Genomic DNA, 57,671 nt, shown 5'->3' with positions numbered 1-57,671 from the left:
TCGCCCTGGCCGTCGCGCCCGCCCTGTGGTGGATCGCCCGCCGCAGCCGCACCCGGCTGCACCCCTCCACCTGGTACGCCCAGGCCCAGGCCGCCGCCGTCGCGGGCGTGGTCGACGGCGCCGTCAGCGGCGTACGCGTCGTGAAGGGCTTCGGGCAGGAGGAGCAGGAGACCGGCAAGCTGCGGGAGGTCAGCCGCAGGCTCTTCGCGGGCCGGCTGCGCACCATCCGCCTGAACGCGCTCTACACCCCGGCCCTGCAGGCCGTCCCCGCCCTCGGGCAGGTCGCGATGCTGGCGCTCGGCGGCTGGCTGGCGGTGCGCGGCAACATCACGCTCGGCACGTTCGTCGCCTTCTCCACCTACCTCGCCCAGCTCGTCGGCCCGGTCCGGATGCTCGCCGTGGTCCTCACCGTCGGCCAGCAGGCCCGCGCCGGCACCGAGCGCGTCCTGGAGCTGATCGACACCGAGCCCTACCTGAAGGACGGCCACAAGGACCTGCCGGCCGACGCCCCCGCGACGGTCGAGTTCGACGACGTCTCCTTCGGCTACGACGTCGCCACCGGAACGACCCGCCCGGTCCTGGACGGCCTCTCCTTCGACATCCGGCCCGGCGAGACCCTCGCCGTCGTCGGCTCCTCCGGCTCCGGCAAGTCCACCGTCTCCCTGCTGCTCCCGCGCTTCTACGACGCCACCCGCGGAGCCGTCCTGGTCGGCGGGCACGACGTGCGCGAGCTGACCACCGCGTCGCTGCGGGCCGCGATCGGCCTGGTCCCGGAGGACTCCTTCCTCTTCTCCGACACCGTCCGCAACAACATCGCCTACGGCCGCCCGGACGCCACCCAGGAGCAGATCGAGAAGGCCGCCCGCGCCGCCCAGGCGCACGGCTTCATCAGCGAGCTGCCCGACGGCTACGACACCACCGTCGGCGAGCACGGCCTCACCCTCTCCGGCGGCCAGCGCCAGCGCGTCGCCCTCGCCCGCGCGATCCTCGGCGACCCGCGCCTGCTGGTCCTGGACGACGCCACCTCCGCCGTGGACGCCCGGGTCGAGCACGAGATCCACGAAGCCCTCAAGGGGGTCATGCGGGGCCGCACGACCCTGCTGATCGCCCACCGCCGCTCCACCCTGAACCTCGCCGACCGCATCGCCGTCCTGGCCGGCGGCCGCCTCGCCGACATCGGCACCCACGACGAGCTGCAGCGCCGCTCCGCCCTCTACCGGCGGCTGCTCACCGACCCCGACGAGCTGGGCGGCGTCTCCCCGGGCCACATCCCGCCGGCCTGCCCCCAGGAGGACACCTCCGTCCGGGACCAGCTGGACGCCGAGTACGACGCCGAGCGGGGGGTCACCCCGCGGCTGTGGAGCGGCGACCGGGAGCGCGAGGACACCGCCCTCGCCGAGAGCCCCGCCACGCCCGGACTGCTCGCCCAGGTCGAGGCGCTGCCCCCGGCCACCGACGTCCCCGAGGTCGACGAGGCCCGGGCCGTCCAGCCGGAGGAGTCCTACGGCCTGCGCCGGCTGCTGCGCGGTTTCGGGGCGGTGCTGCTGGTCAGCCTCGGTCTGGTCGCCGTCGACGCGGGCATGGGCCTGCTGCTGCCGATCATGATCCGGCACGGCATCGACGCGGGCGTCACCGAGGCCGCGCTCGGCGCCGTGTGGGCGGCGTCCCTGCTGGCGCTGCTGACGGTCGCCGTGCAGTGGACCGCCCAGGTCGGCGAGATCCGGATGACCGGGCGGACGGGCGAGCGGGTCCTGTACTCGCTCCGCCTGAAGATCTTCGCCCAGCTGCAGCGCCTCGGGCTCGACTACTACGAGCGGGAGCTCACCGGCCGGATCATGACCCGGATGACCACGGACGTCGACGCGCTGTCGACGTTCCTGCAGACGGGCCTGGTCACCGCGTTCGTCTCGGTCGTCACCTTCTTCGGCATCATGGTCGCCCTGCTGGTGCTGGACCTCCAGCTCGCGCTCGTCGTGTTCGCGACGCTGCCGCCGCTGATCATCGCCACGTTCTTCTTCCGCCGGGCGAGCGTGAAGGCGTACGAGCTGGCCCGGGAACGGGTCTCGGCGGTCAACGCCGATCTGCAGGAGTCGGTGTCCGGGCTGCGGATCGTGCAGGCGTTCCGGCGCGAGCGGGACGGCGGGCGGCGGTTCGCCGAGCGCAGTGACAGCTACCGGCAGGCGCGCATCCGCGGCCAGTGGCTGATCTCCGTGTACTTCCCGTTCGTGCAGTTCCTGTCGTCCGTGGCGGCGGCGGCCGTGCTGGTCGTGGGCGGCGCCCGGGTCGACGACGGCACCCTCGCCATCGGCTCGCTGGTGGCGTACCTGCTCTACATCGACCTGTTCTTCGCGCCCGTGCAGCAGCTCTCCCAGGTCTTCGACGGCTACCAGCAGGCGACCGTCTCGCTGGGCCGCATCCAGGAGCTGCTGCGGGAGCCGACGTCGACGAAGTCCGCCGAGAAGCCCCTGGACGTGCGCTCCCTGCGCGGCGAGATCGCCTTCGAGGACGTCCACTTCGCCTACGGCGGTCCCGACGCCGGGGGCGAGGCGGCCCTCGGCGGGGTCTCCCTGCGCATCCCGGCCGGGCAGACCGTCGCGTTCGTCGGCGAGACCGGCGCGGGCAAGTCGACCCTCGTCAAGCTCGTGGCCCGCTTCTACGACCCCACCGGCGGCCGGGTCACCGTCGACGGCACCGACCTCAGGGACCTGGACCTCACGTCGTACCGGCACCGCCTGGGCGTCGTCCCGCAGGAGGCGTACCTGTTCAAGGGCACCGTCCGCGACGCCATCGCCTACGGCCGCCCCGGCGCCACCGACGCCGAGGTCGAGGCGGCGGCCCGCGCGGTCGGCGCGCACGACATGATCGCCACCCTGGAGGGCGGCTACCTCCACGAGGTCGCCGAGCGCGGGCGCAACCTCTCCGCGGGCCAGCGCCAGCTGATCGCCCTGGCCCGTGCCGAACTGGTCGACCCGGACGTCCTGCTGCTGGACGAGGCGACGGCGGCCCTGGACCTGGCCACGGAGGCCCAGGTCAACCAGGCCACCGACCGCCTCGCCGGCCGCCGCACGACCCTCGTGGTCGCCCACCGCCTCACCACGGCGGCCCGCGCCGACCGGGTCGTCGTCATGGACCACGGCCGGGTCGCCGAGGACGGCACCCACGACGACCTCCTGGCCCGCGGCGGGCGCTACGCGGAGCTGTGGCGCACGTTCATCGGCGCGCCGGAGCCGGAGGAGCCGGTCGGCGCGTCCCGCTGACGGCGGCGCCGGACGGGAGGTCCGCCGAGGCCGCCGGGGGCCCGTGGCCCGCGCGCAACCGTCCGGCGTACGTCATGCGTCCGTACAGCCGTACGCCGATGGGCGCGGACGACGCGGTACGGGAGGACGACAGTGGACAGTGGAGCGATACGCCGGCGGCTCGCGCTCGGCCTGGCCGTGCTGACCGCCTCCGGGCTGCTCGCCCTCGCCGCGCCGGGGGAGGCGCAGGCCGCCGCCTCCGCGTCGTGCCCCGGCCGCAAGGTCCGCACCCTGCCGTTCTCCACCGGGACCGTTCTCGTCTACAAGCGCGGCGGCTACGTCTGCGCCGTCACCCGGACCAAGAAGCCCGGCGTGAAGCGGACGATGTCGGTGAGCGTGCAGGCCCGCGGCAACCGGCCCGTCGTGGACGAGGGCCGGTACGCCCGCCACGCGGGCCCGGTGACCGTGCACGCCGGGCGCCGCTGCGTGTGGCTCAAGGGCCGCGTGGGGGCCGGGACGTACAGCTCCGGCTGGGTCCTCTGCTGACGCACCGCCCTCCACCGGCGCCCGCCCGCGCCGAGGGTTTTCCCTATGTCCCCTGGTGCTGGGGGGAGTTGGTCCGCTAGCTTCCGGCGCACATCTGTCTCACAGGGGAGTGCGCATGCGCAAGGCGCTCAGATGGCTGCTGGCGCTCACCGTGCTCATAGGCACGTTGAGCACGGCCGGAGCGGCCACCGCCGCCGAGCCGGAGGCCGGCACCACCGACATCAAGGAGAGACTGCTCTCCGTACCGGGCATGAGCCTGGTCGAGGAGAAGCCGTACACCGGTTACCGCTTCTTCGTCCTGAACTACACGCAGCCGGTCGACCACCGGAAGCCGTCCGAGGGCACGTTCCAGCAGCGCATCACCGTGCTGCACAAGGACGTCTCCCGCCCGACGGTCTTCTTCACCAGCGGCTACAACGTCTCCACGACGCCCCGCCGCAGTGAGCCGACCCAGATCGTGGACGGCAACCAGGTCTCCCTGGAATACCGCTTCTTCACCCCGTCCCGGCCCGACCCGGCCGACTGGTCCAAGCTGGACATCTGGCAGGCCGCCAGCGACCAGCACCGCGTCTTCACGGCGCTGAAGGGCGTCTACGACAAGAAGTGGATCTCCACGGGCGGCTCGAAGGGCGGCATGACCGCCACCTACTACGAGCGCTTCTACCCCCGCGACATGGACGGCGTCGTCGCCTACGTCGCCCCCAACGACGTCGTGAACAAGGAGGACTCGGCCTACGACCGCTTCTTCGCCACCGTCGGCACCAAGGAGTGCCGCGACCGGCTCAACGGCGTCCAGCGCGAGGCGCTGGTGCGCCGCGAGCCGCTGGAGAAGAAGTACGCCGCCTTCGCGCAGGACAACGGCCTGACCTTCACCACCATCGGCAGCCTCGACAAGGCCTTCGAGGCGACCGTGCTGGACTACGTGTGGGGCTTCTGGCAGTACGGCAAGCTGTCCGACTGCGACCAGATCCCGGCCGACGCGAAGAACGCCACCGACGACGAGATCTGGACCTCCGTCGACACCATCTCCGGTTTCTCCGCCTACGCCGACCAGGGCCTGTCGACCTACACGCCGTACTACTACCAGGCCGGCACCCAGCTCGGCGCGCCGACCATCCGCTTCCCGCACGTCGAGAAGCAGTACATCCGCTACGGCTACCAGCCGCCGCGCAACTTCGTCCCGGGGGACATCCCCATGCGGTTCCAGCCGTGGGTGATGCGCGACGTCGACACCTGGGTCCGGCACAACGCCCGCCGGATGCTGTTCGTCTACGGCGAGAACGACCCGTGGGGCGCCGAGCCGTTCCGCCTCGGCAAGGGCGCGAAGGACTCCTACGTCTTCACCGCCCCCGGCATGAACCACGGTGCCAACGTCGCCGGCCTCGTGCCCGAGCAGAAGGCCCTCGCCACCGCCCGCATCCTGGACTGGGCCGGCGTCGCCTCCGGCACGGTGCAGGCCGACCCGCAGGCGGCGAAGCCGCTCGCGAAGTTCGACACCAAGCTGGACAAGCGGGACGTCCGGCGTGAGATGACGCTGCGTCCGTAGGACCGGCCGCTGCCACCGCGCCCGGCCGCTCACAGCGGCCGGGCGCACCCCACGGGCCGGTCCCCGCCGAGCCGGACGTACAGCGCGGTCGAGCCGGGGCAGCCGGACCGCCTCACCACCGCCCGGGTCACCTCGTACTCGGGCTTCCGCTCGCCCTTCCCGTCGCACGCGGTCTCGCGGACCCGCCCGTCGCCGGAGCCGTAGACGCGGTCGCCGACGATGGTGCGCGGCCCGCCCCCGCCGCCCGGGTCACCGGGGTGCGGCGGCTGGAGGTTGCGCATGCAGGCGTAGCCCCGCGGCACCACGCCGTCGCCGTCCTCGTCGAAGGAGGGCCGCTGTTCGCCGATGTGCAGCACGAAGTCGGTGGTGTCCGGGCAGCGCGGCCCGTCCCGCACCGCGCCGCCGTGCCGGGCCACGCCCCGGGCCGCCGCCCGCTCGCCCGCACACGGCACCTCGGTGAAGCTCGTCGTGCGGAACGAACTGCACGCGCCGACCGGCAGGAACACCGCCCCGCCGAGCCGGACGGCCGGGCCGGCACCGGCGACACCGCGGTCCGCCCGGCGGCCGGCTCACCCGGCCGCCCTTCCCCGGTCACACCGCCGGACGGGCTCTGCCACCCGGTCAGCACCACGCCGAGCGGCACCAGCGCCCGGACCACCCCCCGCAGACCGGCGCTCCCACGCATCGCCTACCCCCGAAGTGCCCTGGCCCGGCGTGGCCCGCCGCGACGGGTCACGCCAGGCACACGGGGCTTTCTGCGCACGGCGGGGGTGGTGCGCCCGGTCCATGGCGTACGTCTAGTACGACAGCCCGTGCCCCATGGGGTACAGCACCCGCTCCGGATCGTCCGCCCGCCGCACCGCCACCGGCAGCGTCCCGCGCGGCTCCACCCGCCCGGCGATCACCCGTGCGGCGGCCCGCAGTTCGACGTCGGTCCAGGAGTAGGCGGCCAGACAGGCCGGCACGGACGGCAGCTGCGCCACGTCGTACGGATTGCGGATCGCGACCGCCACGACCGGCATCCCGGTCGCCACGAGCCGCTCCACCAGCGTCTTCTGGCTGCTGGTCGCCGTGACGTTGTACGTGGCGACCAGCACCGCGTCCGCCTCACCCGCCGCCGCGACCGCCTTCGCGACGGTCGCCGCGGAGGGGGTGATGCCGGTCGACAGGGCGGTGGCGGTGAAGCCCAGTTCGGACAGCGCGCCCGCGAGGACCCCCGTGGGCGGGCCGGTCGTCCCCGACGGCGACGCCGGGTCCGCGCCCACCACGAGCACCTTGGGGTACCGCCGCCGGGACAGCGGCAGCAGCCGCCCCTCGTTGACGAGCAGGGTCGTCGTCCGCTCGGCGATCCGGTCGGCCGCCTCCAGGTGAGCCCGGGTGCCGACGTGCCGGCCGACCCCGTCCTGGCCGGCGTACGGTGAACGGAACAGCCCGAGACGGGACTTCAGCCGCAGGATCCGCAGGATCGATTCATCGAGCCGTTCCTCGGTCAGCTCGCCCCCGCGCACGGCCGTCAGCACGGCGTTCCAGGCGAGGTCCAGGTCGGGTGGGTTGAGCAGCTGGTCGACGCCCGCCTTCAGCGCCAGCACCGGCACCCGGTCGTCGCCGTACTTGGTCCGCACGCCCTCCATGCCGAGCGAGTCGGTGACCACGACCCCGTCGTAGCCGAGCCGTTCGCGCAGGATGCCGGTGAGGATCGGGCGGGAGAGGGTGGCCGGGTCGCCGGAGTCGTCCAGGGCCGGGACCATCAGATGGGCCGTCATGATCGAGTCGATGCCGGCGGCGATCGCGGCCCGGAACGGCGGCGCGTCCAGCCGCTCCCACTCCTCCCGGCTGTGCGTGATGGTCGGGAAGCCGGTGTGGCTGTCGACGTTGGTGTCCCCGTGCCCCGGGAAGTGCTTGGCGGTCGCGGCCACCCCGGAGCCCTGGTACCCGGCGACCTCGGCGGCCACCAGCCGTGCGACCGCCCGCGGGTCGGCGCCGAACGACCGCACGCCGATGACCGGGTTGGCCGGGTTGACGTTCACGTCGGCGACGGGGGAGTAGTCCTGCCGGATGCCCATCGCCCGCAGCTCGCGCCCGGCGATGCGCCCGAGGGTCCGGGCGTCGGACCGCGACCCGCCCGCCCCGACGGCCATCGCCCCCGGGAACAGCGTCGCGGGCTTGCCCACCCGGGCGACGATCCCGTGCTCCTGGTCCGTGGAGATGAGCACGGGCAGTCCGCGCGGCAACCCGAGGGAGGCCCGCTGGATGCCGTCGGACAGCGCGGCGATCTGGTGCGGCTCACGGGTGTTGTGCGCCCAGGCGAAGTAGATGATGCCGCCGACCCGGTACTTCGCCACCAGCTCGGCTGCCGTGCGGACCCCGATCTCCTTGAGGTTGGCGTCGACGTCGGCCTGGTCCGGGGCGGTGGCGGAGTGGCCGTAGACCCGCATGACGAACAGCTGCCCGACCTTCTCCTCAAGCGTCATGCGGGAGATCAGGGAGCGCAGTTCGCGGTCGCGGTCGCCGGCCGGGCCGGCGTGGGAGGGCGTCGCGGCCGCGAGGGCGGCGGTGACGCCGGCGGTGGCGGCGAGGACGGTGCGTCTGGAGGGCTGTGCGGTGTTTCCCGTGCTTCCCGTGCCGATGTCGTGCACGTGGGCTCCTTCCGGAGGGGTGTCCCTCGGATCCACTGAAGGAAACTTCCAAGAGGTCACCAATAGCCCGGAAGTTTTTGCCAGTCAAGGACATGCGCGGCAACCGGTGGGGTGCCGCAGCCGGCGCGGCTGGAGGGGTCGCGCCGATGGCGGCGGTGCCGCCGGCCGTGGTACGGAGGAGAGGGCGGTCGGCGATCGCAGCCGGGAGCGAGGACCGGCACCGCACTGCGGTGACGCTCCGGCGGCTGCGGACGGGACGACTGCGGCCCCGGACGGGACGACTGCGGCCCCGCCGCAGTGCCCGGCCCGCCCCGGATGTCCCCGCGTCGGGGCGGGGGAGGCGTCCGGGTTGGTGCCCGGCCCGGATGTGCCCGCGTCGGGACGGGCGCGGGCGGCGGGGTCTGCGGCGGTCCCCGCGTCGGGGCGGGGGAGGCGTCCGGGTTGGTGCCCGGCCCGGCCCGGATGTGCCCGCGACGGGACGGGGAGGCGTCAGGGGCTCAACGAGGTGTGTGCGCCGACACGTCCGGCCACTGTGCGCTCAGCGTCCGCACGGTCTCCGCGATGGCCGGACGCCGGGCGGCCCCCGTCCGCCACAGCGCGTACAGGCGCCGCACCGGCATCGGGTCGAGCGGCACCTCCACCACGCCCGGGGGCAGCGGCCCGCGCCCCAGCCGCGGCATGAGCGCGACGCCGAGCCCGGCCGCGACCAGGGCGACGAGGGTCGGGTTCTCGTCGGCCTGGTGGACGATGTCCGGCTCGTGCCCGGCCGCCCGCAGGGTGCGCAGCAGCCAGTCGTGGCAGACCCGCCCCGGCGGCTGGCAGATCCACCGCTCCCCGCACAGCTCCCCGCGCCGTACGCCGTCGCGCCCGGCGAAGGGATGCCCCTCGGGGACGAGCAGATCGCACAGGTCGTCCCCGATGACGAGCTGTTCGACCCCGGGCGGGGCGGGCAGCGGCGCGATGTCCCAGTCGTGCGCCACGGCGAGGTCGACGGCGCCCTTCGCCACCAGGTCGACCGACAGATGAGGGTCGACCTCGGTGAGCCGGGCGTCCAGGGCGGGGTGCCTGCGGCCCAGCTCGGCGAGCACGGCCGGCATCAGCCCACGCGCCGCCGACGCGAACGCCGCGATGGTGAGCCGCCCCGCGGGCAGGCCCCGCCGCTCCTCCAGTTCGGTCTCCGCACGCTCCACGATGGCCAGCAACTCCCGGGCGGCGTCGACCAGTTGCCGGGCCTCGTCGGTGAGCCGCACCCCCCGCCCCTCGCGCTCCAGCAGCACGGTCCGGGTCTCCCGCTCCAGCTTGGCGATCTGCTGGGACACGGCGGACGGCGTGTACCCGAGCGCCACGGCGGCGGCGCCGACCGTGCCGTGGACGGAGACGGCGTGCAGGGCGCGCAGTCGCTGGAGGTCGAGCACGGGAGCCCCTTCCATGGCCCGCCGGGCGACCCACGGGCCCGGCGATGCCTTCGCTTAGCGATGCTTCATCCAACCATGCAGCAATCATCGCTGGTGCTTCACGGTCCGGGGCGGCGATGCTCAGGGCATGCGTCCTTCCCACACCGCCCTCGCCGTCCTGGTCGCCGCCGTCTGGGGTGTCAACTTCACGGTCATCGAGATCGGCCTGGACCACTTCCCGCCCCTGCTCTTCTCCGCCCTGCGCTTCCTCGCGGCCGCGCTCCCGGCGGTCTTCTTCGTGGGACGCCCGAAGGTGGCGTTCAGGTGGATCGTGGCGGTGGGCCTGGTGCTGGGGGTGGCGAAGTTCGGCCTGCTGTTCGTCGGCATGGACGCGGGCATGCCGGCGGGGCTGTCGTCCCTGGTCCTGCAGATCCAGGCGGTCTTCACCGCGGGGTTCGCCGCCCTGGCCCTGGGCGAACGGCCGTCCCCCGTCCGCCTGCTGGGCATGGCCGTCGCCCTGTCCGGCATTGCCGTGGCGGCCGCGGACGAGGGCGCCTCGGGCCCGCTCGGCGCCTTCGTCCTGGTGATCGTGGCGGCGGCCTGCTGGGGCGCCTCCAACGTGATCACTCGCAAGGCGGCACCGCCCGACGCCCTGAACTTCATGGTGTGGGTCAGCACGGTGCCGGTCCTGCCCCTGCTGGCCCTGTCCCTCCTCGTCGAGGGCCCGTCCCGCGACCTGGCGGCCCTGCGCGCCCTGGACTGGCAGGGCGCGGGCACGGTCCTCTACGTCGCCTGGATCACGACGGTCCTCGGCTTCGGCGTGTGGGGCCTGCTCCTGCGGCACCACCCCGCCTCGACGGTGGCGCCGTTCTCCCTCCTGGTCCCGGTCTTCGGCATGTCCTCGGCGTTCCTGTTCCTGGACGAGCCGGTGAGCCCGCTGCGCTGGGGCGCGGCGGCGCTCCTGGTGGGCGGGGTGGCGCTGACGTCACTGGCACCGGGCCGGGGCGCACGACCCGGCCCGCGGCCCACCGGACCCGCCTCCGTGCCCACCCCCGAGATCGCGGTCGGGAACGCCGGTGCGGCCGGGACGGCGCCGGGGAAACCCTGAAGCGGACCGCCGCCGGCCCAGCCTCAGGCGGACTCGTTCAGCAGCCGGGCCAGGTGGTCCCGTCCGGGGCCGAGCAGGTCCGGCAGGGGGGCCGCCGACTCGTACCACCGCTTCTCGTACTCCCAGCACAGCCAGCCGTCCCAGCCGTGGCGGGAGAGTACCTCGACGCACTCGGCCAGCGGGAGGACGCCCTCACCGAGGGGGAGGGGGGTCAGGTCCTCCGGGGAGGCGATGTCCTTGACCTGGACGTAGCCGAGGTGGGGGGAGAGGGCCGCGTAGGACTCGGAGGGCTGTTCGCCGCCGAGCCAGGTGTGCATGACGTCCCAGAGGGCGCCGACCTGGCGGTGGCCGACCAGTCCGAGGACGCGCATCGCGTCGGCGGCGGTGCGGTGGGAGTCGTGTGTCTCGAGCAGGATCCGCACGCCCAGGTCGTTCGCGTGCTCGGCGGCCGTGCCCAGGCGCCGGGCGGCCGTCGCGTCGGCCTCCTCCGGCGTCTGGACGTCCAGGTCCCCGCCGGGGAAGACCCGGACGTACGGGGCGCCGAGGTCGTGGGCCAGGTCGAGCAGGGCGCGGATCTCTGCGAGGACGGGCTCGTCATCACCCGGCGCGGCGACCCGCGCGTAGCCCGCGAGACCCAGGAGTTCCACGCCCGAGCCCTTGAACTCGGCCGCCACCCCGGCCCGCTGCCCCGGGTCGAGGTCGGTGTGGACCGGCTCCTCGGGGTGGGCGCGCAGCTCCACTCCGTGGTAGCCGTTCGTGGTCGCGAGCCGCAGCACATCGGGCAGGGGCAGGCCGGGGACACCGAGGGTGGAGAACGCCAGCTTCATGTCGATGGACACTACCCGCGACCCCCGCCCTCGATTCCCCTTCGTCGCTCCGGTGTTGCGTGAAGATCCGCACGCGTCGCGTACCCGGCCGTCCGCGTGCTGCTGGACCCCGCGGCCCGGGACCAGGGCCGTCGGACGGCCTAGCCCTCCGTGGTCGCCGCCCGGTACACGCACACCTGCGCCCCGGTCCTGGCCGTGGTCGTCGAGACCAGCTCCATCGGGCGCTTCATCCCGTCCTTCGGGAAGACCGACTTGCCGCCGCCGAGGAGCACCGGCATCACGATGAGCTGGAGCTCGTCCACCAGGCCCTCGGACAGCAGCGTCCGCACGAGCGTCGCGCTGCCCATCATCGCGATCTCGCCGCCCTCGCTCTCGTGCAGCTCCCGGATCCGGGCCACGGCCTGGCCGCCGGGGATGAGCTCGGAGTTGTTCCAGGTCAGGTCGCTCTCGGTGAGCGTGTCGGACACGACGTACTTCTTCAGCGCGTTGATCCGGTCGGCGAAGGGGTCCCCGGCCCGCTCGGGCCACGCCGCCCCCATCGTCTGCCACGTGCGCCGCCCGAACAGCAGCGCGTCGGCCCGGCCCAGCGCCGCGTCGAAGGCGCCGCCCAGCACCTCCTCGTCGAAGTACGGGTGCGACCAGCCGCCGTGCGCGAAGCCCCCGTCGGTGTCCTCCTGCGGCCCGCCGGGGGCCTGCACGACACCGTCCAGGCTCATGAACTCGGTGATGGCGATACGCATGGGACTCACTCCGGTTTCTCGTTCAAGCGATCACGACGCTGAAGGCCGCGCCCTGACGGCGCCACCGACGGCACTGCAGACCCGCGCACGACGCGAAACTCATCGCCGACGGCGAGAGAGAAGACCTGAATGTCGTGTGCAACGTCGACGTCGAGGTCCGGCCGGCGGACGGCCCGTGTCGGAGCGCGACCGTGTGCACCGTCGCGGAGGTCGAGCGCCTGACGGAAGGGGGCCCGGACCGGCGAGGAGCCGGGCGGGCGCTGCTTCTCGTGCTCCGACGGCCTGATGTCGGGAACGCCGGCATCGAGAACACGGCCCGGGTGCTCGCCGGCCTGCTCGGCTCCGGCGGGTTCGGGCAGGTCCTCCAGCGGCTCGACGACGCCTGACCGTCGCGGCCACCCGGGTCGGGACGGAGCACTGCCGATCCGCCGGCTCCCGCGCACCGCGGGTGACGGACCGGGCGGGGGCCTCGGCAGCCCGCCCGCTCAGCCCTCAGGAGACCCGCGGCACCCCTGAGGAGCCGCGCACCATCAACTCCCCGCGCACCGAGGCGATCCCCCCGGGCGGTGCCTCCTCGCGCCCCATCGCGATCCGGCCGGCCCGGGCCCCCGCCTCCGCCAGCGGCAGCCGCACCGTCGTCAGCGAGGGCACCGCGTCGATGCTGAACGGCAGGTCGTCGAAGCCCGCCACCGACACGTCCTCCGGGATACGCAGCCCCGAGTCCCGCAGGGCCGCGCACGCCCCCAGCGCGACGGAGTCGTTGGCGGCGACCACCGCCGTCAGGGACGGGTCCCGCCGCAGCAGTTCGAGCGTCGCCTCGTAGCCGGACCGCCGGTCGTAGCGGCCGTGCACGGTCCAGCCGGGGTCCTCCTGGATGCCGTGCGCGGCGAGCGCGGCCCGGTGTCCCTCCAGCCGGTGCCGGGTGGTCGTCCGCTCCTCGGGGCCGGCGATGTACCCGAGCCGCCGGTGCCCGAGCCCGATGAGGTGCTCGGTGAGCTCCTGCCCGCCCCCGCGGTTGTCGAAGGTCAGGGCGATCGCCCCCGTGTCCGGCGCGGGCGGCCGCCCGCAGAGCACGACCTTCGTCCCGGCGCCGGTCAGCTTGCGCACCTTCGCGTCCATCGCCGCCTGGTGCGCCGCGTCCACGATCGCCCCGCCGGTGAGCACCACGGCCGCGGCCCGCTGCCGTTGCAGCAGGGTGAGGTAGGTCAGTTCCCGCTCGGGGGAGCCGCCGGTGTTGCAGACCACCGCGAGCCGCTCCCCGCCGGCGCGCCCGCCCGGCCCGCCGATCTCGGCCTGGATCGCGCTCGCCATGATGCCGAAGAACGGGTCGGCGATGTCGTTCACCAGGATGCCGACCAGGTCGGAGGTGGCGGCGGCCAGAGCGCTCGCGGGCCCGTTGAGCACGTAGTCCAGCTCGTCGACGGCCTTCAGCACGCGCTCGCGGGTGGAGGCCGCCACGGGGTAGTTCCCGTTCAGCACGCGCGACACCGTCGCGGGTGAGACCTGCGCACGGGCCGCCACGTCCGCCAGGGTCACCGTCATCTCGTCGTCCTCCGGTCGCGCTTCTCGTCGTCCGCCCTCGTACACATCCAGACCCGGGGGCATGGTTCCGTGCAGGTCGCGGCACGTTCGCCGCGTCCTCTCCCCGCCATGGCTCCGACCAGACCTTAAGCCCATGGCCCCCACCTGTTCGCCCCCTCGAACAGGTCGTCCGGGTCGCCGTCTTGTCCGGACCGCCGCCAGAGGCTAGCTTCTCCCTGTATAGAAAGCGCTTGCTGCACCGCTCGCCAGTCGGGCGTACGCGGCGCGACGACCGCGTACGAAGGGAACGACGTGACACGCAAGACGGTGCGTATCGCCATGAACGGCGTCACCGGGCGCATGGGCTACCGCCAGCACCTGGTCCGCTCCATCCTCGCCCTGCGCGACCAGGGCGGCCTCGACCTCGGCGACGGCACCGTGCTGTGGCCCGAGCCGATCCTGGTCGGCCGCCGCGAGCACGCGCTGAAGGCGCTGGCCGAGCGGCACGGGCTCGAGCACGTCTCGACCGACCTGGACGCGGTCCTGGCCGACGAGACGGTGGACGTCTACTTCGACGCGCAGGTCACCTCGGCCCGCGAGGAGGCCCTGAGGAAGGCCGTCGCCGCCGGCAAGCACATCTACACGGAGAAGCCCACCGCCACCGGCCTGGACGGCGCCCTCGAACTCGCCCGGCTGGCGAACGGGGCCGGCATCAAGCACGGCGTCGTCCAGGACAAGCTCTTTCTCCCCGGCCTGCTGAAGCTGAAGCGCCTCGTCGACGGCGGCTTCTTCGGCCGGATCCTGTCCGTGCGCGGCGAGTTCGGCTACTGGGTCTTCGAGGGCGACTGGCAGGACGCCCAGCGCCCGTCCTGGAACTACCGGGCCGAGGACGGCGGCGGCATCGTCGTCGACATGTTCCCGCACTGGGAGTACGTGCTGCACGAACTGTTCGGCCGGGTGAAGTCGGTCCAGGCCGTCGCCACCACCCACATCCCCCAGCGCTGGGACGAGAACGGCATGCCCTACGACGCCACCGCCGACGACGCCGCCTACGGCATCTTCGAGCTGGAGGGCGGCGCCGTCGCCCAGATCAACTCCTCCTGGGCCGTGCGCGTCAACCGCGACGAACTCGTCGAGTTCCAGGTCGACGGCACCGACGGCTCGGCCGTCGCCGGCCTGCGCAACTGCCGCGTCCAGCACCGCTCGGCCACCCCCAAGCCGGTCTGGAACCCCGACATCCCCGTCACCGAGGTCTTCCGCGACCAGTGGCAGGAGGTCCCGGACAACGCCGAGTTCGACAACGGCTTCAAGGCCCAGTGGGAGCTGTTCCTCAAGCACGTCTACGCCGACGCCGCCTACCACTGGGACCTGCTGGCCGGCGCCCGCGGCGTGCAGCTGGCCGAGCTGGGCCTCGCCTCCTCGGACGAGGGCCGCCGCATCGAGGTGCCGGAGATCTCGCTGTGACCATCCGACTCCCGGACGGCGACGGCTCGACGCGGATCTACGAGCCCCGCACCGAGCCCCTCGTCGTCACGTCCGGCACCCCCTTCACCTCCCGTACGGTCTTCTCGGCCGCGCACGTCGTCGCCGACCCGTACGCGGACGTGTCGCCCGGCTCGCCCGCCGCCGTCGACTGGGACACCACCCTCGCCTTCCGCCGCCACCTGTGGTCGCACGGCCTGGGCGTCGCCGAGGCCATGGACACCGCCCAGCGCGGCATGGGCCTGGACTGGGCGGGCGCCGCGGAACTGGTCCGCCGCTCCGCCGCCGAGGCCAAGGCGGTCGGCGGCCTGATCGCCTGCGGCGTCGGCACCGACCAGATCGCCTCCGGGACGCTGGAGGACGTCCGCCGGGCCTACGAGGAGCAGCTCGCGGTCGTCGAGGAGGCGGGCGCGCAGGCGATCCTGATGGCCTCGCGTGCCCTGGCCGCGGCCGCCGAGGGGCCGGAGGACTACCTGGAGGTCTACGGGCACCTGCTCCGCCAGGCCTCCGAGCCGGTGATCCTGCACTGGCTGGGCCCGATGTTCGACCCGGCGCTGGAGGGCTACTGGGGGTCGGCGGACCTGGACGCCGCCACCCGCACCTTCCTGGACGTCGTCGCCGCGCACCCCGACAAGGTCGACGGCATCAAGGTCTCCCTGCTGGACGCGCGGCGCGAGATCGACATCCGCCGCCGCCTGCCGAAGGGCGTCCGCTGCTACACGGGCGACGACTTCAACTACCCCGAGCTGATCGCCGGCGACGACCAGGGCTGCAGCCACGCCCTCCTCGGCATCTTCGACCCGCTGGGCCCGCTGGCGGCCCAGGCGGTCCGCGCCCTGGACACGGGCGACGTCCAGGGCTTCCGGGGCATCCTGGACCCGACGGTCGAGCTGTCCCGCCACCTCTTCCAGACCCCCACCCGCTTCTACAAGACGGGCGTGGTGTTCCTGGCGTGGCTGGCCGGGCACCAGTCGCACTTCACGATGGTCGGCGGCCTGCAGTCGGCCCGTTCGCTGCCGCACCTCGCCCGGGCCTACGAACTCGCTGACGGTCTGGGCCTGTTCCCCGACCCGAAGTCGGCGGAGGAACGCATGAGGTCGCTGCTGGGCGTGTACGGGGTGGACCAGTGAGCGGATCGCCGGAGCGCTTCTCCATCAACCAGATGACGGTGAAGCAGCTGTCGATGCCGGATCTCGTCGAGGCGTGCGGCGAGCTGGGCGTCCGCAACGTCGGCCTGTGGCGGGAGCCGGTGCGGGCGTACGGCCTGGAGGCCTCGGCCGAGCTGGTCCGTGACGCGGGCCTGACGGTGACGACGCTGTGCCGGGGCGGCTTCCTCACGGCGATCGACGCGCGGGAGCGGGCCGAGGCGCTGGCCGACAACCGCCGCGCGATCGACGAGGCCGCCGCGCTCGGCACGGACACGCTGGTGCTGGTCTCGGGCGGTCTCCCGGCGGGCTCGAAGGACCTGCACGGCGCGCGGGAGCGCATCGCGGAGGCACTGGCGGAACTCGGACCCTGCGCCGAGCAGCACGGTGTGCGCCTCGCGATCGAGCCGCTGCACCCGATGTACGCCGCGGACCGCTGCGTGGTCTCCACCCTGGCCCAGGCCCTGGACCTGGCGGAACGCTTCCCGGCGCGGCAGGTCGGCGTCACGGTCGACACGTACCACGTCTGGTGGGACGACACGGCCCCGGCGCAGATCGCCCGGGCCGGCGCGGCGGGCCGTATCCACACCTTCCAGCTCGCCGACTGGACGACCCCGCTGCCCGAGGGCGTCCTGACCGGCCGCGGCCAGATCGGCGACGGCGCGATCGACATGCGGGAGTGGAAGGGACACGTGGAGGCGGCCGGATACACCGGTCCCATCGAGGTCGAACTGTTCAACGACGCGCTGTGGGCCCGGGACGGCCGCGAGGTACTCGCCGACACGGTGGCACGCTTCGTGCGGCACGCCGCATAGGGCCGTCACGCACGCCTGCCCGGAGCGCGAGCCGTGGGGTGCCGGACCGGACGTCGGCGCCCGCCGGCACCCCACCGGGCCGTGGTGTCGATTCCGCCCGGCCGCCGGTGGACTCAGGGCTGGTCGTGTGGCGCCTCGAGCGCCTTGGTGAGGTGCCGTGCGATGACGGCGACATGCGGGGGGTCGATGAGGGAGAGGTGGTCGCCCGGAACGGGCACGACGTCGAGATCGGGGCACAGCGGCGCCCAGCCGAGGTCCGCCTCCGTTCTCAGGTACCGCGGGTCGAGAGCGGTCGTCAGGGGTTGCGGCTGCTGCGCCCGGTAGAGCACGACGGGGACGTCGGTGGGCCGGGGCGTGTACCGCTCCCCGAGACGCGCGTCGATGTACGACGTCCGCTGGTGTTCCATGATCCCTGGACTCATGTCGAGACCGGCCTCGGCCACCTTGCGCATGACGACGTCGATGTGCCGCCGCTCGGGGGTGCGTGCCAGCTCGTCGTACGAGAGATGCAGCTCGCGTCCATAGGTGGTGCGCACATACTCCGTGAACCGTCTGAAGCGTTCGATGAGTTGGTCCGGGCCGAGGTCGGGCAGCGCGGCGGGAAGGATCGTGTCGATGAGTCCGAGGAACCCGACGCGTGCCCCCGATCCTCGCAGTTGCAGGGCGGTCTCGTACGCGAGGCAGCCGCCGAAGGACCAGCCGAGGAGGTGATACGGGCCCTCAGGCTGCAGACCCCTGATGAGGGAGACGTAGGTCGCGGCCTTCTCCTCCAGCGTGTCCCCGTCGTCGAAGCGCTCCATGCCGTACACGGCCTGGTCGGAGGGCAGCAGCTTGACGAGGGGCTGGTAGACGGACGTGGGGCCACCGGCCGGGTGGAAGGTGAACAGCGGATGTTTCCCGCTGCCGGGCAGCGGGGCCCGGAGAACGGTGACGGCTTGGTTGCCAGGTGAGTTGACCGCCGGTCGGATCAGCTCCGCGATGTCGGCCACCGTCCGTTCCTCCAGCACCGACTCGGCGGTGAGATCCAGGGCCACACCGCCCAGGCGGCCACGGATGGTCTCCACCAGTCCTTGTGCCGTGCGCTCGTCCCCACCGGCTGCGGCGAAGTCGCTGTAGATGTCCTGGGGACGCTCCGCCAGGACTTCGCCCCAGGCCCCGGCCACCAGGCGCTCGGCGGCGTCACGGGGCTGGATGGAGGTGGGCAGGGCAGGTACGGGAGGCGGGGAGGGAGGCGTAGCCGTCGCCTCGGTGGGTGCCTCGGCGGTGGTGCCGGTGCCGGCCGTGTCTCCCCCCAGCCCGAGGCTTTCACGGACGGTGTCCGCGACCTCCTGGAGCGTCGCACCCCGCAGCATGAGGTCGGGGGGCAGTTCGACGCCGAAGTCCTGCCGGACCGCGTGACGGATGCGGACCGCCATGAGGGAGTCCAGGCCCAGCCGGGGGAGGGGCACCGTCTCGTCGAGGTCCGGCACCCCGAAGCCCATGATGGCCGCGACTCGTTTGACCAGACGCCCATGGACCTTGCCCGCCGCACCGTCGCCCAGCGCCTCGATGCCGTCGGGCCCCGCCCAGCCGTCCTCTCCGGCGTCGGCGCCGTCCTCCACCGCATCGGTGAAGAAGGGGACGGAGGAGACACCGGGGTAGGCCGCCAACACCCGGTCGCTGTCGAAGTGCACCACCCCGGTGTGTGTCCGGTCGTGGACAACGAGCGTCTGCAGCGCGTCCAGTCCCTCTTCCCTGCCGAGAGGCCGCAGCGCCGTCGCACGGCCGTCGGGGACACCACCGGCACCGCTCCACGGACCCCAGGCGATGGACGTCGCCGGCCTGCCCTCCGACCGGCGCCGCTGCGCCAGGGCGTCCAGCCACGCGTTGGCGGCCGCGTAGACGGACTGACCGGGCGAGCCCATGAGCGCGGCCGCCGAACTGTAGAAGACCCACCAGTCGAGGTCATGGGCGCCCAGAGCCTCTTCGAGGCGCATCGCGCCGATCACCTTGGGGCGGAGCACGGTGTCGACGTCGTCCGCTTCGACATCGGTGATCAGCCGGTCGTGCAGGACACCCGCGCAGTGCGCGACGCCGCGCAGCTCGTGGCCCTGGTCTGTCGCGGCCCGCACCAGGCGTGAGGCCACTCCCGGTTCGGCGATGTCCCCCTGGACCACCGTGACGGCCGTTCCCCGGCCGCGCAGCTCGGCGATGACCCGCTGCGCCTCGGGCGCGGGAGCGCGTCGGCCGTTGAGGACGAGGTGGCCCGCGCGCTGGCCGGCGAGGCGCCCGGCGGTCGCCAGGCCGAGACCGGTGAAGCCGCCGGTGATGATGTAGGCGCCGTCCCGCCGCACGAAGGGCTTCTCGTACTGCTGGGCGGTCGGCTCAGCGGAGGTGAGGCGGGCGACGAGCCGGGTACCCGCTCGCCAGGAGACCTCGTCCTCCTGGCTGTCGCCGAGCAGTTCCTGCAGGAGTTCGTCGGCCGACGCAGGTGTCGCGTCCACGACAGTCGCCCGCAGTGCGGGCTCCTCCAGGGCCAGCGCTCGTACGAGCCCGCGCAGGCAGGCCAGCCTCGGCTCTCCGGGTTCCCCCGGGTTCACTGACCGGGCCCCTTGCGTGACGCACCACAGCCGGGGACGGCCTTCGGCCCCGCCGGCACAGAGCCGTCGCGCGATCGCGAACGCCGTGTGCAGAGCGCCGGTGTCCCCGGGACCGGCGGACGGCCCGACCAGGAGCAGCACCACGGCCGTGCGCTCGTCCTGGCCGGTGCCGCCGAGCCAGTCCGCGAGCACCCGCTCCACGTCGGGGGACGAACTCGCGCACGTGGTGGTCCTGACCTCCTTGTGTCGCAGCGCCGCTTCGAGGGCGGCCGTCACGCTGCCCTCGGTGCGGAGGGCGGGCTCGTCGGACACAAGCAGCACACGGTCCAGTCGCCCGGGCAGCGGAACGGGCGACTTGCGCCACCGGATCTCGTAACTGAGTGCGTCCAGGGGCCTGGGAACCTCGTGGCGGTCGGTGGAGCGGAACTCCACTCCTCGGGCACTCACCCGGGTCCGGGCCCCGCGCGCCTCCAGGTTCCAGGCCGGGCTGACGCCGCCCGGGACGGCACGGTCGTCGGCTCCGCGCCGCACGGGCGGCGAGGGCTCCGGCCGCAGCCCTTCGACGGTGACCGGTTCGTCCGTCGACAATCGCTCGATGTGAAGGAAACGCACAGCAGTGGGGACCGGGGACCGGTCGGGACCAGGGAAGCCGTGCTCAGCGGGCTCCGGCGTACGCGTCGGCGCGTAGAGCAGCGCCGTGAGGAGGTCCTCACAGTGTGCGGAGGCCGGTTCGCCAGGTGCCGCATCGGCCGGTACCCACCGGCCGACGACAGCCGGCGTATCGGCGGCGCCGTCACGTTCCTCCGCCGGCGGGTCCGTACGGACACGCACCCGAGCGGACGCGTGGCAGCGCCAGGAACCGTCCGCGGCACGCGCGTTGACCGTGACGGTCGCGTGGTCGTCGGCGGTCTCCCACGCGATGGTGACCGGTGTGCTCCTGGTGAGGGGGAGCCACTGGTGGAGGGTGAGGTCCTCGAGGCACAGACCGGTGACGGCGTCGTGCCCGTGGACCTCCCGGCTCGCGGCGATCACGAGCGCGGCGGCCCGCGGGAGGTTGAGCACCGGCTGTCCGTGGAGGAGACACTCGGGCCGGTCCGTGCCCGCCGTTCCGAGATCGGCCTGCCACAGTACGGCGTCGCCGCGGGGATCGTCCGTGCGCAGGCCGAGCGTCCGGTCGCCGTGCGCCGAGCCCGCAGGCACACCGGTCACGCCCCGGTCGAACCAGTAGCGCTCATGGCGCCAGGCCGGGCTGGGGAGCGCGACCCGCCGGCCCGCCGGCCAGAGCAGTTCCTCGTCCACGCGCACGCCCGCGAAGTGGAGGCGGACGAGCGCGGCGCGCAGGTCGGCCGGCTCGTCGCCCCGTTTGTGGAGGGTCGGGACGATCAACCGGTCCGGGGTGCCGCCCGCGGCCTGGGCGGACTCGCTGACGGGCACGAGAGCGACGGGGTGCGGCGAGATCTCCAGGAAGACGTCGTTCCCGTCACGGACGGCTGCCTCGACCGCCTGGTGCAGCCGTACGGGGCGCCGGACGTTGGCGCACCAGTAGGCGGCGTCGGCGACGGCGTGTTCGCGTGGTTCGTCCAGGACGGTGGAGTACCAGGGCACTTCGGCCGGACGAGGGCACAGCGGGCTGAGGGCCTCGCGCAGTTCCGGGAGGACGCCTTCCACCGCCGGGGAGTGACCCGCCCCGCCCACGTTCAGCAGACGGGTCAGCCGGCCCCGCGCGGACAACTCGTCCACCAGCCGGCGTACCGCCTCCGCCGGCCCGGAGACGGTGCACCGGTACGGAGAGGAGTGCACGGCGATCTCCACCCCCGGGAACCGCCCCAGGACACCGGCTCGTTCCCCGACGGGCAGCTCGATGGCTGCCATGGCGCCGGAGCCCTGGGAGTCGATGGCGGACAGCAGTGCCGAGCGGTGGCGTACGACGCGCAGGCCGTCGGCAGGGGTGAGCGCACCGGCGATCACCGCGGCGCTCACCTCTCCCACCGAGTGGCCGATGACGGCGGCAGGCCGGACACCGTAGGCCGCGAGGGTGCGTGCCAGCGCGACCTGCAGGCCGAACAGCGCGGGCTGCGTGTGGTCGACGCCTTGCCCGGCCGGCGAGTCGAGGAGGTCATTCAGCGAGTAGCTGCCCGTCTGCTCCAGGTAGACGGGGTCCAGGGCACGCACCTCGGCTTCGAAGAGCGGATCGCCGGCGAGGAGTTGCCGCCCCATGTCCTTCCACTGGGAGCCGTGCCCCGAGAAGACGAAGACCGGTCGGCGCTCCTCACCCCGTTGTGCCGCCGAGTGGTCCAGGCAGGGCATGACGACGCCCACGCCCTCGTCCTCGCGTGCGAGAGCCGCCAGCATGCGGGCCGCCTCCTCGTGGGTGCGTGCGATCACGGCGGCGCAGGCCTCCCCGCTGCGGTGCCGGGCGAGGGTGTGCGTGAGGTCCCGCAGGGGAGGGGCGTCGTCGGATGCCGTCAGCCGGGCGAGCGCGGTCGCGGCGTCCTGCAGGCGTTGCCGGGACCGGGCGGACACGACCAGCACGTGCCGGTGCTGCGAGGGCGCTTCGGAGCCGTGCCCCGGCGCGTCCCGGCGGCACGTGGCGCCGCCGGACGCCTGCTCGAGCACCACGTGCGCGTTGGTGCCCCCGAAGCCGAAAGCCGATACGCCGGCACGGGCCGGCCGGGTCCCTCGTTCGGGCCATGCGGTGGGGGACGAGACGACCCGCAGCCGCAGCTCGTCGAAGTCGATGTGCGGGTTCGGTGTCCGGAAGTGCAAGGTGGGCGGGATAAGGCCATGGTGCAGGGCGAGGACGGTCTTCACCAGACCGACGATCCCCGCGGCGCCTTCGAGATGTCCGAGGTTGCTCTTCACGGAGCCGATGAGCAGTGGCTGGTCGGCGGGCCTGCCGTGTCCGATGACGGCCCCCAGTGCACCGGCTTCCATGGGGTCGCCGAGGAGGGTGCCCGTCCCGTGCGCCTCGACGTAGTCGATCGTGGTGGGCTCCACCCCTGCCTTGCCCAGTGCGTCGCGCAGCAGGTTCTCCTGAGCCGTCGGGTTGGGTGCCATCAGTCCGGCCGATCTGCCGTCGCTGTTGACCGCCGTGCCCTTGATGACGGCCAGGACGCGGTCGCCGTCGCGCTGCGCGTCGTCCAGCCGCCGCAGGACGACGACCGCGCACCCCTCTCCGCGGGCGATGCCGTCCGCCGCCGCGTCGAACGGCTTGCAGCGCCTGTCCGCCGCCAGCGCCCCCGCCTGCTCGAACGAGGCCGTGATGGTGGGCAGCAGCAGGACGTTGGACCCGGCGGCCAGAGCGGTGTCGCACTCGCCGGTGCTCAGGCTGGCGCAGGCTTGGTGCACTGCCACCAGGGAGGAGGAACAGGCCGTGTCGAGCGTGACGCTGGGGCCGTGCAGGTCGAACAGGTAGGACAGCCGGTTGGCGGCGATGCTTCCCGCGGCGCCCGTGGTGGTCCACGGCGTGAGGCGGTGGGGATCGGCGGTGGTCAGGTGCCCGTACTCGACGGCACTGAGTCCGACGAACACGCCCGTGTCACTGCCCGCGAGGGAGTGCGCCGGCCGTCCGGCATGGTCCAGGGCCTCGCAGGCGACTTCGAGGAGCAGACGCTGTTGCGGATCCATCACCTCCGCCTCTCGCGGGGTGATGCCGAAGCAACTCGCGTCGAAGGCGTCGATGTCGTCCAGGAAGGCGCCCTGCCCCACCACCTCTTCGACACCCGTGGCGGTACGGAGGGCGGACGCGACGGTGTGCCGGCGCCCCGCGGGCAGGTCCCCGACGAAGTCACGGCCGTCCACGAGCTGCTTCCAGAACGATTCCGGGCCGGTGACGCTCCCCGGGAGGCGGCAGCCGAGACCGACCACGGCAATGGGACAGGGCTGTCCCGGTACCCGCTCCCGCGCCCCCCGCTCCTCGTCGTCGTGTTCCTGCCCCGCCGACTCCTGGACCTCACCGAGACGTTGAGCGAGCTGCTCGATGGTCGGGGCCTCCCACATCAGCGTGGCCGGCAGGGGCAGTTCCAGCATCTGTTCCAGACGGCCGGCCAGCCCGACGGCGGCACGCGAGGTCAGCCCGTAGTCCACCAGGAGACGGTTGTCGTCGATCTCCGCCTCCGGCACGGCGACGCTCTCGGCGACGAGCCGGCGCAGAACCGGCCGCAGCTCACCGGCCGTGTTCACACGTCGGCCGGGTGCCGAAGCCGCTTTCCTACCCGCATCCATGTGCCTCTCCTTGCCGGCGCCCGAGGGACGCCCGACGGTCTGACCCGATCTCCGCGGCCGTCCACCGGCCCGCCGCGTACTGATCACGGCATGCGCCACGGGCCACCTTGCCGCTCGTGGTCTGCGGGACGGAGCCGGGCGGCACCAGTACGACATCACGGACGGCGACGCCGTGCCGGGCGGCGACCGCGCTGCGCACCGCCTGCGTCACCTCGTCGGCGGTGGCCCCGTCGACGGCACACTCCCTGACGTGCTCAGCCACCACGACCAGGTGTTCCCCCGCCCCGGTGGAGACGGCGAAGGCGGCGACGTGGTGGGGCCGAACGGCCGGGTGCGCGTTCTCGACCGTCTCCTCGATGTCATGCGGGTAGTGGTTGGTGCCATCGATGATCACGAGGTCCTTCAGGCGCCCGGTGATGTACACCTGCTTGTGGTGCCATACACCCAGGTCCCCTGTGCGCAGCCACCCATCGCCTCCTTCCTCGCCTCGCAGCACCGCCCGGAACGTCGCGTCGGTGTCCTCCTGAAGGTTCCAGTAGCCGCGGCCGATGTTCGGGCCGCGCAGCCAGATCTCACCGATGTGACCGTCCTTCTGGCGCCGGCAGGACGCGGGATCGACGATGGCGAGTTCCTGACCGGTGGGACGACCGCACGCCACGATGTCCAGGGACGGCTCTTCGTCGGCGGTGTCGACCGCACTCGCGACTCCCCGGCCCAGGGCGTCACGGGCGAAGGACGTGACCGTCGGTTCCTCGCCGAGAGGTGAGGCGGAGACGAAGACGGTGGCCTCGGCCAGCCCGTACGAGGGACGCATGGCGATGCGGCTCAGTCCGGTGCGGGACAGCATGGCGTGGAAGTGCTCCAGGGTGCGGGCTCCCACGGGCTCGCTGCCATTGACCATGGCGGCGACGGATTCGAGAGAGAGCTCGGCGAGGTCACCTTCGTCGAGCCTTTGGACGCAGTAGTCGTAGGCGAAGTTCGGGGCCGCCGTCAGCGCGCCGTGATGCCGGGTCAGCAGGCGCAGCCACCGCACCGGCTGCTGGATGAACGCCAGAGGGTCCATGAGGACGGAGGGCAGGTGGCCCAGGACGGGGATGGCGACGGCGAGCACCAGCCCCATGTCGTGGTACAGCGGCAGCCACCCCACGGTGCAGTTGCGTCCTCGCTGAAGGTCGTACGCCTCCATGGCCTGGCGGGCGTTGGCACACACATGGGCATGCGCGATCTCCACCCCGGACGGCGTACGAGTGGAACCCGAGGTGTACTGCAGATACGCCAGATCGGTCGGCTTGACGTCGAAATCGACCGGGGAGTCCTGGGCGGCGTCCCGCAGTTCCGTCTCCGTGACGATGCGGCAGGTGGAAGGGACGCCGTAGCGCGTGCAGAAATCCGCGAGTTCCTTGCGATGTCCTTCGACGGTCAGCAGAAGAGCGGGGCTCGCGTCCTTGAGCACCGCCGCGAGTTTCTCCGCGTGTCCGGGCAGAGAGGGAGTGAACATCGGGACAGCAATGGTGCCCGCACATGCGGATGCCAGGAAACCGACGACGTATTCCAGACCCTGCGGAGCGACCACCGCCACTCTGTCGCCTGCCGCGCAGAGTTGCCGAATTCCGGAGCCTGCGGCACGAACCCGCTGCTCGATCTTCTGCCAGGTCAGGGAAGTGGTCACTCCAGCAAGATCTGCCCTGTAGTCCACGAACGTGAAGGCTTTTTCGTCGGGTGCGGCAGCCGCCACGTGGGCGAGATGATGGCTGAGTGTGTTCGGCGTCAGTGCTGGCACGTGGTCACCGCACTTTCGTTGAGTAGGCGAGAACAGTGCAACCCGTACGCATCCCGGGTGTTCGACCGGGCACTGGAAAACGCATTCGCGTGCCGCCAGGGCACCGATACCGCATCAAAGCACGCTGAAGTTGCCGTAAGCCACTGGTGCGCCGACATTGGAGTGACACCGTTCTCCCGGCTGTGAAGCGAGTCCGCAGTCCGTGTCCAGGTGTTGTCGCACAGCACTGTGAGAGGAGACCGTGAACCGACTGCGCGTCCTGATCATCGTGGCCACGGTGGGTCTGTCCACCTTTCTCGTCGCCGTCGACAACAGCGTCGTCTACGTGGCGTTGCCCCGGATCAGTCACGAACTGGCACTGTCCGAGGCCGGCCTGAAATGGGTGGCGGCCGCCTACCCTCTCGCCCTGGCGAGCTTCCTGCTCGCCGCCGGGCAGTTCACGGACACCATGGGCAGACGCCGCGCCCTGCTGACCGGAGTGGCGACCTTCACCGTGGCCTCCGTACTGTGCGCCCTGTCGACCACCGGTGCGTCGCTGCTCTGCTCCCGTGCCCTCCAGGGTGTCGGCGCCGCTTTCGTCCTTCCGGCGTCCCTGGCCATCACCTCGCACGACCTTCCGCACCGGGTGAGGACCGCCGCGTTCGGTGCGATGACGGCGTCGATGGCGTCCGCCCTGGCCTTCGGGCCGGTGGTCTCCGGTGTGGTGACGCAGCGCCTGGGCTGGCCGTGGCTCTTCGCCCTGAACCTTCCCCTCGGGCTGTTCGCCTCCATCCTGGTCGCCACGGTGCTGCCTCGCACCTCTCACGGCGCCGAAGGCGCACACCGGAAGACGCCGGCCGCCCTGCCGCTGCCCCTGAACGCACTGGCCTGCGTGTCCGTGGCCGCTTTCGCCTACGTCCTGATCCAGGGCCCCGGCCAAGGATTCGCCGAGCCGTCGGTCCTGTTCTGCACCGTCACCGCCGGGGGCGGCCTCCTGGCCCTGTACCGCACCGGGAAGCCGGGCCGCCCTCCCGCGCTGGCCCTGTTGCTGGGCAGACGTGCTTTCACCGGCGGTCTGCTCACCCAGCTCCTGTGGGGACTGGGCGTGACGGGGGTGTACTTCTACACGTCGCAGTTCCTGCAGAACGGGTTGCGACTCAGCCCGACCGAAGCAGGCCTGACGTTCACTCCGGTCGTCTGTGCCCTGTTCGCGACAGCCCCCTTCGTCGGCGCCCTCGCCAGGCGGTTCGGAGACGCCCGGGTTGCCGCCTCGGGTCTGTTGTTCGTCGCGGTCGGGCTGCTCCTCGTCGCGCTGGGCAGCATGAGCGGCCACGTGGCCGATCTCCTGCCGGGGCTGGTGAGTGTCGGGGCGGGGTCCGCACTGGCCCTGCCGCTGACCACAGGCGCCATGCGGGCCTCGCCGGAGCACCTGTCCGGCTTCGCCGCGGGCCTGTTCAGCGCGACGCGCGAGGTGTCCGGTGTGTTCGGCATCGTGGTCGTGGGGGCCGTGGTCACCTTCGTGCAGGATGCCCGCCTGGCCGGTGGAGCCCCGGCCGGCCAGTCACTCTCGGCGGGCTATCAGGCCGGGCTGTGCCTGGCGGCCGTGCTGGTCGGGGCAGGGGTGCCGGTGGCCCGGTGGTCACTGCGGGGTGCTCGCCCGGCGGCTGCGCGCGCACCCCTCAGGCCCTGACGTCCGCGCCGGTCCGCCGTCCGGCCTCGGCCGGTACGCCCTCAGTCAAGGGCGAACGTGTGCCGCAGGACGTCATGAGCGCGGTCCGCTCCGTCCTCCGCCCGCAGCGCACCGGCGACCCGCCGGGCCGACTCGAGGTACGCGGCGTCCTTGGTGACCGTCTTCAGGCGTTCCGTCAGCGCGTCGGCGGTCAGTGCCCGGGCGGGGAGCGGGGGCGGCCCCGCGCCCAGTTCGTGCACCCGCGCGGCCCAGTACGGCTGGTCGCCGAAGAAGGGACACACCACACTGGGCACACCCGCGCGCAGTGCCGCGCACGTGGTTCCCGCGCCTCCGTGGTGGACGACTGCCGCCATCCGGGGGAACAGCCAGTCATGCGAGGTGTCCGCCAGGACCAGCATGTCGTCCTCACTCGTCGACGGATCGCCGAGGAGTACTCCTCGCAGTCCCGCGCGTCTCAAGGCCGTGCGTACGGAGCGGTCGGTTCGCTGTGGGTCACCGGACCGCATACTGCCGAACCCGACGTACACGGGGGGCGGACCGGCGAGGAGGAAGTCGCTCAGCCGCCGGGGCGGTTGCCAGTCCGGCTGCGCGAGGTCCCAGAACCCGGTGACATGGACGTGGGGGCCCCAGTCGGAGGGGCGGGCGACGACCGTGGGACTGAACGCGCACAGCACCGTGGAACGGCGCGTTGCGCGTAGGGGGGACAGCACGGGCAGTGGGGGCAGCCCGTGGCGCCGCAGACGCCAGCGATTGATGTGACGGCGAGACAGAAGCCAGGTCCCCGTGTCGACGATGTCGTAGCTGATGCGGTTGCCGAGTCCCCCCAGCCTTCGTGCGGCCGGTACGAAGGGGTGGGGGAAGGCCCGCGTGGGCTGGCCCGGCTGGAAGTGGACGACGGCGTGGGGGACGCCCAGGCGCTGGTTCAGATGGACCCCGAACAGGCCGAGGGCCGGAGCCAGGACCAGGTCGGCGCCGGAGGCACACGTGAAGGCCTCGTCGAGGAGGTTCTCGACATGAGGCCGCAGCACCTTGTCCATGGTGCGCACGAAGGCGAGGGGACCCTGGCGGCTTCCCAGCAGATCCTGTCCCGTGGCGGACCCGACGATGTCCGAGGGGTCCGCCGCCACGGGATGGAAGCCGGCTCCGGTGCTCGTGACCAGCTGTTCGTAACGCGCGCTGGCGAGGACGCGGACAGCGTGTCCGTGCCGGATCAGGGACTGCGCCAGGGCCAGACACGGCTGCACGTCCCCGCGCGACCCCGCGGCGAACATCATGACCGTTCTCTGTCCCATACTCCTCGGCCTTCCTGTGCCAGGGATCGCGAGTGCTTCGGAGTCAGCGTTCGAGGATCCGGGTCACGTCGGGCCAGACGGCATGCAGTTCCTGCTGCCAGTAGGGCCAGGAGTGGGTGCCGGGACGGTACAGGTGCGTGGTGGTCCTGACGCCCTCCGACCTGAGGGCGGCGGCGAACTTCGAGATCTGTTTCGGGAGCGCCCACTCGGCCACCGTGCTCGCGAGCAGGACATCCGGCGTACGGCCCCTGTCCGCCGGTCCGTGCGACCCGTCGCCCGAAGAGAGATGCACGTGTGTCCGGCGGAACGACCTGACCATCGAGGCGGGGTTGTGCGCCTTCCAGACGTCCCGGTTCACCACGGGGTCGCCCCAGACGTCCCTGATGTCGATGCCTTCCCTCTGCGACCCGAGATGGAGGGCGAGAAGAACGGAAGGTTCAGTGAGATCCACGTAGGAACTCATCGCGCCCGCGTAGCGGAACATTCCAGGATGGCGGCCCGCGTAGATCAGGGCTCCGAAACCACCCATGGACAGTCCGATGATCGCCCGGGACGAACTCCCGCGATACGCCCGCTCGACCAGTGGAACGAGTTCCCGGATGTGGAACGTCTCCCAGCGTGGTTTCCCGGTAAACCAATCGCTGTAGTACCCGTTCCTCCCGCCGTCGGGCATCACGATCAGTGCCTCGGAACGCCTGGCCAGGTCTTCGACGTCCGTCTCTCGGGTCCATGACGTGTAGTCGTCGTCCCCGCCGTGCAGCAGGTACATCACCGGAAAGCGCGCGTTCCTCTTCGACTTCCAGCTCTTCGGCAGGATGATCCGCACCGGAATGGTCGTCCGCATGGCGGGTGAGTAGACCTGGACGTCCTGCGTACGAGTGTCGATGTCCCGGACCGTGACGATGCGCGCGGCCTCACCCGCCGGCCGTGGCGCACTCTCCCCTGCGCGGGCTTGTGCGGGAATACCGGCGGTGAGGATCAGGGCGAGCAGGGAGAAAAGAGCCAGACCCGTCCGCATGCGGACGGACGCGGGGAAGGTGAGCCACTGGAAAGAGGAAGGCATGCGGGCGATTACTCCTCAAAGGAGATTCTTGGGTGTACGGCACAAGGCCGAACTCGGCTGCCCACAATGCCGAAACGGGATCGACGGCGGCCCGCAGGACACGCCGTGCGGTGATAATCACGCTTTTCGCATTTATTCTCCGTTTCTCCGTTTCTCCGCATCTCCGACCCGTGAGGCTCCCGCGCCGTCGAGTGGATTCTCGGAATCCTCACTCAGGGGCGCAGGAGCCGGCGTCGGTGGCGTGCGGGCCGGTGGCTCGCGGCCTCACCTGCGGAACGCGCTGAGGCGCCGTTCGTCGATCCGTGAGCGGCCCTCCGGATCGGTGACGCCCAGCCCCTCACCGGGCGCGAGACACAGGACCCCGACCTTGCCGATGTGTTCGTTGGCCTGGACGCTTCGCGCCGCTGCGCCGACTTCGTCGAGCACATAGGTCCTGGACAGCGCCGGGACCAGGTGGCCCAGCGCGATGAGCCGGTTGACCGCCCACTGCTCGTGGAAATTGGCCCCGTGGCTGCCGATGATCCGCTTCAGCCGCATCCACAGGTACCGGTTGTCGTAGAGGTGCTCGTAGCCGGTACTGGAGCCGCACGTGATGACGGTGCCCCCGCGCCGGGCGAGAAAGACGGAGGCGGCGAATGTCTTCCTCCCGACATGTTCGAACACGATGTGGGGGTCTTCTCCCACGGCGGCGCGAATGGCCTTCCCCATCTTCTTCCAGCCCTCGGGCCGCTGAAGAAGGGTGGGATCCCCGTCCTCGATCTCGGTGCGGTCGATGGCGGCCTTGCATCCCAGAGCCGTGAGGACGTCGGCCTTCTCCGCCGAATTGACCACGCCCACCGGGATGCCACCCCCGTTCAGGACGAGTTGGACCGCGTAGGCACCCAGGCCGCCGGTCGCTCCCCACACGAGGACGATGTCCCCTTGCTTCATCTGCGCACCGCGCTCACTGACGAGCATGCGGTAGGCCGTGCTCGCGCACAGGGGGTTGACGGCGGCTTCCTCCCAGCTCAGCATGGCCGGCTTGGGCATGAGCTGACTGGCCCGGACCACCGCGTAGTGGGCCAGTCCGCCGAAGTTCGTCTCGAACCCCCAGGCCTTCTGTCCCTCACCGAGCATCCCGTCCCGATGGGTGTCGTGGTCCTGCTCGTCGACGTAGGCGGGCGAGACGACCACGTGGTCGCCGACCTTCCACTTGCGCACGGACGATCCGGTGCGCACGATGACGCCCGACGCGTCGGAACCCACGATGTGGTAGGGGAGGTCGTGACGCGCCTCCCAACCGCCGTTCCGCCCCATCTGCTTGAGGAACTCGAACGTCGGGACCGGCTCGAACATCGCCGTCCAGACGGTGTTGTAGTTGATGGAACTCGCCATGACCGCGATCAGCGCCTCGTCGGGCGCCAGTTCGGGCATGGGCACGTCGTCGACGGACAGCGACTTGCGTACGTCCTTGTCCTCCATGGCACGGAAGACGTCCACATCCTCTGCCCGAACCGTCGCGGCGGGGAAGTAGTCCGGTAGGGGCAGTGCTTCCAGGTCCGCTGCACCAGCACCGGCAACGACCGCTTCGGACAGAGGTGACTGCATCGAGGGACTCCCTTGATCACGCCGCCGCACCGGCCGACGGCCGCACGGACGATCCGTGTGCGGATCTCCCCCTCAGCAAGCCCCCGATGTGCCGCTCACGCAACCGCAGGTGCACGGTCGCTGCGCCGATCGCCGTAAACGAGAGAGGACCGGTATCGAGGGTGCTCAGGCGCCTGCGCGGCCGGGAATGCGTACGGGTTTCCCGCAGCCTTCGCTGGAAGAACACCCCGCAGCGCAGCAGCACGTTCGCGTACCGCCCCGTGCCTCGCCGGTGCGGACGACGAGCCGCGCGTTGGCACTCAGCCCCTTGAGCCGCTCGTACGGGACGGACGCGAGACCGGGGAAGCGGCCCGCCAGCAACTCGGCCGCCGCCGGATCGGCACTCCGTACCTCGGCCGCGGCCGTCGCGCCCTCCACCACCAGTTCCGCCAGCAGCCCCTCCAGGACCTCGGCCAAGGACGGCCCCCCGCGGAAGGCCAGGTCCACCACGCGCGGCCCGCCGGGTACCGGCATCCCGGCGTCGCACACCAGCACCCCGTCGCCGTGCCCGAGTTCGGCCAGGGCACCGGAGAGGCGCCGGTTCAGGATTCCGCGCCTCTTCACGGCTCGGAGACCTCCGCCGCCGTTGGGAAGGACAGCTGCGCCCCTTCCTTCGTCACCGTCGCCGCGCCCACTCGTGCCGCGTACGCCGCCGCCTCGGCGAGCGGCTCGCCCGCGCCCAGCCGCCAGGCCAGCGCCGCGGTGAACGCGTCACCGGCACCGGTGGTGTCCACGGCGTGCACCTTGACGGACGGAACGCGGGCGGCCCCGTCCGCCGAGGCCACCAGCGCGCCCTCGCCGCCCAGCGTCACCACCACCGAACGCGGCCCCTTCGCCAGCAGCAGCCGCGCCCAGTCCTCGGGCTCGTCGCCCACCCCGGCGGTGTCGCCCAGGATCACCTTCGCCTCGTGCTCGTTGACGATGAGCGGGTCACAGGCCGCCAGCACCTCCGGCGGGAGGGGGCGCGGCGGCGAGGGGTTCAGGACGAAACGGCTCCCCGGAGCCAGGGTCCGCACCACCTCCACCACCGTCTCCAGCGGGATCTCCAGCTGCGCCGAGACCACCCGGGAGCCCTGGAGGAGGCACGCGGCGGCGCTGACGTCCTGGGGGGTCAGCCGGCCGTTCGCGCCGGGCGAGACGACGATGCTGTTGTCCCCGGACGGGTCGACGGTGATCAGCGCGACGCCCGTCGGCGCCCCGCCCACCAGCACACCCACCGTGTCGACGCCGGCCTCCCGCTGCGAGTCCAGCAGCAGCCGGCCGTGCGCGTCGTCGCCGACCCGGGCCAGCAGAGCCGTACGGGCGCCGAGCCGGGCGGCGGCGACCGCCTGGTTCGCGCCCTTGCCGCCGGGGTGGACGGCCAGGTCGGAGCCGAGCACGGTCTCGCCGGCACCGGGCCGGCGCTCCACTCCGATCACCAGGTCGGCGTTGGCCGACCCCACGACCAGGAGGTCGTAGTCGTACATGTGCTGTCTCCCCACGTGAGTGACAGGGGCGGGCGGCCCCACGCACTGTGGACGACCGCCCGCCGTTCCCCGATCTCAGCCGCTGAAGCCGGCCACGTTCTCCTCGGTGACCACCGTCACCGGCACCTTCACCGTCTCCTCGACCTTCTTGCCCTCCAGGGCGCGCAGGGCGTTGTCGACGGCGATCCTCCCGAGCTGGGACGGCTGCTGCGCCACCGACGCGTACAGCGTGCCGCCCGCGACGGCCTTCAGCCCGTCAGGCGTGCCGTCGAAGCCGACGACCGAGACGGACGTGCCGGCCTTGGAGCCCAGCGCCTTGATCGCGCCGAGGGCCATCTCGTCGTTGGCGGCGATGACGCCCCGGACGTCCGGGTGGGCCTGGAGCAGGTTCGACATCACGTCCAGGCCCTTCGTGCGGTCGAAGTCGGCGGGCTGCCGGGCGACGACCTTGATGCCCGGGTAGGCCTTGAGGCCGTTCGCGAAGCCCTGCGCCCGCTCGCGGGCCGCGGACGTGCCCGCCTGGCCCTGCAGGATCACGATCTCGCCCTGGCCGCCCAGCTTCTCGGCGAGGGACTTCGCGGCCAGCTCGCCGCCGGCGACGTTGTCGGAGGCGACCAGGGTGTCCACGGCCGCGTCGTCGACCGTCCGGTCCACCGCCACGACCGGGATGTCCGCCTTGCCCGCGGCCTTCACGGAGTTGCCCGCCGCGTCGGAGTCCACCGGGTTGACGATGATCGCGTCCAGCCTGGAGCTGGTGAAGTTCTGCAGCTGGTTGGCCTGCTGGGAGGCGTCGTTCTGGGCGTCCGTGACGGTCAGGTCCACGTTCCGCTTCTTCGCCTCGGCCTGGGCGCCCGCCCGGATCTGAACGAAGAAGGGGTTGTTGAGGGTGGACAGCGACAGGCCCACCTTCGGGGTGCCCGCCGGGGAGGAGCCGTTGTGCAGGAAGGACGTGGCGCCGACGATCGCGACCGTGACGACGGCCGCGAGCCCGTAGGTGACCGCCTGCCGGCCCTTGGGCCCGCCGGTCCCGGCCGCCACCGGGGTCGCGCCCGCCTTGCGCCGCAGCGTGTCGAACAGCACCGCCAGGGCGATGACGACACCGATGACGACCTGCTGCCAGAACGCGGAGACGTTCAGCAGGTTCAGCCCGTTGCGCAGCACGGCCAGGATCAGCGCGCCGATCAGGGTGCCCGACGCCTTGCCCGTACCGCCCGCGAGGGACGCGCCGCCGATGACGACGGCGGCGATCGCGTCCAGCTCGTAGCCGTCGGCGGCCTGCGGCTGCGCGGAGGACAGGCGGGCGGCGAGCACGACGCCGGCGACGGCGGCGAAGACACCAGAGAAGGCGTAGATCGCGAGCTTCTGCTTCTTCACGCGCAGCCCGGACAGCCGCGCGGCCTCCTCGTTGCCGCCGATCGCGTACATGGAGCGGCCGATGTACGTCCGGCCCAGCACGAACGCCGCGATCAGGCCCATCACGGCCATCACCAGCACCGGGACGGGCAGCCAGCCGCCGAGCGTGTCACCGAGGTGGGAGACGGAGTCGGGGAAGGCGATCGGGGAGCCCTCGGAGATCACCAGGGACAGACCGCGGGCCACGGACAGCATGGCCAGCGTGGCGATGAACGGCGGCAGCTTGCCGTAGGAGATCAGGACGCCGTTGACCAGGCCGCAGACGATGCCCGTCGCCATCGCGAGGAGCACCGCGAGGACGACCGGGACGCCCGCCGAGGTGGCGCTCCAGGCGAGGACCGTGGCGGACAGCGCGGCGACCGAGCCGACCGACAGGTCGATGCCCGCCGAGACGATCACGAAGGTCACACCGAAGGCGAGGACGGCGGTCACGGCCGCCTGCACACCGACGTTCAGCAGGTTGTCCGCCGTCAGGAAGTCGCCGGACAGCGCCGACATCGCGACGACGAGGACGATCAGCGCGGTGAGCGCGCCGTTGTCGAGCAGGAGGCGGCGCAGGCCTCCCGAGGCGCCGCCCCCCGTGCCCGTCGTGCTCTTGAGCGTGTCAGTGGCCACGGGAGGCCTCCGTTCCGGTCGTGCTGGTGGTCGTGGGAGTGCTGACGGCGAGCGCCATCACGGCGTCCTGGGTCGCCTCGTCGGCGGCGAGTTCACCGGCGATCCGCCCCTGGGCCATCACCAGCACCCGGTCGCTCATGCCGAGCACCTCGGGGAGGTCGCTGGAGATCATCAGGACGGCCGCGCCGGCGGCGGTGAGTTCGTTGACGAGCTGGTAGATCTCGACCTTGGCGCCGACGTCGATGCCGCGCGTCGGCTCGTCGAGGATCAGCACCTTGGTGTCGGCCAGCAGCCACTTGCCGATGACGACCTTCTGCTGGTTGCCGCCGGACAGCGTGCGCACGTGCTGCTCCAGGCCCGCCATCCGCACGCCGAGCTGCCGCGCGATCCGCCCGGCGGCCTCGCGCTGCCCCTTGAGGTCGACGAGTCCCGCGCGGGTCGCCGACCGCAGCGTCACCAGGCCGAGGTTCTCCTCGACCGTGGCGTCCAGCACCAGGCCCTGGCCCTTGCGGTCCTCCGGCACGAGCCCGATGCCCGCGGTCATCGCCGCGGTGACGTCGTACCTGGCGACGGGAGTGCCGGACACCTTGACGCTGCCCCGGTCGTAGGAGTCGGCCCCGAAGACCGCCCGGACGACCTCGGTGCGTCCGGCCCCGACCAGCCCGGCGATGCCGACGACCTCGCCGGCGTGCACCTCGAAGCTCACGTCGTGGAAGACGCCGTCGCGGGTGAGCCCCTCGACGGTGAGCAGCGCCGGGCCGCGGTCGGCCCGCTCGCGCGGGTACTGCTGCTCGATCGAGCGCCCCACCATGAGCCGGACCAGCTCGTCCTCGGGCGTGGCGGCGGGGACCTGCCCGACGCTCCTGCCGTCGCGGATGACGGTCACCCGGTCGCCGAGGGCGGCGATCTCCTCCAGGTGGTGCGTGATGAAGACGATCCCGACGCCGTCCTCGCGCAGCCGCCGCACGATGGCGAACAGCTTCTCGACCTCCTCGGAGGTGAGCACGGCGGTCGGCTCGTCCATGATCAGCACGCGCGCGTCCAGGCTGAGGGCCTTGGCGATCTCGACCATCTGCAGCCGCGCGATGCCGAGTTCGCGGACCCGCGCCCGGGGCGACACCCGCACGCCGACCCGCCGCAGCAGCTCCTCGGCGTCGGCCTCCATCCGCTTGCGGTCGATCATCCCGAAGCGGCGCGGCTGCCGGCCCAGGAAGATGTTCTCGGCCACCGTCAGATCGGGAACGAGGTTGAACTCCTGGTAGATGGTGGCGATCCCGAGCCGCCCGGAGTCCTGCGCACCCTGGATGCGCACCTCCTCGCCGCCGACCAGGATCCGCCCGGCGTCGGGCGTGCAGGCACCGGAGAGCATCTTGATCAGCGTGCTCTTGCCGGCCCCGTTCTCACCGAGCAGCACGTGCACCTCGCCCCGGCGCAGGTCGAAGTCGACGCCGTCCAGCGCCACCACGCCCGGGAAGGTCTTGCGTATGCCCTCGATGCGCAGCAACTCGTCCGCGTTGCTCACGACGTGCTCCTCTGCACTGGGGTGGGGTTCGCGCCGCAGGAGCGGCGCACGACGAGCCGGGCGGGGAGGGTCACGGACTGCCCGGGCCGTCCTTCGATGCGGTCGACCAGGGCCCGTACGGCGGCCCGGCCCAGCTCGCCCGTGGGCTGGGCGATCGCGGTGACCGGCGGGTCGGTGTGCACGAACCACCGGATGTCGTCGAAGGCGGCCAGCGCGATGTCGTCCGGCACGCGCAGCCCCCGCGCGCGCACGGCGTCCAGCGCGCCGAGCGCCATCAGGTTGTCGGCCGCGAAGACCACCTCGGGCGGGTCGGCCAGGTCGAGGAAGCCCTCGGTGACCCGGCGCCCGCTCTCGGCCTGGAAGTCGCCCTGCCCTGTGTAGGCGTCGGGCAGGTCGAGCCCGAACACGGCGAGTGCCTCCCGGAAGGCCTCCACGCGCTCCCGGCCGGTCGTGGTCGCCGCCGGACCCGCGATGATCGCCAGCCGCCGGTGCCCGAGCCCGTACAGGTGCGCCACGAGGTCCCGTACGGCCGCCTGCCCGTCCGCCCGGACGACCGGCACGTCCACGCCCGGGATCCAGCGGTCCACGAACACCATGGGCGTCCCGGCGCGCGCCGCGTCCAGCATCAGCGGCGAACCGCCGTCGGTGGGGGAGACGAGCAGGCCGTCTATCCGGCGGTCCAGCAGGGTGCGCACGTGGTGGTCCTGGAGGTCCGGCCGCTCGTCGGCGTTGCCGATGATGACGCTGTAGCCGAGCGCGCGGGCCTCCTCCTCCACGGAGCGGGCCAGTTCGGTGAAGTACGGGTTGAGCACGTCGCTGATGACCAGGCCGAGGGTGCGTGTCTGGTCGGTCCGCAGGGAGCGGGCGACGGCGTTCGGGCGGTAGCCCAGGGCCTCGACGGCGGCCAGCACGCGGGCGCGCGCGTCGGCGCTGACCGACGGGTGGTCGTTCAGGACGCGCGAGACCGTGGCGACGGAGACGCCGGCCTCGGCAGCGACGTCCTTGATGCCGGCCACCGCCGCTCCACCTCCTCGTGGATCAGTAGGGGGAGTGCCGCGGAGGCACTCGACATGCGTGGAATCGATTACATCGACGAGGTGATGGAATCGATTACACGCCAGGATCGCAAGCCCCTCGGGAGGCCTCTTGACCGGATCGTGACGTGGCGGGGCGCCATCCGGCGTCCCGGGGTGGGGGCCAGGGGCCGCAGACCCGGACGGGACCGATGAGTTTCGGCGGCCCGGGCGGTCCACCCCTCATCGACCACAGGAGGAGCGCTGTGTCCCAGCTGCTGCGCGTACAGAATTTCTGCGTCTCCGCCGACGGCTACGGTGCGGGTGAGCACCAGAGCCTGGAGAGACCGTTCGGCCACGCCGACCCCGCCACGATGATCGCCTGGGCCGGTGCCACGGCGAGCTGGCCCAACCGCACGGACCCCGGCGGCAGCCGCGGCCTCGACGACTACTTCACACGCGACTTCGCGCACGGCATCGGCGCCGAGATCATGGGCCGCAACAAGTTCGGCCCGCAGCGCGGCCCCTGGCAGGACCACGAGTGGAAGGGCTGGTGGGGCGACGAACCGCCGTTCCGCACGCCGGTGTTCGTCATGACCCACCACGAGCGCCCGTCGTTCACCCTCTCCGACACCACGTTCCACTTCGTCGCGGGCGACCCGGCGGACGTCCTCGACCAGGCCCGCGAGGCTGCGGAGGGCAAGGACGTCCGGCTCGGCGGAGGGGCGGCCACCATCCGCCGGTTCCTCGACGCCGACCTGGTGGACACGATGCACGTGGCGGTCTCGCCCGGTGTGGTGCTCGGCGCCGGCTCCCGGCTGTGGAAATCCCCCGAGGAGCTGTTCGACCGCTTCCACTGCGATGTGGTGCCGAGCCCGAGCGGGGTGATCCATCACCTGTTCTGGAGGAAGTGACGGCCGGACGGCGAGCGCCCTGCGCGGAGACGGGTGGGGCCCGTCGTGCGCCCTGCGCGGAGACGGACGGGGCGCCGAAGCGGTCCGGGGCGCACGCGGCCGTCGCCCGGGAGGGGCAGGTCAGTCGCGTACGCCCCAGTCGAGGCGGTCGGCGAGCCCGGCGGCGGTGAAGGCGGCGGCCAGCTCGTCGCGGCCCTCGGTGAAGTGGGCCCAGCTGTCGTAGTGGACCGGGACCACGCGCCGGGCGCCGAGGATCCGGGCGGCCTCCGCGGCCATGGCGCTGTCCAGCACGATGACCTGGTTGTCGAAGAGGACGGGGAAGCGGGGGGCGCCGGCGAAGAGGACGGCGGTGTCGACGGGGCCGAAGCGCCCGGCGATCTCCCGCACCGCGTCCAGCGAGGCGTTGTCCCCGCTGACGTAGACGGGGGGCAGTCCCTCACCGGTCAGGACGAAGCCGACGACCTGGCCGGTGAGCGGCTCGACCTCCTCCCGGGGGCCGGGACCGTGCACGGCGGGGACGCCCGTCACGGTGACCGTGCCGCCGCCGGGCCGCTCCAGCTCGACGGAGTCCCAGTCCGCCAGCCCCCTGGCCTTCTCTCCCAGGCTCTCGCCCAGGCGCTTGCCGCCGCCGGGCGTGGTGAGGGTGAGGGGGGCGTCGGCGAGCAGGGCCCGGCCGGAGAGGTCGAGGTTGTCGGGGTGCTCGTCGTGGGAGAGCAGCACCACGTCGACGCGGCCGAGGTCGCCGGGGGAGGCGGCGGAGGGCGCGGTCTTGGTCAGGAACGGGGGGTAGTCGCCGGGGGCGTCGAAGGTCGGGTCGGTCAGGAAGCGCAGGCCGCCGTACTCGAAGAGGGCGGTCGGGCCGCCGAAGACGCGCACGGGGAACGGGCCGGCCGGCACGGACGTGGAAGACATGCAGCACCTCACGGATGGACGCGATTGAACCGTGAGGTGAAGGTAGCTGTTTCTCACGGATGGGGGCAAGCCTTACCATGAGAAGCATGGAGGAGCACCTGATCGACCAGCCCGCCCCGCAGCCCGCCCGAGGTGAGCGGGAGCACCCCTCCCTCGCCCTCGTCAACAGCGCGGTGGCCCTGCCCGGCGGGCACACGATCGATCTCCTCGGCGCCCCCGCGCAGGCGAACCGCTGGCTGACCGAGCGCGGCCTCGCGCCGGCCGACGCCGGGATGCGGGAGATGTGCGCAGCCCAACTGCGGTCGCTGCGCGAACAGATCCGATCGCTGTTCGCCGCCCGCACCGAAGGCGTACCGGCCCTCCCGGCGGCCGTGGCGGCCCTCAACGACGCGCTGACCCGGGTCCCCACGGCCCCGCTGCTGCGGTGGGACGACACCACCGGCCCCTACCGCACGGCTCCCCACCGCACGATGGCGATCGTCGACCTCGCCATGGCCACGCTCGCCGCCGACGCCGCCGACCTGCTCACGTCCCCCGAAGCCGACCGCCTCACGGCCTGCGGCTCCCCGCCCTGCAACCGCTACCTGCTCCGCCACGGCCGCCGCCAGTGGTGCTCCACCCGCTGCGGCGACCGTGCCCGCGCGGCCCGGGCCTACGCACGCAGGAGCACCGGGGCCTGAGGCCGGGACGCCCGGGTGCGACCTCACCCGCGGCTCTCACCGCCGCAGCCCGCGCTGTCGTACCCGGGCGGTACGGTCGGATCATGACCGATCAGGCGGGGGCCTCCCAGGCGGGCGAGCGGCGCACGGCCACGCTGGAAGGCGTGCTCGAGCGCATCACCTACGCCAACGAGGAGAACGGCTACACGGTCGCCCGGGTCGACACCGGCAGAGGCGGTGGCGACCTGCTCACGGTCGTCGGGGCGCTGCTCGGCGCCCAGGTCGGCGAGTCCCTGCGCATGGAGGGCCGCTGGGGCTCCCACCCGCAGTACGGCAAGCAGTTCCACGTGGAGAACTACACGACGGTCCTCCCGGCCACCGTCCAGGGCATCCGCCGCTACCTCGGCTCCGGCCTCGTCAAGGGCATCGGCCCGGTCTTCGCCGACCGCATCACCCAGCACTTCGGCATGGACACCCTCAAGATCATCGAGGAGGAGCCCAAGCGGCTGATCGAGGTCCCCGGCCTCGGTCCCAAGCGGACGAAGAAGATCGCCGACGCCTGGGAGGAGCAGAAGGCCATCAAGGAGGTCATGCTCTTCCTCCAGACCGTCGAGGTGTCCACGTCCATCGCCGTGCGCATCTACAAGAAGTACGGCGACGCCTCCATCTCCGTGGTGAAGAACCAGCCCTACCGGCTCGCCGCCGACGTCTGGGGCATCGGCTTCCTCACCGCCGACAGGATCGCCCAGTCCGTCGGCATCCCGCACGACAGCCCCGAGCGCGTGAAGGCGGGCCTGCAGTACGCGCTGTCCCAGGCCACCGACCAGGGCAACTGCTACCTGCCCGAGGAGCGGCTGATCGCGGACGCGGTGAAGCTGCTCCAGGTCGACACCGGGCTCGTCATCGAGTGCCTCGCGGAGCTGGCCGAGGCCCCCGAGGACGGCGGCGACCCCGGCGTCGTACGCGAGAAGGTCCCCGGCCCCGACGGCGCCTCGGAGCCGGTCACCGCCGTCTACCTCGTCCCCTTCCACCGCGCGGAACTGTCCCTCGCCTCCCAGCTCCTGCGCCTCCTGCGCACCGGCGAGGACCGTATGCCCGGCTTTCGCGCCGTCGCCTGGGACAAGGCGCTGAGCTGGCTGAAGGACCGTACGGGCGCGGACCTCGCGCCCGAGCAGGAGGCCGCGGTCCGGCTGGCGCTGACCGAGAAGGTCGCCGTGCTGACGGGCGGCCCGGGCTGCGGCAAGTCGTTCACGGTCCGCTCGATCGTGGAGCTGGCCCGCGCGAAGAAGGCCAAGGTCGTGCTCGCCGCCCCCACGGGCCGGGCCGCCAAGCGCCTGTCCGAGCTCACCGGCGCCGAGGCCTCCACCGTGCACCGCCTGCTGGAGCTGAAGCCCGGCGGCGACGCGGCCTACGACCGCGAACGGCCGCTGGACGCCGACCTGGTGGTGGTCGACGAGGCGTCCATGCTGGACCTGCTCCTCGCCAACAAGCTGGTGAAGGCCGTCCCGCCGGGGGCGCACCTGCTGTTCGTCGGGGACGTCGACCAGCTGCCCAGCGTCGGCGCGGGCGAGGTCCTGCGCGACCTGCTGGCCGACGGCGGCCCGATCCCCGCCGTCCGCCTCACCCGGGTCTTCCGGCAGGCCCAGCAGTCGGGCGTGGTGACGAACGCCCACCGGATCAACGCCGGGCAACACCCGCTGACCGACGGCATGAAGGACTTCTTCCTCTTCGTCGAGGACGACACGGAGGAGGCGGGGCGGCTCACCGTGGACGTGGCGGCACGTCGCATTCCGGCCAAGTTCGGCCTCGACCCGCGCCGCGACATCCAGGTGCTGGCACCGATGCACCGCGGCCCGGCCGGCGCGGGCACCCTGAACGGCCTGCTCCAGCAGGCCGTCACCCCGGGCCGTCCCGATCTGCCCGAGAAGAGATTCGGTGGACGTGTGTTCCGTGTCGGAGACAAGGTCACCCAGATTCGCAACAATTACGAGAAGGGCGAGAACGGAGTCTTCAACGGCACCGTGGGCGTGGTGACCTCGCTCGACCCGGTCGACCAGCGCCTGACGGTGCTGACGGACGAGGACGAGGAGGTTCCCTACGAGTTCGACGAGCTCGACGAGCTGGCCCACGCGTACGCCGTGACCATCCACCGCTCCCAGGGCAGCGAGTACCCGGCGGTCGTCATCCCGGTGACGACGGGAGCCTGGATGATGCTCCAGCGCAACCTGCTCTACACGGCGGTCACCCGGGCCAAACGGCTGGTCGTCCTCGTCGGTTCGCGCAAGGCGATCGGCCAGGCGGTGCGCACCGTCTCGGCGGGCCGGCGGTGCACGGCACTGGACTTCCGGCTCGGTTCCGCCAAAAGTGATCGATCAAATGAGTCGTGAAGGTCACAAGCCACTTCCGGAAGGGGATCGCAGGGGGCACGATGGGCAAGTTGGCGGCACTCAGTGCCGTCAGTAGGCCCGATGGTCGACCCCGAGTGCACTCTCCTGAGCCAAGTGGGGGATGGTAGAGACAGTCAGGGCACCTCGAAGATGAGGCACAACGTCGGTGAGGGAAGACGTGAGCGACAACTCTGTAGTACTGCGGTACGGCGACGGCGAGTACACCTACCCGGTGATCGACAGCACCGTCGGTGACAAGGGCTTCGACATCGGAAAGCTCCGCGCCCAGACCGGTCTGGTGACGCTGGACAGCGGTTACGGCAACACGGCCGCGTACAAATCCGCCATCACCTACCTGGACGGCGAAGCGGGCATCCTGCGCTACCGCGGCTACCCGATCGAGCAGCTGGCCGAGCGCTCCACCTTCCTGGAGGTCGCCTACCTGCTGATCAACGGCGAGCTGCCGACGGTCGACCAGCTCTCGGCGTTCAAGAACGAGATCACGCAGCACACCCTGCTGCACGAGGACGTCAAGAACTTCTACAAGGGCTTCCCGCGCGACGCCCACCCGATGGCCATGCTGTCCTCGGTCGTCTCGGCGCTGTCCACGTTCTACCAGGACAGCCACAACCCGTTCGACGAGCGCCAGCGCAACCTCTCCACGATCCGCCTGCTCGCCAAGCTCCCGACGATCGCGGCGTACGCGTACAAGAAGTCGATCGGTCACCCGTTCGTCTACCCGCGCAACGACCTCGGCTACGTGGAGAACTTCCTCCGCATGACCTTCTCGGTCCCCGCGCAGGAGTACGAGCTCGACCCGACCGTGGTCTCGGCGCTCGACAAGCTGCTGATCCTGCACGCGGACCACGAGCAGAACTGCTCGACCTCCACGGTCCGCCTGGTCGGCTCCTCGCAGGCCAACATGTTCGCCTCGATCTCCGCCGGCATCAACGCCCTGTGGGGCCCGCTGCACGGCGGCGCCAACCAGTCGGTGCTGGAGATGCTGGAGGGCATCCGCGACTCCGGCGGCGACGTCGACTCCTTCATCCGCAAGGTGAAGAACAAGGAGGACGGCGTACGCCTGATGGGCTTCGGCCACCGGGTCTACAAGAACTTCGACCCGCGCGCCAAGATCATCAAGGCCGCCGCGCACGACGTCCTCTCCGCCCTGGGCAAGTCCGACGAACTGCTGGACATCGCCCTGAAGCTGGAGGAGCACGCGCTCTCCGACGACTACTTCGTCTCGCGCAGCCTCTACCCGAACGTCGACTTCTACACGGGCCTGATCTACCGGGCCATGGGCTTCCCGACCGAGATGTTCACGGTCCTGTTCGCCCTCGGCCGGCTGCCGGGCTGGATCGCCCAGTGGCACGAGATGATCAAGGAGCCGGGCTCCCGCATCGGCCGCCCGCGCCAGATCTACACGGGCGTGGTCGAGCGCGACTTCGTCCCCGTCGAGGAGCGCTGAGGGGCACCGCCGCGTCTGGCCCCCGTGTCCGCCGGTCGGTGGATGCGGGGGCTTTCGCGCGCACGGAGGGCGGAGAGTCGGGGAGCGGAGAGTCGGGAAGCGGGGAAGCGGAGAGTCGGGGAGCGGAGAGTCGGGAAGCGGGGAAGCGGGGAAGCGGAGAGTCGGGGAGCGCATGAAGAAGGCGCCCCGGCGCCGGTCCCCCCACGGGCCGACGACCAGGGCGCCTTCCCAGTCCCGGTTCGGATTCCCCCCACGGGATCCGGCCGGGCGTCTGTGAGGACAGCGCCTGAACCGCTGTCGAGCAGCACGAGCACAATAGCCGTACGCTCTGGTGTGCGATCTGCCGGGACAGCGCACGTCCGGGAGGGCCGCTCAAAGCTTCCCGGCGTGCGTGCCCCGGCAACGCTCCCCCGAGCTCTCAACTCCGTTCGAGCAGGGAGGTACCCCCAATAACCGGAGAAGTCCCCCAAGACATCCCCGGATGCCAGTTCGCGCCCCCCAAGACGCTTCCTGACATCGTCAACTTAGACCGTCGAACCCCTTCGATGGTTACGTTCGCATCACTGTGATCTGCGTCTCTTGCATATGTCCTTTAGGTACGCAAGAGCCCGGATGTGCGATCCGAGGCCCAAGTGTAAGGAGAATGCGCGAGCCTTGTGAAGAGCTTATGTGAGTCGCGCTCGGGACTCCAGGGGAGCTCCTGTCAGGTTCGCCGCGAAAGTAGGGGCAATTCGGGTTATTCTCATCTGAATGACCTGAGTCGCAGACTGTTCGTGACGACGAAGACCGAGGAGAACGCCATCGCGGCCCCGGCGATCATCGGGTTCAGCAGTCCCGCGGCGGCCAGCGGCAGGGCCGCCACGTTGTAGCCGAAGGCCCAGACCAGATTGCCCTTGATCGTGCCCAGCGTCCGGCGCGAGAGCCGGATCGCGTCCGCGGCCACCCGCAGGTCGCCGCGCACCAGCGTCAGGTCGCCCGCCTCGATCGCCGCGTCCGTGCCGGTGCCCAGGGCCAGGCCCAGATCGGCCGCGGCCAGCGCCGCGGCGTCGTTGACGCCGTCGCCCACCATCGCGACCACCCGCCCCTCGGCCTGCAGCCGCCGCACCGCCTCGACCTTGTCCTCGGGCAGGACCTCGGCGATCACCTGCTCGATCCCCACGGTCCGGGCCACCACCTCGGCCACCGTCCGGTTGTCCCCGGTCAGCAGCACCGGCGTGAGCCCCAGCCCACGCAGCTCGCGCACCGCCTCGGCGCTGGTCTCCTTCACCGCGTCAGCCACCGTCAGCACGGCCCGCGCCGTCCCGTCCCAGCCGGCCAGGACGGCCGTGCGCCCGGCCCCCTCTGCCTCGTCCCGCGCGCGGGCCAGCTCGGGCGGCACGTCGTCGAAGAGCCGCCCCACGCCGACCTCGCGGCCCTCCACGCGTCCGCGCACGCCCCGCCCGGGGACGCTCCGGAACTCCTCGGCCACCGGCAGCCGCCCGGTCCGCTCCTCGGCGCCCAGGGCGATCGCGCGGGCCACGGGGTGCTCGGAGGCGTGCTCGACCGCGCCCGTGAGCCGCAGCACCTCCGTCTCGTCGGTGCCCTCGGTGACGTACACCCGCTGGAGGGTCATCCGGCCGGTGGTGACCGTGCCGGTCTTGTCCAGGACGACCGTGTCGATCCTGCGCGTGGACTCCAGGACCTCCGGCCCCTTGATGAGGATGCCGAGCTGGGCGCCACGGCCCGTGCCGACCATCAGCGCGGTCGGCGTGGCCAGGCCCAGGGCGCACGGGCAGGCGATGATCAGCACGGTGACGCCCGCGGTGAACGCGGAGACGCCGTCGCCGGTGAGGCCGAGCCACGCCCCGGCGGTGGCGGCCGCGATCAGCAGCACGACCGGCACGAAGATCCCGGAGACCCGGTCGGCGAGCCGCTGCACCTCGGCCTTGCCGCTCTGCGCGTCCTCCACCAGTTTCGCCATCCGCGCGAGCCGGGTGTCGGCGCCGACCCGGGTGGCCTCCACGACGAGCCGGCCGCCCGCGTTGACCGTCGCGCCGGTGACCGCGTCCCCGACCCTGACGTCCACCGGCACCGACTCGCCGGTCAGCATCGAGGCGTCCACCGCGGAGGTGCCCTCGACGACCGTGCCGTCGGTGGCGATCTTCTCGCCCGGCCGTACGACGAACCGGTCGCCCACCGCCAGCCGCTGCGCCGGGACGCGCACCTCGCGGCCGTCCCTCAGCACGGCCACGTCCTTGGCGCCCAGCTCCATCAGCGCCCTGAGCGCCGCGCCGGCGCGGCGCTTGGAACGGGCCTCCAGGTAGCGGCCCAGCAGGATGAACACCGTGACGCCCGCGGCGACCTCCAGATAGATCGCGGAGGCGCCGTCACCGCGCGAGACCGTCAGCTCGAAGGGGTGCCGCATGCCCGGCATGCCCGCCTCGCCGAGGAACAGCGCCCACAGCGACCAGCCGAAGGCGGCCAGCGTGCCGACCGAGACCAGCGTGTCCATGGTGGCCGCGCCGTGCCGGGCGTTCGTCCAGGCGGCGCGGTGGAACGGCAGCCCGCCCCAGACGACGACCGGCGCGGCGAGGGTGAGCGAGAGCCACTGCCAGTTGTCGAACTGCAGCGCCGGGGCCATCGCCAGCAGGACGACGGGCAGGGCGAGGATGGCGGAGACGACGAGCCGCCCGCGCAGGGCCGACAGCTCGGGGTCCGCCGCCTCCTCGGACGCGTGAGCCTCCTCGCGCGGGGGCGCGGGTTCCTCGGCGGTGTACCCGGTCTTCACCACGGTGGCGATCAGGTCGGCGACCTCGATGCCCGAGGGGTAGGCGATCCGGGCCTTCTCCGTCGCGTAGTTCACCGTGGCGGTGACCCCGTCCATGCGGTTGAGCTTCTTCTCGACGCGGGCCGCGCAGGAGGCGCAGGTCATCCCGCCGATGAGCAGCTCGACCTCGGCGACGGCCGCCGGCTCGCGGTCCGTCGCCGCCTCGGTGGTGGTGCTGGTCATGTCCGTGACTCCAGGAGGTACGGGGCGCCCGGCGAGCGGGACGGGCCGTACGGGCCGGGACGGCGGCGTACGGCCCGTACGGGGTACGAGTGCCAGACCTGGGCTGTGTCAGGCCTGGTGGGTTTCAGGGCCGGTGGCCCGCAAGGGGTTGCAGACCCGGTGGGCCCGAGGGAGTTCCGGGACCGGCCCGTTCGGCGGGTCCGCGCGGTGTGCGGGTCCGCGGGGTTCAGGCCCGGCCGGCCAGTTCGAAACCGGCCTCGTCGACGGCGGCGCGCACGGCCTCGTCGTCGAGCGGCGCCGCGGAGACGACGGTGACCTCGCCCGTGGAGGCGACGGCCGTCACCGAGCTGACGCCGGGGATCTCGGAGAGCTCGCCGGAGACCGCGCCCTCGCAGTGTCCGCAGCTCATGCCGCTCACCTTGTAGACGGTGGTGACGGGGCCCGTGGTGTCGGTCTGGGCGGTCATGTCGTTACTCCTCGTCGAGGCGGGTGGGGCTGTGGGGGCCGGTGAAAGGCCGCCCGTCTCCCCACTGTACCCCTAGGGGGTATGGGTTCACGAGGAACCCGCCAGCGGTCCCAGATAGCGCAGGAGGGCGTCCTTCAGTTCCTGCACGTACGCCTCCCGTTCGGTGCCCTCGTGGGCCAGGACCAGTTCCAGTCCGGCCTTGTAGATGCCCACGGCCATCTGGGCGGTGCGGGTGACGGTGGCCGCGGGCGCGTCCGGCGCGAACGGGGCGAGGAGCGTCTCGACCCGGGTGACCAGCGTGGTGTGCAGCGCGTCGTGCTCCTCGGCGATGCGTCCCGGGATGTCGGGGCCGTGCATCAGCACGAAGAAGGCCGGGTGGCGGCAGTTGAACGCGACGAAGCGGTCGACGGTCCCGGCGATCATCTCCTCGATCGGGGTGGTCGCCGGGTCCGTCGGGGCGAGGACCTCGTCGTAGGACTCCCGCATCTCGTGCATGAGGCGAGACCCCGCGCGCCGGGAGTCGGCCGCGCCGGGAGGTGGCCGCCCCGGGAGACGCCCGTGCCCCACGCGGCGAGGCAGTGGCATGTGTGGGGCGCGGGTTCGAGCCGGGAAGGCCACGGGTTCGAGCCGGGAGGCCACGGGTTCGGTCCGGGAAGGCTCAGTCCGCTCTGCGGCCCCGGTTGCCGGGGCGGGCGGCGACCCACGCGCGGACGGTGTCGGCGTACCAGAAGGGCTTGCCGCCCTCGACGTGGTCGGGCGGTGGGAGCAGCCCGTGCTTGCGATAGGACCGCACCGTGTCCGGCTGCACCCGGATGTGTGCCGCGATGTCTTTGTAGGACCAGAGCCTTCGGTCGGTCATGACGGGCACCTACCTCCCCGCGAGCACCGCGGAGGCGGCCGGAAGGGCCGTCAGGGGGAGCCGGGCGCTGCGCTGGCGATCAACAAGCCTGTGACCGGTCAACGACGTCCGGCGAGACGGGGCAGGGCCTGTGTGTCGTATGTGACGGAAAGCCCGCGTACACGCGACACATGTGACAGAAGCGCAGTGTTTGTGACACAGCCGGGGCAAAGGCGTACGCCGGAGCGTCGGCGTGGCGCCTTGACGGAGCCCGGGCCGGGAGCCTGACCGGCGGGGTACCCCTCGGGGAGGCGGACCGGCGCCCGGCGCCGCGGACTTGTGGAAACGGCGAGGCCGGACGGCCATCCGGCGGAAAGCACTGTCATAGTGTGGTCCGAATGTCCGGACAAAACATTGACAGCGCTTCATGAAGGGGGCTACAAAGCCGGGGAGAGCCGACACCGAGGGGTTTCCGATGGCGTACGACCTGATCACGATGGGGCGGATCGGGGTGGATCCGTATCCGCTCCAGACGGGCGTCCCGGTGCCGCAGGTCACGTCCTTCGGCAAGCTCCTCGGCGGCTCGGCGGGCAACGTCGCCGAGGCAGCCGCCCGCCGTGCCCGCCGGCCGCTGCTGAACGGGAGCGGCCGCCTGATGATCGTCGCCGCCGGCCACCCGGCCCGCGGCGCCCTCGCCGCCGGCGGCCGCGACCCGGCCATGGCCAACCGCGCCGACCTCCTCGAACGCCTCTGCCTGGCCCTGTCCCGCCCCGGCGTCGACGGCGTCCTCGCCCCCGCCGACATCCTCGACGACCTGCTGCTGCTCGGCGCCCTGGACGGCAGGCGCCCTCGACGGCTAGGTCGTCATCGGCTCGATGAACCGCGGCGACCTCCAAGGCGCCCGCTTCGAGCTCGACGACCGCTTCACCGGCCGTCGCCCGGAGGACATCGAGCGCCTCGGTTTCGACGCCGGCAGGCTGCTGCCGCGCATCGACTACGACGACCCGGGCTGGCTCACCACCCTGGAGTCCACCGCCCGGGCCGTCGACCCCATGGCGCAGCGGCCGCTCCCCGTCTTCGTCGAGCCGTTCACCAGCCGCCGCGACCCGGCGGTCCGGCCGCGCAACGATCTCTCCGCCGAGGCCGTCACCAGGTCCATAGCCCTCGCCATCGCCTCGGGCCTGGGCGGCACCTCCGCCCGCACCTGGCTCAAGGTGCCGGATTACCGACGACTCCGACGACATGGCCGAGGTCATGGCGGCCTCGGCGCTGCCCGCCGTCCTGCTCGGCGGGGAGGTGGGGGACGACCAGGACGAGGTGGGCGAGAGGTGGCGCGGCGCCCTGCACCTGCCCACGGTGCGCGGGCTGGTCGTGGGCCGTTCGCTGCTGCATCCGGCGGACGGCGACGTGGCCGCCGCCGTCGGACTGCTGTGAGGGCCGTGCCATGACCGGTGAGCCGTGCGCCCCCCAGGACACCGTCCGCGAGACGTGGCACGTCCGCGGCGGGCGCACGGTGCGGGGAGAAGACCTGGTGCGCACGGAAGACACGGTGCGCACGGCAGACCAGGAGTCCCCCCTCCCGGGCGGACGGAGCGTGTTCGCGCCTGTCACCGGCCTCGCGTACGCGCCCCGTGGCACCCGGGCCCAGATCGCCTCCGGCGCGGGAGGCCGCTTTGCTTTGGCAGGAGCGAAGTGCGGGCGACAACTCCCCGCCCGCTACGGCCCCGCGCCGGAGGTCCCCGCCGAGGAACGCGGCGGCGCCGCCCCGAACGGTTCCGGCCGTCAGCGCGTCTTCCCCTCGTGTGAGGGCGGAACCGCTCCCTGCGCCGAGGGGCGGATCCACTCCCGCCCGGACCACGCAGAGAGCACAGAGGGGTACCGATGACCCTGCACACGACCCGGCTGACGGTGGCCCAGGCCTTGGTCCGCTTCCTGGCCGCCCAGTACACCGCCCACGACGGCGTCCGGCAGCGGCTCATCGGCGCCACCTGGGGCATCTTCGGCCACGGCAACGTCGCCGGCCTCGGCCAGGCGCTCCTGGAGCACCGCGAGCGGATGCCCTTTCACCAGGGCCGCAACGAACAGGCCATGGTGCACGCGGCGGTCGGCTACGCCCGCCAGTCCGACCGGCTGTCCACACACGCGGTGACGACCTCCATCGGCCCGGGCGCCACGCACCTTTTCACCGGCGCCGCGCTGGCGACCGTCAACCACCTGCCGGTGCGCGGAGGCCCTCGCCGAGGCGCGGGCCGCCGACACCCCCACATGTGTCTACGTGGAGACCCGAACGGCAGACACAGTGTCGGGCCCGCCTCCCGCCCAGGCCTGGTGGGATGTACTCGTGGCCGAGACCGCGACACGGCCGTCCGCGGTCAAGGCACGTGAGCTGTACGAACGGCACGTCTCCACCCGACGCCGCCATCTGTGAAGGAGTTCCCGGCCATGACGAAGACCGTCAACCACTGGATCGGCGGCAGGTCCGTCGTAGGCGCCTCGGGCACGCACGGGCCGGTGACCGACCCGGCGACCGGCGAGGTGACGACGAAGGTCGCGTTCGCCTCGGTCGAGGAGGTCGACGCGGCGGTCGCCGCAGCCAAGGAGGCCTTCGCGGCCTGGGGCCAGTCCTCCCTGGCCCAGCGGACCTCGATCCTCTTCAGGTTCCGGGCGCTGCTGGACGCGCACCGCGACGAGATCGCCGGGCTGATCACCGCCGAGCACGGCAAGGTGCACTCCGACGCCCTCGGCGAGGTGGCCCGCGGTCTGGAGATCGTCGACCTGGCCTGCGGCATCAGCGTGCAGCTGAAGGGCGAGCTGTCGACGCAGGTGGCGAGCCGCGTGGACGTGGCCTCGATCCGCCAGCCGCTCGGCGTCGTCGCGGGCATCACGCCGTTCAACTTCCCGGCGATGGTGCCGATGTGGATGTTCCCCCTCGCCATCGCGTGCGGCAACACCTTTGTGCTGAAGCCGTCCGAGAAGGACCCGTCGGCGTCGATGCGGATCGCCGAGCTGCTCGCCGAGGCGGGCCTGCCCGACGGCGTCTTCAACGTCGTCCACGGCGACAAGGTGGCCGTCGACCGCCTGCTGGAGCACCCGGACGTCAAGGCCGTCTCCTTCGTCGGCTCGACCCCGATCGCCCGCCACATCCACACCACCGCCTCCGCGCACGGCAAGCGCGTCCAGGCGCTCGGCGGCGCCAAGAACCACATGCTGGTCCTGCCGGACGCCGACCTGGACGCGGCCGCCGACGCCGCCGTGTCGGCCGCCTACGGCTCCGCGGGCGAGCGCTGCATGGCCATCTCCGCGGTCGTCGCGGTCGGCGCCATCGGCGACGAACTGGTGGACAGGATCCGCGAGCGCGCCGAGAAGATCAAGATCGGCCCCGGCGACGACCCGGCCTCCGAGATGGGCCCGCTGATCACCAAGGCCCACCGCGACAAGGTGGCGTCGTACGTCGAGGGCGCGGCGGCCGAGGGCTGCGAGGTCGTCCTGGACGGCACCGGGTACACGGTCGACGGCTACGAGGACGGCCATTGGATCGGCATCTCGCTGCTGGACAAGGTGCCCACGTCCGCCAAGGCCTACCAGGACGAGATCTTCGGCCCGGTCCTGTGCGTCCTGCGGGCCGAGACCTACGAGGAGGCGCTGGCCGTCGTCAACGCCTCGCCGTTCGGCAACGGCACCGCGATCTTCACCCGGGACGGCGGGGCGGCCCGCCGCTTCCAGCTGGAGGTCGAGGCCGGCATGGTCGGCGTGAACGTCCCGATCCCGGTCCCCGTGGGCTACCACTCCTTCGGCGGCTGGAAGGACTCGCTCTTCGGCGACCACCACATCTACGGCAACGACGGCACGCACTTCTACACCCGCGGCAAGGTCGTCACCACCCGCTGGCCGGACCCGGCCGACGCCCCGGCGGGCGTGGACCTGGGCTTCCCGCGCAACCACTGAGAGTTCTTTCTCCGGGGGCGCCTGCGGCACCCGCAGGCGCCCCCGCCCGTGCTCCCACGGCCTCATCACTGCTCGCTGTGGACCGGCGGCATCACGGCGGCGGCGACCCTGTACCGGGCCGTGGACCCGCGCCCGCGCCGGGACACGCGCTGGCTCGTCTCGGTCCCGGATGATCAGGGCCCAGGGGCGCGGGGAACGGCGCGAACGACCACGACGCACCCGCACACGGCCGATCACGGCACCCCCGAGCCGGACGCCGTACACCACCCGCAGTACGCCGGGAACTGCGTGTACACCCCTGGAAGGTCTCCCACCTCGGTCTCCGGTCGACAACTGTTCGACAGGTTCACCCCGTACCGTTGACGCATGGATCTTCGACTGCCCGGACTCGGCGGGCTGCTTCGGAGGCCCCGGAGGCTCCTGGCCGCCGGGGCCGCCGTCGTCGTCCTCGCGGGCGCGGGAACGTGGACGGCCGTCGCCGGCGACGAGGCGCCCCCGGTGCAGCGCACGGACCGCCTCCTGGCCACCCAGGACGGCGTGCGGATCGACACCTCCTTCTTCGCCTCCGGAGGAGACCGCCGCCGCCCCGCCGTCCTGCTCGGACACGGCTTCGGGGGCAGCAAGAAGGACGTGCGGCAGCAGGCCGAGGCCCTCGCCGGGGACGGGTACGCCGTCCTGACCTGGTCGGCCCGCGGCTTCGGCAAGTCGAACGGCAGGATCGGGCTCAACGACCCCGAGGGCGAGGTCGCCGACGTCTCCAGGCTCATCGACTGGCTGGCCGCACAGCCCCAGGTCGAGCTGGACGACAAGGGCGACCCGCGCGTCGGCATGGCCGGCGCCTCCTACGGCGGTGCCATAGCCCTGCTCGCGGCCGGCCACGACCCCCGCGTCGACGCCGTCGCCCCCGCGATCACCTACTGGAACCTCGCCGACGCGCTCTTCCCGAACGGCGTGTTCAAGAAGCTGTGGGCCGGCATCTTCGTCAACTCCGGCGGCGGCTGCCAGAAGTTCGAACCCGCGCTGTGCCGGATGTACGAGCGGGTCGCCGAGTCGGGCACGCCCGACGCCGAGGCGCGCGACCTGCTCGAGAAGCGCTCCCCGTCCGCCGTCGGGAAGAACATCAAGGTGCCGACCCTGCTGATGCAGGGCCAGTCCGACTCCCTCTTCCCGCTCGGCCAGGCCGACCGGGCGGCCAGGGCGATCCGCGCCAACGGCGCCCCCGTCGGCGTCGACTGGATCTCCGGCGGCCACGACGGCGGCGACCTGGAGACCGGCCGTGTCCAGGACCGCGTGAGGTCCTGGTTCGACCGCTACCTCAAGGGCGACGAGAGCGCCGCCACCGGCCCCGCCTTCCGCGTCAGCCGCACCCTGGGCCTCGGCTCCGGCGACGGCGAACCCCGCCTGACCGGCGTCACCGCGGACCGCTACCCGGGCCTGGAGAGCGAGCGCGGCTCCCTGGCCCTGACCGGACGCGAGCAGAGCTTCGCCAACCCGCCCGGCGCCAGCCCGCCCGGTGTCTCCGCCCTGCCCGGACTCGGCGGCGCGGGCGGCCTCAGCCAGCTCTCCTCCCTCGGCGTCGGCGTCTCCCTGGACTTCCCCGGCCAGTTCGCCGCGTTCGAGTCGGCACCGCTGAGCGAGGACCTCCAGATCACCGGCTCGCCCACCGCGACCGTGCGCGTGAAGTCCACAAGCGGCGACGCCGTCCTCTTCGCCAAGCTCTACGACGTCGGCCCGGGCGGCACCCAGCCGGTCCTGCCCTCCCAGCTCGTCACCCCCCTGCGCGTCGAGGGCGCCGAGGACGGCAAGGACGTCCGCGTCACCCTCCCGGCGATCGACCACGAGTTCGGCGACGGGCACCGGCTCCGCCTCGTCCTCGCCTCCACCGACCTCGGCTACGCCTCCCCGGCGGCCCCGGCGACCTACACCGTCTCCCTCAAGGGCGACCTGCAGGTCCCCTCGGGCCTGGGGCAGCTCGACTCCCGGGCCGGGCTGCCCGCGTGGGTGTGGTGGCTGCCGCTCGCCGGCGCCGGCATCGCCCTGGCGCTGCTCCTCACGGGCCGCCGACGCACCGCCGCCCCGGCCCCGCCGGACCCCGCGCTCGCCGAGGTCCCGCTGACGATCACCGGCCTGACCAAGCGCTACGCCAAGTCCTCCGACCGGTACGCCGTGAAGGACCTGTCGTTCCGCGTGGAGCAGGGCCAGGTGCTCGGCCTGCTCGGCCCCAACGGCGCCGGCAAGACCACCACCCTGCGCATGCTCATGGGCCTGATCAAGCCCGACGGCGGCGAGATCCGCGTCTTCGGCCACGCCATCGCAGCGGGCGCCCCGGTCCTCTCCCGGGTCGGCGCCTTCGTCGAGGGCGCGGGCTTCCTGCCGCACCTGTCCGGCCGGGAGAACCTGGAGCTGTACTGGCGCGCCACCGGCCGCCCCGCCGAGGACGCGCACATGGAGGAGGCCCTGGAGATCGCGGGCCTGGGGGACGCCCTCGCCCGCGCGGTGCGCACCTACTCCCAGGGCATGCGCCAGCGCCTCGCCATCGCCCAGGCCATGCTCGGCCTGCCGGACCTGCTCATCCTGGACGAGCCCACCAACGGCCTCGACCCGCCCCAGATCCGCGAGATGCGCGAGGTGATGATCCGCTACGCCGCCGCCGGCCGCACGGTCATCGTCTCCAGCCACCTCCTCGCCGAGGTCGAGCAGACCTGCACCCACCTGGTCGTCATGGACCACGGGCAGCTCGTCCAGACGGGCCCGGTCGCCGACATCGTCGGCTCCGGCGACACCCTCCTGGTGGGCACGGCCGCGCCCGTGGACGAGCCGGTGCTGGAGAAGGTCGCCGCCCTGCCCGGCGTCGCCTCGGCCGTCCGCGCCGACGAGGGCCTGCTGGTCCGGCTCGACGCCGACGGCACCCCGCAGCGCCTGGTCGCCGACCTCGTACGGCTGGACGTGGCGGTCGCCTCGGTCGGCCCGCACCGCCGCCTGGAGGACGCCTTCCTCACCCTGATCGGAGCCGAAGCATGAGCACGCTCGCCGAGCCGCCCGTCGAGACCGCCGACGGCTACCGCGCGGGCCGCACCCTGCCCTTCCGCGTCGAGCTGGTCCGGCAGCTGAAGCGGCGCCGCACGATGGTGATGGGCGGCGTCCTGTTCGCCCTGCCGGTCGTCCTGCTCGTCGCCTTCCAGATCGGCGGCGACCCGGGCGGCAACAACAACCGCGTCAACCTCATGGACACGGCCACCGCGTCCGGGGCCAACTTCGCCGCGGTCAACCTCTTCGCTGCCGCCGGCTTCCTGCTCGTCATCCCCGTCGCCCTGTTCTGCGGGGACACGGTCGCCTCGGAGGCGAGCTGGTCCTCCCTGCGCTACCTGCTCGCCGCCCCGGTGCCCCGGGCCCGGCTGCTGTGGTCCAAGCTCGCGGTCGGACTCTCCCTGAGCCTGGCCGCCCTGGTCCTGCTGCCGGTCGTCGCCCTGCTCGCCGGTACGGCCGCCTACGGCTGGGGCCCGCTCCAGCTGCCCACCGGCGGCAGTCTGCCCACCGGCACGGCGGTGCAGCGGCTGCTGATCGTCGTCGTGTACATCATGGTGTCCCAACTGGTCACCGCCGCCCTGGCGTTCTGGCTGTCGACCCGGACGGACGCCCCGCTCGGCGCGGTCGGCGGGGCGGTGTTCCTCACCATCATCGGCAGCGTCCTCGACGAGGTGACGGCCCTGGGCGACTGGCGCAACTTCCTGCCCGCGCACTGGCAGTACGCCTGGCTGGACGCCGTCCGGCCGCAGCTGGAGTGGTCGGACATGATCCAGGGCACCTCCGTCTCCGTAACGTACGCGCTCGTGCTGTTCGCCCTGGCGTTCAGGGGTTTCGCACGCAAGGACGTCGTCTCCTAGCCGGGCGCCGTCGCGTGGCCAGGGGGTGTTGTCGCCCGGTGGCCCTGCCCCGGCCACGCCGCAGGCGGTGCCTGCACGGCAGGCACCGCCGGGTGGTCGGACGAGGTCTCTCCCTCCGGCCGGCGGTGGTGCCGGCGGCTCCGCTCGGACCTCACGCCGCGGCATCCTCACTTTCTCCCTGGCCGCCGCAGGGGCGCCGACGGCCGTTCCCGTGCGGTGACCGGCGTGCGGTCAGGGAAGGAGCGGGAACAGGACGAGGTTCAGTGGCGCCGTCACGGAGGACGGGCCGTAGCAGCTCGACCCGGAGAAGGACGCGGTGTAACTCGCCGCTGTGATCATCATGCTGGGAACCGTGAGCGGAGGCGGGGCCAGTGTCGCCACCCCGGAGGCGTTGGTGAGCGCGGTCCCGAGCAGGACGGGTCCCATGGCGGTGTTCGCCGAGAAGACGACCACGTGTCCCGCGACCGGGGCAGAGGTGGACGTGACCTTGAGCGTGGCGCTCAGCGACGGGATGACGAAGGTGCCGTTCGTCCGCAGCCGCAGCTGCGCCGGGGCCGCCGTCAGCGTCGTGGGAGCGGCGGTCACGGTCAGACTCGCCGTCGCGGCAGAGGGGCTGCTGCAGGAGTTTCCGCCGTAGACGGCGGTCACCGTGCCGCTGGTGCTCGCCGTGGTGGTCACGCAGGCCGTGCCCTGCGCGTCGAGTGGGACGGTCTGGGTGAAGCCACCGGGACCGTTGAAGGTCACCGACCCGGTGGGAGTGCCGCTGCCCGGCGCGACGGTCGTGACCTTGGCGCACAACGTCACCGGCTGGCCGCACTGAGGGTTGCGCGTGACGGTGAGGACGGTCGTGGTCTGGGCGTTGTTCACGGTGACGGGTGCGGTGCCGGTCGAGGGGGTGAAGCAGGTGTCGCCGTTGTAGGTGGCGGTGACGGTGCCGGTGGTGAGGCTGCCTGCGGTGACGCAGGCCGTGCCCTGGGCGCCCAGTGGCGCTGTCAGGGCCAGCCCGCCGGGGCCGGTGAAGGTGACCGTCCCGGTGGGGGTGCCGTTGCCGGGGGCGACGGCCATGACCGTGGCGCACACCGTCACGCTCTGGCCGCACACCGAGGGGTTCGGGTTCACCGACACGGTCGCACTGCTCGCAGCCCGGTTGACGGTCAGGGACGCGGTGCCGGTCGAGGGGGTGAAGCAGGTGTCGCCGTTGTAGGTGACGGTGACGGTGCCGGTGGTGAGGTTGCCGGCGGTGACGCAGGCGGTGCCGTCGGGTGCCAGGTCCACGGTCTGGTTCAGTCCGGCGCCGGTGAAGGTGACCGTTCCGCCGGGGGTGCCGCTGCCGGGGGCTGCCGCCGTCACGGCAGCGCACACGGTCACCGGCTGGCCGCAGACCGACGGGTTGGGGTTCACCGTCACCGACACCGCGCTGACCGCCGGCTCGATCGTCACCGTGGCGGTGCCGGTCGACGGGGTGAAGCAGGTGTCGCCGTTGTAGGTGGCCGTGACGGTGCCGGTGGTGAGGTTGTCGGCGGTGACGCAGGCGGTGCCGTCGGGTGCCAGGTCCACGGTCTGGTCGAGTCCGGGGCCGGTGAAGGTGACCGTTCCGGTCGGTGCCTCGCTGCCGGGGGAGGCCGGCGCGACCGTGGCGCACACGGTGACGGTCTGGCCGCAGACCGAGAGAACCGGGTCGACGGTGACGGTGGTGGTGCTGGCCGCCTGGTCCACGGTCACGGGTGCGGTGCCGGTCGAGGGGGTGAAGCATCCGTCGCCGTTGTAGGTGGCGGTCACCAGGCCGGTCTCCAGCATGGTCGTGGTGATGCAGGTGGTGCCGTCGGGTGCGAGGTCGGTGGTCTGGTCGAGTCCGGCGGGGCCGGTGAGGGTGAGGGTTCCGGTGGGGGTGCCGTTGCCGGGGGCGACGGGTGTGACGGTGGCGCACACGGTGACGGGCTGGCCGCAGACC

The 57,671-nt window shown here is 72.4% G+C and carries 36 protein-coding genes and 5 pseudogenes (1 of these 41 running past the window's edge); 19 read left to right on the top strand and 22 right to left on the bottom strand.

All coding sequences use genetic code 11. The features are described from left to right. The 3 genes from ACFW6P_RS18130 to ACFW6P_RS18120 form a co-directional block, all read left to right on the top strand. Positions 1–3,257, top strand: the 3' portion of a protein-coding gene (locus ACFW6P_RS18130) for an ABC transporter ATP-binding protein (RefSeq protein WP_386348211.1). 487 nt of this gene lie to the left of the window's left edge; the window shows 3,257 of its 3,744 coding nt (coding positions 488–3,744); the start codon falls outside the window, past its left edge; the stop codon is at positions 3,255–3,257. Between the two features lie 132 nt (positions 3,258–3,389). After that, positions 3,390–3,782: a hypothetical protein gene (locus ACFW6P_RS18125; RefSeq protein WP_386348208.1), complete on the top strand. Its 393-nt coding sequence runs from the start codon at positions 3,390–3,392 to the stop codon at positions 3,780–3,782. A 115-nt stretch (positions 3,783–3,897) separates the two neighbouring features. Further along, entirely contained in the window at positions 3,898–5,328 is a 1,431-nt protein-coding gene (locus ACFW6P_RS18120; RefSeq protein ID WP_386348205.1) for a S28 family serine protease, read from the top strand. A gap of 29 nt (positions 5,329–5,357) precedes the next feature. Here ACFW6P_RS18120 and ACFW6P_RS18115 read toward each other — a convergent pair. The 3 genes and pseudogenes from ACFW6P_RS18115 to ACFW6P_RS18105 all read right to left on the bottom strand — a co-directional run bounded on the left by ACFW6P_RS18115 (position 5,358) and on the right by ACFW6P_RS18105 (position 9,379). Continuing rightward, positions 5,358–6,013 (bottom strand): annotated as a pseudogene (locus tag ACFW6P_RS18115) (hypothetical protein). A gap of 112 nt (positions 6,014–6,125) precedes the next feature. Next, on the bottom strand, positions 6,126–7,964 hold the full coding sequence (locus ACFW6P_RS18110) for a glycoside hydrolase family 3 protein (RefSeq protein WP_386348202.1): 1,839 nt from the start codon (positions 7,962–7,964) through the stop codon (positions 6,126–6,128). A gap of 497 nt (positions 7,965–8,461) precedes the next feature. Continuing rightward, positions 8,462–9,379 carry a LysR family transcriptional regulator gene (locus ACFW6P_RS18105; RefSeq protein ID WP_386348200.1) on the bottom strand — a complete coding sequence of 306 codons (918 nt, stop codon included), beginning with the start codon at positions 9,377–9,379 and terminating at the stop codon, positions 8,462–8,464. A gap of 127 nt (positions 9,380–9,506) precedes the next feature. Here ACFW6P_RS18105 and ACFW6P_RS18100 point away from each other — a divergent pair, with 127 nt between their 5' ends. Next, the gene (locus ACFW6P_RS18100) at positions 9,507–10,466 is read left to right on the top strand and encodes an EamA family transporter (protein ID WP_386348197.1); all 960 of its coding nucleotides are present in this window, start codon (positions 9,507–9,509) and stop codon (positions 10,464–10,466) included. Positions 10,467–10,489: 23 nt separating this feature from the next. Here ACFW6P_RS18100 and ACFW6P_RS18095 read toward each other — a convergent pair whose 3' ends face one another. Both ACFW6P_RS18095 and ACFW6P_RS18090 read right to left on the bottom strand, forming a co-directional pair. Beyond that, on the bottom strand, positions 10,490–11,293 hold the full coding sequence (locus ACFW6P_RS18095) for a sugar phosphate isomerase/epimerase family protein (protein ID WP_386348736.1): 804 nt from the start codon (positions 11,291–11,293) through the stop codon (positions 10,490–10,492). 140 nt (positions 11,294–11,433) lie between these two features. Then, complete coding sequence (locus ACFW6P_RS18090; RefSeq protein WP_386348195.1) at positions 11,434–12,033, bottom strand: dihydrofolate reductase family protein; 600 nt, start codon at positions 12,031–12,033, stop codon at positions 11,434–11,436. Between the two features lie 191 nt (positions 12,034–12,224). Between ACFW6P_RS18090 and ACFW6P_RS18085 the strand changes: the two genes are divergently transcribed. After that, positions 12,225–12,419, top strand: a complete 195-nt coding sequence (locus ACFW6P_RS18085; RefSeq protein ID WP_386348193.1) for a hypothetical protein — start codon at positions 12,225–12,227, stop codon at positions 12,417–12,419. 106 nt (positions 12,420–12,525) lie between these two features. Here the strand turns inward: ACFW6P_RS18085 and ACFW6P_RS18080 are convergent, their stop codons facing one another. Further along, on the bottom strand, positions 12,526–13,575 hold the full coding sequence (locus tag ACFW6P_RS18080) for a LacI family DNA-binding transcriptional regulator (RefSeq protein ID WP_386348190.1): 1,050 nt from the start codon (positions 13,573–13,575) through the stop codon (positions 12,526–12,528). A gap of 291 nt (positions 13,576–13,866) precedes the next feature. Between ACFW6P_RS18080 and ACFW6P_RS18075 the strand changes: the two genes are divergently transcribed. From ACFW6P_RS18075 to ACFW6P_RS18065, 3 genes are read left to right on the top strand one after another with little or no spacing between them, the layout of a single operon-like run. Continuing rightward, a complete protein-coding gene (locus ACFW6P_RS18075; protein WP_386348187.1) occupies positions 13,867–15,018 on the top strand; it encodes a Gfo/Idh/MocA family protein in 1,152 nt (383 codons plus the stop codon). Then, positions 15,015–16,166 carry a dihydrodipicolinate synthase family protein gene (locus tag ACFW6P_RS18070; RefSeq protein ID WP_386424093.1) on the top strand — a complete coding sequence of 384 codons (1,152 nt, stop codon included), beginning with the start codon at positions 15,015–15,017 and terminating at the stop codon, positions 16,164–16,166. The genes ACFW6P_RS18075 and ACFW6P_RS18070 overlap by 4 nt, the downstream gene beginning before the upstream one ends. Before the next feature lie 32 nt (positions 16,167–16,198). Further along, positions 16,199–16,996, top strand: a complete 798-nt coding sequence (locus ACFW6P_RS18065; RefSeq protein WP_386348733.1) for a sugar phosphate isomerase/epimerase family protein — start codon at positions 16,199–16,201, stop codon at positions 16,994–16,996. Between the two features lie 113 nt (positions 16,997–17,109). Here the strand turns inward: ACFW6P_RS18065 and ACFW6P_RS18060 are convergent, their stop codons facing one another. Both ACFW6P_RS18060 and ACFW6P_RS18055 read right to left on the bottom strand, forming a co-directional pair. Continuing rightward, complete coding sequence (locus ACFW6P_RS18060) at positions 17,110–23,757, bottom strand: SDR family NAD(P)-dependent oxidoreductase (RefSeq protein WP_386424091.1); 6,648 nt, start codon at positions 23,755–23,757, stop codon at positions 17,110–17,112. Positions 23,758–23,785: 28 nt separating this feature from the next. Beyond that, positions 23,786–25,534, bottom strand: coding sequence for a fatty acyl-AMP ligase (locus ACFW6P_RS18055; RefSeq protein ID WP_386348730.1), 1,749 nt, complete (start codon positions 25,532–25,534; stop codon positions 23,786–23,788). A gap of 286 nt (positions 25,535–25,820) precedes the next feature. Between ACFW6P_RS18055 and ACFW6P_RS18050 the strand changes: the two genes are divergently transcribed. Continuing rightward, positions 25,821–27,248, top strand: a complete 1,428-nt coding sequence (locus tag ACFW6P_RS18050) for an MFS transporter (RefSeq protein ID WP_386348178.1) — start codon at positions 25,821–25,823, stop codon at positions 27,246–27,248. Between the two features lie 41 nt (positions 27,249–27,289). Here the strand turns inward: ACFW6P_RS18050 and ACFW6P_RS18045 are convergent, their stop codons facing one another. The 8 genes and pseudogenes from ACFW6P_RS18045 to ACFW6P_RS18010 form a co-directional block, all read right to left on the bottom strand. After that, complete coding sequence (locus tag ACFW6P_RS18045; protein ID WP_386348175.1) at positions 27,290–28,540, bottom strand: glycosyltransferase; 1,251 nt, start codon at positions 28,538–28,540, stop codon at positions 27,290–27,292. 43 nt (positions 28,541–28,583) lie between these two features. Continuing rightward, positions 28,584–29,603: an alpha/beta hydrolase gene (locus ACFW6P_RS18040; RefSeq protein ID WP_386348172.1), complete on the bottom strand. Its 1,020-nt coding sequence runs from the start codon at positions 29,601–29,603 to the stop codon at positions 28,584–28,586. Between the two features lie 264 nt (positions 29,604–29,867). Continuing rightward, positions 29,868–31,190, bottom strand: a complete 1,323-nt coding sequence (ccrA, locus tag ACFW6P_RS18035; RefSeq protein ID WP_386348169.1) for a crotonyl-CoA carboxylase/reductase — start codon at positions 31,188–31,190, stop codon at positions 29,868–29,870. A gap of 217 nt (positions 31,191–31,407) precedes the next feature. Then, positions 31,408–31,793 (bottom strand): annotated as a pseudogene (gene rbsD / locus ACFW6P_RS18030) (D-ribose pyranase); the annotation flags it as partial. Further along, positions 31,790–32,695: a ribokinase gene (locus ACFW6P_RS18025; RefSeq protein ID WP_386348166.1), complete on the bottom strand. Its 906-nt coding sequence runs from the start codon at positions 32,693–32,695 to the stop codon at positions 31,790–31,792. The gene ACFW6P_RS18025 and the pseudogene rbsD, both read right to left, overlap by 4 nt. A 75-nt stretch (positions 32,696–32,770) precedes the next feature. Beyond that, on the bottom strand, positions 32,771–34,723 hold the full coding sequence (locus ACFW6P_RS18020; protein ID WP_386424089.1) for a substrate-binding domain-containing protein: 1,953 nt from the start codon (positions 34,721–34,723) through the stop codon (positions 32,771–32,773). Next, on the bottom strand, positions 34,713–36,245 hold the full coding sequence (locus ACFW6P_RS18015; protein WP_386424087.1) for a sugar ABC transporter ATP-binding protein: 1,533 nt from the start codon (positions 36,243–36,245) through the stop codon (positions 34,713–34,715). Before ACFW6P_RS18015 ends, ACFW6P_RS18020 begins: the two co-directional genes overlap by 11 nt. Then, positions 36,242–37,261 carry a LacI family DNA-binding transcriptional regulator gene (locus tag ACFW6P_RS18010; protein WP_386348158.1) on the bottom strand — a complete coding sequence of 340 codons (1,020 nt, stop codon included), beginning with the start codon at positions 37,259–37,261 and terminating at the stop codon, positions 36,242–36,244. The genes ACFW6P_RS18015 and ACFW6P_RS18010 overlap by 4 nt, the downstream gene beginning before the upstream one ends. A gap of 263 nt (positions 37,262–37,524) precedes the next feature. On the opposite strand from ACFW6P_RS18010, the gene ACFW6P_RS18005 reads away from it, so the two are divergent. Then, the gene (locus ACFW6P_RS18005; RefSeq protein ID WP_386424085.1) at positions 37,525–38,172 is read left to right on the top strand and encodes a dihydrofolate reductase family protein; all 648 of its coding nucleotides are present in this window, start codon (positions 37,525–37,527) and stop codon (positions 38,170–38,172) included. 120 nt (positions 38,173–38,292) lie between these two features. Here ACFW6P_RS18005 and ACFW6P_RS18000 read toward each other — a convergent pair whose 3' ends face one another. Next, on the bottom strand, positions 38,293–39,084 hold the full coding sequence (locus ACFW6P_RS18000; RefSeq protein WP_386348152.1) for an MBL fold metallo-hydrolase: 792 nt from the start codon (positions 39,082–39,084) through the stop codon (positions 38,293–38,295). A gap of 86 nt (positions 39,085–39,170) precedes the next feature. Between ACFW6P_RS18000 and ACFW6P_RS17995 the strand changes: the two genes are divergently transcribed. The 3 genes from ACFW6P_RS17995 (at position 39,171) to ACFW6P_RS17985 (ending at position 43,598) form a co-directional block, all read left to right on the top strand. Further along, positions 39,171–39,764: a CGNR zinc finger domain-containing protein gene (locus tag ACFW6P_RS17995; protein WP_386348149.1), complete on the top strand. Its 594-nt coding sequence runs from the start codon at positions 39,171–39,173 to the stop codon at positions 39,762–39,764. 83 nt (positions 39,765–39,847) lie between these two features. Beyond that, on the top strand, positions 39,848–42,130 hold the full coding sequence (locus ACFW6P_RS17990) for an ATP-dependent RecD-like DNA helicase (protein WP_386424083.1): 2,283 nt from the start codon (positions 39,848–39,850) through the stop codon (positions 42,128–42,130). A gap of 178 nt (positions 42,131–42,308) precedes the next feature. Then, positions 42,309–43,598, top strand: a complete 1,290-nt coding sequence (locus ACFW6P_RS17985; RefSeq protein ID WP_386348144.1) for a citrate synthase — start codon at positions 42,309–42,311, stop codon at positions 43,596–43,598. 742 nt (positions 43,599–44,340) lie between these two features. On the opposite strand, the gene ACFW6P_RS17980 is transcribed toward ACFW6P_RS17985, so the two are convergent. The 4 genes and pseudogenes from ACFW6P_RS17980 to ACFW6P_RS17965 all read right to left on the bottom strand — a co-directional run bounded on the left by ACFW6P_RS17980 (position 44,341) and on the right by ACFW6P_RS17965 (position 47,912). After that, entirely contained in the window at positions 44,341–46,587 is a 2,247-nt protein-coding gene (locus tag ACFW6P_RS17980; protein ID WP_386424081.1) for a heavy metal translocating P-type ATPase, read from the bottom strand. Positions 46,588–46,813: 226 nt separating this feature from the next. Next, the gene (locus ACFW6P_RS17975; RefSeq protein WP_386348140.1) at positions 46,814–47,053 is read right to left on the bottom strand and encodes a heavy-metal-associated domain-containing protein; all 240 of its coding nucleotides are present in this window, start codon (positions 47,051–47,053) and stop codon (positions 46,814–46,816) included. An 87-nt stretch (positions 47,054–47,140) separates the two neighbouring features. After that, positions 47,141–47,560, bottom strand: a pseudogene (locus tag ACFW6P_RS17970) (TetR/AcrR family transcriptional regulator); the annotation flags it as partial. 151 nt (positions 47,561–47,711) lie between these two features. Further along, positions 47,712–47,912, bottom strand: a complete 201-nt coding sequence (locus ACFW6P_RS17965; RefSeq protein WP_386348137.1) for a helix-turn-helix transcriptional regulator — start codon at positions 47,910–47,912, stop codon at positions 47,712–47,714. A gap of 523 nt (positions 47,913–48,435) precedes the next feature. Here ACFW6P_RS17965 and ACFW6P_RS17960 point away from each other — a divergent pair. The 6 genes and pseudogenes from ACFW6P_RS17960 (at position 48,436) to ACFW6P_RS17935 (ending at position 55,720) form a co-directional block, all read left to right on the top strand. Beyond that, positions 48,436–49,325 (top strand): annotated as a pseudogene (locus ACFW6P_RS17960) (deoxyribose-phosphate aldolase). A gap of 10 nt (positions 49,326–49,335) precedes the next feature. After that, positions 49,336–49,776, top strand: coding sequence for a 5-deoxy-glucuronate isomerase (locus ACFW6P_RS17955; RefSeq protein WP_386348135.1), 441 nt, complete (start codon positions 49,336–49,338; stop codon positions 49,774–49,776). Beyond that, a pseudogene (locus ACFW6P_RS17950) lies at positions 49,773–50,114 on the top strand (thiamine pyrophosphate-binding protein); the annotation flags it as partial. The gene ACFW6P_RS17955 and the pseudogene ACFW6P_RS17950, both read left to right, overlap by 4 nt. A gap of 219 nt (positions 50,115–50,333) precedes the next feature. Then, a complete protein-coding gene (gene mmsA / locus ACFW6P_RS17945; RefSeq protein ID WP_386348132.1) occupies positions 50,334–51,836 on the top strand; it encodes a CoA-acylating methylmalonate-semialdehyde dehydrogenase in 1,503 nt (500 codons plus the stop codon). Positions 51,837–52,202: 366 nt separating this feature from the next. Then, positions 52,203–54,857, top strand: coding sequence for a CocE/NonD family hydrolase (locus ACFW6P_RS17940; RefSeq protein WP_386424080.1), 2,655 nt, complete (start codon positions 52,203–52,205; stop codon positions 54,855–54,857). Then, positions 54,854–55,720, top strand: a complete 867-nt coding sequence (locus tag ACFW6P_RS17935; protein WP_386424078.1) for an ABC transporter permease — start codon at positions 54,854–54,856, stop codon at positions 55,718–55,720. The genes ACFW6P_RS17940 and ACFW6P_RS17935 overlap by 4 nt, the downstream gene beginning before the upstream one ends. A gap of 231 nt (positions 55,721–55,951) precedes the next feature. On the opposite strand, the gene ACFW6P_RS17930 is transcribed toward ACFW6P_RS17935, so the two are convergent. Continuing rightward, positions 55,952–57,671: Ig-like domain repeat protein (locus tag ACFW6P_RS17930; RefSeq protein WP_386424076.1), on the bottom strand; the 1,720-nt coding region annotated here is incomplete at its 5' end.

The organism is Streptomyces sp. NPDC058741, from assembly GCF_042746715.1.
Lineage (GTDB): Bacteria > Actinomycetota > Actinomycetes > Streptomycetales > Streptomycetaceae > Streptomyces.
Note: the sequence above shows the minus strand (reverse complement) of the source record. Positions and strands in the feature narration are given on the sequence as shown.

Coding starts and splice junctions, on each gene's coding strand:
- ACFW6P_RS17995 (WP_386348149.1), top strand. CDS start 39,171: ATGGAGGAGCACCTGATCGACCAGCCCGCCCCGCAGCCCGCCCGAGGT.
- ACFW6P_RS17940 (WP_386424080.1), top strand. CDS start 52,203: ATGGATCTTCGACTGCCCGGACTCGGCGGGCTGCTTCGGAGGCCCCGG.
- ACFW6P_RS18025 (WP_386348166.1), bottom strand. CDS start 32,695: ATGTACGACTACGACCTCCTGGTCGTGGGGTCGGCCAACGCCGACCTG.
- ACFW6P_RS18090 (WP_386348195.1), bottom strand. CDS start 12,033: ATGCGTATCGCCATCACCGAGTTCATGAGCCTGGACGGTGTCGTGCAG.
- ACFW6P_RS17980 (WP_386424081.1), bottom strand. CDS start 46,587: ATGACCAGCACCACCACCGAGGCGGCGACGGACCGCGAGCCGGCGGCC.
- mmsA (WP_386348132.1), top strand. CDS start 50,334: ATGACGAAGACCGTCAACCACTGGATCGGCGGCAGGTCCGTCGTAGGC.
- ACFW6P_RS17965 (WP_386348137.1), bottom strand. CDS start 47,912: ATGACCGACCGAAGGCTCTGGTCCTACAAAGACATCGCGGCACACATC.
- ACFW6P_RS18120 (WP_386348205.1), top strand. CDS start 3,898: ATGCGCAAGGCGCTCAGATGGCTGCTGGCGCTCACCGTGCTCATAGGC.
- ACFW6P_RS17975 (WP_386348140.1), bottom strand. CDS start 47,053: ATGACCGCCCAGACCGACACCACGGGCCCCGTCACCACCGTCTACAAG.
- ACFW6P_RS18080 (WP_386348190.1), bottom strand. CDS start 13,575: ATGACGGTGACCCTGGCGGACGTGGCGGCCCGTGCGCAGGTCTCACCC.
- ACFW6P_RS17935 (WP_386424078.1), top strand. CDS start 54,854: ATGAGCACGCTCGCCGAGCCGCCCGTCGAGACCGCCGACGGCTACCGC.
- ACFW6P_RS18045 (WP_386348175.1), bottom strand. CDS start 28,540: ATGGGACAGAGAACGGTCATGATGTTCGCCGCGGGGTCGCGCGGGGAC.
- ACFW6P_RS18100 (WP_386348197.1), top strand. CDS start 9,507: ATGCGTCCTTCCCACACCGCCCTCGCCGTCCTGGTCGCCGCCGTCTGG.
- ACFW6P_RS18040 (WP_386348172.1), bottom strand. CDS start 29,603: ATGCCTTCCTCTTTCCAGTGGCTCACCTTCCCCGCGTCCGTCCGCATG.
- ACFW6P_RS18000 (WP_386348152.1), bottom strand. CDS start 39,084: ATGTCTTCCACGTCCGTGCCGGCCGGCCCGTTCCCCGTGCGCGTCTTC.
- ccrA (WP_386348169.1), bottom strand. CDS start 31,190: ATGCAGTCACCTCTGTCCGAAGCGGTCGTTGCCGGTGCTGGTGCAGCG.
- ACFW6P_RS18065 (WP_386348733.1), top strand. CDS start 16,199: ATGACGGTGAAGCAGCTGTCGATGCCGGATCTCGTCGAGGCGTGCGGC.
- ACFW6P_RS17990 (WP_386424083.1), top strand. CDS start 39,848: ATGACCGATCAGGCGGGGGCCTCCCAGGCGGGCGAGCGGCGCACGGCC.
- ACFW6P_RS17955 (WP_386348135.1), top strand. CDS start 49,336: ATGACCGGTGAGCCGTGCGCCCCCCAGGACACCGTCCGCGAGACGTGG.
- ACFW6P_RS18095 (WP_386348736.1), bottom strand. CDS start 11,293: ATGAAGCTGGCGTTCTCCACCCTCGGTGTCCCCGGCCTGCCCCTGCCC.